The organism is Paracoccus isoporae (assembly GCF_900101865.1).
In the GTDB taxonomy this organism is placed as follows: Bacteria; Pseudomonadota; Alphaproteobacteria; order Rhodobacterales; family Rhodobacteraceae; genus Paracoccus; species Paracoccus isoporae.
In genome coordinates, this window is record NZ_FNAH01000003.1 from 281,569 (window position 1) to 337,520 (window position 55,952).

General features: G+C 64.3%; 48 protein-coding genes and 3 pseudogenes (1 of these 51 running past the window's edge). 10 read left to right on the forward strand and 41 right to left on the reverse strand.

Annotated elements, in window-relative coordinates; all coding sequences use genetic code 11:
- From BLT73_RS07605 to BLT73_RS07620, 4 genes are all read right to left on the reverse strand, one after another.
- A protein-coding gene (locus BLT73_RS07605; RefSeq protein WP_090522452.1) for an ABC transporter substrate-binding protein crosses the window boundary here: on the reverse strand, positions 1–783 show its 5' portion. Its footprint begins 720 nt before the window's first position; the window shows 783 of its 1,503 coding nt (coding positions 1–783); its start codon is at positions 781–783; the stop codon falls past the left edge of the window.
- Complete coding sequence (locus BLT73_RS07610; RefSeq protein WP_090522454.1) at positions 780–1,880, reverse strand: ABC transporter ATP-binding protein; 1,101 nt, start codon at positions 1,878–1,880, stop codon at positions 780–782. Before BLT73_RS07610 ends, BLT73_RS07605 begins: the two co-directional genes overlap by 4 nt.
- Positions 1,877–2,860, reverse strand: a complete 984-nt coding sequence (locus tag BLT73_RS07615) for an ABC transporter ATP-binding protein (RefSeq protein ID WP_245727164.1) — start codon at positions 2,858–2,860, stop codon at positions 1,877–1,879. The genes BLT73_RS07610 and BLT73_RS07615 overlap by 4 nt, the downstream gene beginning before the upstream one ends.
- A gap of 213 nt (positions 2,861–3,073) precedes the next feature.
- Positions 3,074–4,120, reverse strand: coding sequence for an AraC family transcriptional regulator (locus BLT73_RS07620; RefSeq protein WP_090522459.1), 1,047 nt, complete (start codon positions 4,118–4,120; stop codon positions 3,074–3,076).
- A 129-nt stretch (positions 4,121–4,249) separates the two neighbouring features.
- Here BLT73_RS07620 and BLT73_RS07625 point away from each other — a divergent pair, with 129 nt between their 5' ends.
- From BLT73_RS07625 to BLT73_RS07635, 3 genes are all read left to right on the forward strand, one after another.
- On the forward strand, positions 4,250–5,758 hold the full coding sequence (locus tag BLT73_RS07625; RefSeq protein WP_090522461.1) for a flavin-containing monooxygenase: 1,509 nt from the start codon (positions 4,250–4,252) through the stop codon (positions 5,756–5,758).
- Between the two features lie 66 nt (positions 5,759–5,824).
- Positions 5,825–6,925, forward strand: a complete 1,101-nt coding sequence (locus BLT73_RS07630) for an alpha/beta hydrolase (protein ID WP_090522463.1) — start codon at positions 5,825–5,827, stop codon at positions 6,923–6,925.
- Complete coding sequence (locus BLT73_RS07635; protein ID WP_090522465.1) at positions 6,925–8,550, forward strand: long-chain fatty acid--CoA ligase; 1,626 nt, start codon at positions 6,925–6,927, stop codon at positions 8,548–8,550. Before BLT73_RS07630 ends, BLT73_RS07635 begins: the two co-directional genes overlap by 1 nt.
- Before the next feature lie 552 nt (positions 8,551–9,102).
- Here BLT73_RS07635 and BLT73_RS07640 read toward each other — a convergent pair.
- The 13 genes from BLT73_RS07640 to BLT73_RS07700 all read right to left on the reverse strand — a co-directional run bounded on the left by BLT73_RS07640 (position 9,103) and on the right by BLT73_RS07700 (position 23,957).
- Entirely contained in the window at positions 9,103–10,170 is a 1,068-nt protein-coding gene (locus BLT73_RS07640; RefSeq protein WP_090522467.1) for an ABC transporter ATP-binding protein, read from the reverse strand.
- 23 nt (positions 10,171–10,193) lie between these two features.
- The gene (locus BLT73_RS07645; protein ID WP_090522469.1) at positions 10,194–11,927 is read right to left on the reverse strand and encodes an ABC transporter permease subunit; all 1,734 of its coding nucleotides are present in this window, start codon (positions 11,925–11,927) and stop codon (positions 10,194–10,196) included.
- A gap of 69 nt (positions 11,928–11,996) precedes the next feature.
- On the reverse strand, positions 11,997–13,130 hold the full coding sequence (locus tag BLT73_RS07650; protein WP_090522471.1) for an ABC transporter substrate-binding protein: 1,134 nt from the start codon (positions 13,128–13,130) through the stop codon (positions 11,997–11,999).
- Between the two features lie 356 nt (positions 13,131–13,486).
- A complete protein-coding gene (locus BLT73_RS07655; RefSeq protein WP_090522473.1) occupies positions 13,487–14,194 on the reverse strand; it encodes a DUF2270 domain-containing protein in 708 nt (235 codons plus the stop codon).
- Positions 14,195–14,248: 54 nt separating this feature from the next.
- A complete protein-coding gene (locus BLT73_RS07660; RefSeq protein ID WP_090522597.1) occupies positions 14,249–15,010 on the reverse strand; it encodes an SDR family NAD(P)-dependent oxidoreductase in 762 nt (253 codons plus the stop codon).
- A gap of 139 nt (positions 15,011–15,149) precedes the next feature.
- A complete protein-coding gene (locus BLT73_RS07665) occupies positions 15,150–15,950 on the reverse strand; it encodes a DeoR/GlpR family DNA-binding transcription regulator (protein WP_090522475.1) in 801 nt (266 codons plus the stop codon).
- Between the two features lie 82 nt (positions 15,951–16,032).
- Positions 16,033–16,683 carry an HAD family hydrolase gene (locus tag BLT73_RS07670; protein WP_090522476.1) on the reverse strand — a complete coding sequence of 217 codons (651 nt, stop codon included), beginning with the start codon at positions 16,681–16,683 and terminating at the stop codon, positions 16,033–16,035.
- The gene (locus BLT73_RS07675) at positions 16,680–18,191 is read right to left on the reverse strand and encodes an FGGY-family carbohydrate kinase (RefSeq protein ID WP_090522478.1); all 1,512 of its coding nucleotides are present in this window, start codon (positions 18,189–18,191) and stop codon (positions 16,680–16,682) included. The genes BLT73_RS07670 and BLT73_RS07675 overlap by 4 nt, the downstream gene beginning before the upstream one ends.
- 17 nt (positions 18,192–18,208) lie before the next feature.
- Entirely contained in the window at positions 18,209–19,648 is a 1,440-nt protein-coding gene (locus BLT73_RS07680; RefSeq protein WP_090522480.1) for an amidase, read from the reverse strand.
- Positions 19,645–20,715, reverse strand: a complete 1,071-nt coding sequence (locus tag BLT73_RS07685; protein WP_090522481.1) for an ABC transporter ATP-binding protein — start codon at positions 20,713–20,715, stop codon at positions 19,645–19,647. The genes BLT73_RS07680 and BLT73_RS07685 overlap by 4 nt, the downstream gene beginning before the upstream one ends.
- Positions 20,716–20,719: 4 nt before the next feature.
- Positions 20,720–21,598: a carbohydrate ABC transporter permease gene (locus BLT73_RS07690; protein ID WP_176804989.1), complete on the reverse strand. Its 879-nt coding sequence runs from the start codon at positions 21,596–21,598 to the stop codon at positions 20,720–20,722.
- Positions 21,599–21,610: 12 nt separating this feature from the next.
- Positions 21,611–22,558: a carbohydrate ABC transporter permease gene (locus BLT73_RS07695; RefSeq protein ID WP_090522485.1), complete on the reverse strand. Its 948-nt coding sequence runs from the start codon at positions 22,556–22,558 to the stop codon at positions 21,611–21,613.
- A 67-nt stretch (positions 22,559–22,625) separates the two neighbouring features.
- Positions 22,626–23,957 (reverse strand): ABC transporter substrate-binding protein, encoded by a 1,332-nt coding sequence (locus BLT73_RS07700; RefSeq protein ID WP_143025645.1) that lies wholly within the window; start codon positions 23,955–23,957, stop codon positions 22,626–22,628.
- Between the two features lie 265 nt (positions 23,958–24,222).
- Between BLT73_RS07700 and BLT73_RS07705 the strand changes: the two genes are divergently transcribed.
- Together BLT73_RS07705 and BLT73_RS07710 are read left to right on the forward strand one after the other, a co-directional pair.
- Positions 24,223–25,020: a BtpA/SgcQ family protein gene (locus tag BLT73_RS07705; protein ID WP_090522489.1), complete on the forward strand. Its 798-nt coding sequence runs from the start codon at positions 24,223–24,225 to the stop codon at positions 25,018–25,020.
- A 74-nt stretch (positions 25,021–25,094) separates the two neighbouring features.
- On the forward strand, positions 25,095–26,576 hold the full coding sequence (locus tag BLT73_RS07710) for a sulfatase family protein (protein ID WP_176804991.1): 1,482 nt from the start codon (positions 25,095–25,097) through the stop codon (positions 26,574–26,576).
- Positions 26,577–26,624: 48 nt separating this feature from the next.
- On the opposite strand, the gene BLT73_RS07715 is transcribed toward BLT73_RS07710, so the two are convergent.
- From BLT73_RS07715 to BLT73_RS07775, 13 genes are all read right to left on the reverse strand, one after another.
- Positions 26,625–27,332, reverse strand: coding sequence for a glutathione S-transferase N-terminal domain-containing protein (locus tag BLT73_RS07715; RefSeq protein ID WP_090522494.1), 708 nt, complete (start codon positions 27,330–27,332; stop codon positions 26,625–26,627).
- A gap of 56 nt (positions 27,333–27,388) precedes the next feature.
- Positions 27,389–27,925, reverse strand: a complete 537-nt coding sequence (locus tag BLT73_RS07720) for an NADPH-dependent FMN reductase (RefSeq protein WP_090522496.1) — start codon at positions 27,923–27,925, stop codon at positions 27,389–27,391.
- Positions 27,926–27,949: 24 nt separating this feature from the next.
- On the reverse strand, positions 27,950–29,260 hold the full coding sequence (locus BLT73_RS07725) for a TRAP transporter large permease (RefSeq protein ID WP_090522498.1): 1,311 nt from the start codon (positions 29,258–29,260) through the stop codon (positions 27,950–27,952).
- Positions 29,257–29,808 (reverse strand): TRAP transporter small permease, encoded by a 552-nt coding sequence (locus BLT73_RS07730; RefSeq protein ID WP_090522500.1) that lies wholly within the window; start codon positions 29,806–29,808, stop codon positions 29,257–29,259. Before BLT73_RS07730 ends, BLT73_RS07725 begins: the two co-directional genes overlap by 4 nt.
- Entirely contained in the window at positions 29,801–30,826 is a 1,026-nt protein-coding gene (locus BLT73_RS07735; protein ID WP_176804993.1) for a TRAP transporter substrate-binding protein, read from the reverse strand. Before BLT73_RS07735 ends, BLT73_RS07730 begins: the two co-directional genes overlap by 8 nt.
- Before the next feature lie 25 nt (positions 30,827–30,851).
- The gene (locus BLT73_RS07740) at positions 30,852–32,018 is read right to left on the reverse strand and encodes an alpha/beta hydrolase family protein (RefSeq protein ID WP_090522504.1); all 1,167 of its coding nucleotides are present in this window, start codon (positions 32,016–32,018) and stop codon (positions 30,852–30,854) included.
- 166 nt (positions 32,019–32,184) lie between these two features.
- On the reverse strand, positions 32,185–32,883 hold the full coding sequence (locus BLT73_RS07745; protein WP_090522505.1) for an ABC transporter ATP-binding protein: 699 nt from the start codon (positions 32,881–32,883) through the stop codon (positions 32,185–32,187).
- A complete protein-coding gene (locus BLT73_RS07750) occupies positions 32,880–33,632 on the reverse strand; it encodes an ABC transporter ATP-binding protein (protein WP_090522507.1) in 753 nt (250 codons plus the stop codon). Before BLT73_RS07750 ends, BLT73_RS07745 begins: the two co-directional genes overlap by 4 nt.
- Entirely contained in the window at positions 33,629–34,855 is a 1,227-nt protein-coding gene (locus tag BLT73_RS07755; protein ID WP_090522509.1) for a branched-chain amino acid ABC transporter permease, read from the reverse strand. The genes BLT73_RS07750 and BLT73_RS07755 overlap by 4 nt, the downstream gene beginning before the upstream one ends.
- Positions 34,856–34,863: 8 nt before the next feature.
- Entirely contained in the window at positions 34,864–35,805 is a 942-nt protein-coding gene (locus BLT73_RS07760; protein WP_090522511.1) for a branched-chain amino acid ABC transporter permease, read from the reverse strand.
- Between the two features lie 29 nt (positions 35,806–35,834).
- Positions 35,835–37,058, reverse strand: a complete 1,224-nt coding sequence (locus tag BLT73_RS07765; RefSeq protein WP_176804994.1) for a branched-chain amino acid ABC transporter substrate-binding protein — start codon at positions 37,056–37,058, stop codon at positions 35,835–35,837.
- A 290-nt stretch (positions 37,059–37,348) separates the two neighbouring features.
- Complete coding sequence (locus tag BLT73_RS07770) at positions 37,349–38,242, reverse strand: hydroxymethylglutaryl-CoA lyase (RefSeq protein WP_090522515.1); 894 nt, start codon at positions 38,240–38,242, stop codon at positions 37,349–37,351.
- Complete coding sequence (locus BLT73_RS07775; RefSeq protein WP_090522517.1) at positions 38,242–39,459, reverse strand: CaiB/BaiF CoA transferase family protein; 1,218 nt, start codon at positions 39,457–39,459, stop codon at positions 38,242–38,244. The genes BLT73_RS07770 and BLT73_RS07775 overlap by 1 nt, the downstream gene beginning before the upstream one ends.
- 204 nt (positions 39,460–39,663) lie before the next feature.
- Between BLT73_RS07775 and BLT73_RS07780 the strand changes: the two genes are divergently transcribed.
- Positions 39,664–40,371: a GntR family transcriptional regulator gene (locus BLT73_RS07780; protein ID WP_090522519.1), complete on the forward strand. Its 708-nt coding sequence runs from the start codon at positions 39,664–39,666 to the stop codon at positions 40,369–40,371.
- An 8-nt stretch (positions 40,372–40,379) separates the two neighbouring features.
- Here the strand turns inward: BLT73_RS07780 and BLT73_RS07785 are convergent, their stop codons facing one another.
- The 5 genes from BLT73_RS07785 to BLT73_RS17570 form a co-directional block, all read right to left on the reverse strand.
- The gene (locus tag BLT73_RS07785) at positions 40,380–41,840 is read right to left on the reverse strand and encodes an aldehyde dehydrogenase family protein (protein ID WP_218132517.1); all 1,461 of its coding nucleotides are present in this window, start codon (positions 41,838–41,840) and stop codon (positions 40,380–40,382) included.
- A 96-nt stretch (positions 41,841–41,936) separates the two neighbouring features.
- Complete coding sequence (locus BLT73_RS07790) at positions 41,937–42,659, reverse strand: IclR family transcriptional regulator (RefSeq protein WP_176804995.1); 723 nt, start codon at positions 42,657–42,659, stop codon at positions 41,937–41,939.
- Positions 42,656–43,873, reverse strand: coding sequence for a homogentisate 1,2-dioxygenase (locus BLT73_RS07795; RefSeq protein WP_090522522.1), 1,218 nt, complete (start codon positions 43,871–43,873; stop codon positions 42,656–42,658). Before BLT73_RS07795 ends, BLT73_RS07790 begins: the two co-directional genes overlap by 4 nt.
- A 524-nt stretch (positions 43,874–44,397) precedes the next feature.
- On the reverse strand, positions 44,398–45,081 hold the full coding sequence (locus BLT73_RS07800) for an anti-sigma factor family protein (protein WP_090522524.1): 684 nt from the start codon (positions 45,079–45,081) through the stop codon (positions 44,398–44,400).
- Between the two features lie 42 nt (positions 45,082–45,123).
- Positions 45,124–46,203: an RNA polymerase sigma factor gene (locus tag BLT73_RS17570; protein ID WP_245727166.1), complete on the reverse strand. Its 1,080-nt coding sequence runs from the start codon at positions 46,201–46,203 to the stop codon at positions 45,124–45,126.
- On the opposite strand from BLT73_RS17570, the gene BLT73_RS07810 reads away from it, so the two are divergent.
- Complete coding sequence (locus BLT73_RS07810) at positions 46,162–47,073, forward strand: S8 family serine peptidase (RefSeq protein WP_245727173.1); 912 nt, start codon at positions 46,162–46,164, stop codon at positions 47,071–47,073. The two genes, BLT73_RS17570 and BLT73_RS07810, sit on opposite strands and share 42 nt — an antisense overlap.
- A 19-nt stretch (positions 47,074–47,092) precedes the next feature.
- Here the strand turns inward: BLT73_RS07810 and BLT73_RS07815 are convergent, their stop codons facing one another.
- The 5 genes from BLT73_RS07815 to BLT73_RS07835 form a co-directional block, all read right to left on the reverse strand.
- Positions 47,093–48,682, reverse strand: a complete 1,590-nt coding sequence (locus BLT73_RS07815; protein WP_176804996.1) for an ABC transporter transmembrane domain-containing protein — start codon at positions 48,680–48,682, stop codon at positions 47,093–47,095.
- Positions 48,679–49,647: a P-loop NTPase family protein gene (locus BLT73_RS07820; RefSeq protein ID WP_090522531.1), complete on the reverse strand. Its 969-nt coding sequence runs from the start codon at positions 49,645–49,647 to the stop codon at positions 48,679–48,681. Before BLT73_RS07820 ends, BLT73_RS07815 begins: the two co-directional genes overlap by 4 nt.
- Positions 49,648–49,757: 110 nt before the next feature.
- Positions 49,758–50,603, reverse strand: a complete 846-nt coding sequence (locus tag BLT73_RS07825; protein ID WP_143025647.1) for an alpha/beta fold hydrolase — start codon at positions 50,601–50,603, stop codon at positions 49,758–49,760.
- 180 nt (positions 50,604–50,783) lie between these two features.
- Entirely contained in the window at positions 50,784–51,356 is a 573-nt protein-coding gene (locus BLT73_RS07830) for an EF-hand domain-containing protein (protein WP_090522535.1), read from the reverse strand.
- A gap of 248 nt (positions 51,357–51,604) precedes the next feature.
- Positions 51,605–52,009, reverse strand: a complete 405-nt coding sequence (locus tag BLT73_RS07835) for a thiol-disulfide oxidoreductase DCC family protein (RefSeq protein WP_090522537.1) — start codon at positions 52,007–52,009, stop codon at positions 51,605–51,607.
- An 89-nt stretch (positions 52,010–52,098) separates the two neighbouring features.
- Here BLT73_RS07835 and BLT73_RS07840 point away from each other — a divergent pair, with 89 nt between their 5' ends.
- Both BLT73_RS07840 and BLT73_RS07845 read left to right on the forward strand, forming a co-directional pair.
- The gene (locus tag BLT73_RS07840; RefSeq protein WP_090522539.1) at positions 52,099–53,484 is read left to right on the forward strand and encodes an HTTM domain-containing protein; all 1,386 of its coding nucleotides are present in this window, start codon (positions 52,099–52,101) and stop codon (positions 53,482–53,484) included.
- A 294-nt stretch (positions 53,485–53,778) separates the two neighbouring features.
- Positions 53,779–54,410, forward strand: a pseudogene (locus tag BLT73_RS07845) (IS3 family transposase); the annotation flags it as partial.
- 40 nt (positions 54,411–54,450) lie between these two features.
- Here BLT73_RS07845 and BLT73_RS07850 read toward each other — a convergent pair.
- Positions 54,451–54,839: pseudogene (locus BLT73_RS07850) on the reverse strand (integrase core domain-containing protein); the annotation flags it as partial.
- A gap of 63 nt (positions 54,840–54,902) precedes the next feature.
- Here BLT73_RS07850 and BLT73_RS07855 point away from each other — a divergent pair.
- Positions 54,903–55,856, forward strand: a pseudogene (locus BLT73_RS07855) (IS256 family transposase); the annotation flags it as partial.
- Positions 55,857–55,952: the final 96 nt, after the last annotated feature.

The following is a 55,952-nucleotide window of genomic DNA, read 5'->3' on the forward strand; positions in this document are numbered from 1 at the left end:
GCCCTGATAGCCCAGACCGTCGGCGCGCTCATAGGTCAGGCTGTCGCTCGATTCGACCGCCTCCACATCGGTCGCCGCCAGCCGGTTGATAAGGTCAAGATCGCCGGATTGCAGATTGGCAAGCCGCACCGTCGAATCCGGGATCGGCAGATAGGTCACGCCGTCGAGCGAGATCTCGTCGGCGTTCCAGTAATCCTCGAATTTCTCCAGCTCGATTCGGTCCTGCGCCACGCGGCTGACGAATTTGAACGGACCCGAGCAGACCGGGTTGGCCGCCACGTCGCTGTCGAAGCTGGCCGGAGAGATCATCATCCCGGACCGGTCGGCCAGTTGCGCCAGCAGCGGCGCATCGGGCGCGGACAGGTTCAGCCTCACGTGATGCGTATCGACCACCTCGACCTCCTCGATAGAGCTGACCTCGGATTTGCGCACGCTCGTGTCCAGCGTCTGAGAGCGTTCGATATTGGCCTTCACCGCCTCGGCGTCGAAGGGGGTGCCGTCATGGAACACCACGCCCTCGCGCAGCATCATGTCCACGCTGCGCCCGTCCTCGCTGACCGTCCACTCCGTCGCGAGCTGGGGGACCAGCTCCAGATCCGGCGTCACGTCGATCAGCTTGTCGCAGAGCGCGGTGAACACGATGCGGCCGACAAAGGTCCGGCTGCGGTCGGGGTCGAGCGCGTCGGGATCGCTTTCCAGACCGATGCGCAAGGTCTGTCCCTGCGCGGCAAGGGCCGTCGAGCCGAGCAGGGCGGCGATGAGGAATGTGCTGCGGAATGTCATGGCTGTTGTCCTTCCTGTTGGTTTTTATCCGTCTTGTCTTTCGCGGCGAGCGCCTGCCGGTAGAGGTGAAATCGTCGCTCTGCGCCCGCGCTGCGTGCCGGGGGAGGCGGCATGTCGTCGCCACCCTCCGCGATCTCGCGCCATCTGAAGCAGGCGATGCTTGTGCCGGAATCGCTCGTTTCCGTGGGCGGGCGCGATCCGGCGCATATCTCGGCGGCATGGGGGCAGCGCGTGCGGAAATGGCATCCCGAAGGCGGGTCCATCGGGCTTGGCGTCTCGCCGGTCAGCGACGCGCCCTGCCCGCCGCCTTCCGGACCCGGAATCGCGGCCAGAAGCGCGCGTGTATAGGGGTGGCGCGGCCGCGTGAAGATCGCGTCGGTCGGGCCACTTTCGACGATGCGGCCCAGATACATCACCGCCACGCGGTCGCTCATCTGCCGGATCACGGCGAGGTCATGGGCGATCACCACCAGCGTCAACCCCAGCTCATCGCGCAGATCGGCCAGCAGATTGACCACCTGCGCCTGCACGCTGACATCGAGCGCGCTGACCGGCTCGTCCCCGATCAGCAGTTTCGGCCCCGAGGCGAGCGCGCGCGCAATCCCGATCCGCTGGCGCTGCCCGCCGCTGAACTCATGCGGGTAGCGGTCCATATGCTCCGGCCGCAGCCCCACCTGCGCCAGCAACCGCGCCACCTCGGCCCGACGCGCCGCGGAGTCCAGTTCGGGCCGATGCGCCTCCAGCGGTTCGCCCACCAGCCGGGCCACGGTCAGCCGCGGATTGAGCGAGGAGAACGGATCCTGGAAGATGAACTGCACATCGCGGCGCAGCGCGCGCAATTCCTGCCCGCTGATCCGGGCGATCTCGTGGCCGGCGACGCGGACCGAGCCGTCGCTGGGTTCGTGCAGCCGCATCAGCAGCCGCGCCAGCGTCGACTTGCCGCAGCCCGATTCGCCGACGATGGCAAATGTCTCTCCCCGCGCGACGGTCAGGTCGACGGCATCCACCGCGTGCAGGTGACGGGGCGCTTTCAGGAACCCGCCCCCGATCTCGAAGGATTTCGACAGCCCGCGCGCCTCGATCATCGCCTCGTTCATGCGGCACCCGCCAGCCGCTCGTCCAGCGGTGCGAAATGACAGGCGACGCTGTGGCCGGGCGCGATTTCGGCCGATGGCGGGGTGTCGGCACAGCGCGGCTGCGCGAAGGGGCAGCGGGTCGCGAACCGGCATCCCGGCGGCATGGTCTCGATCGACGGCACGATACCGGGGACAGAGGCCAGCCGTGTGCGCGGCCCGCGCAGCGCCGGAACCGAGGACATCAGCCCGATCGTATAGGGATGCTGCGGGTCCCCGAAAATGGCCTCGACCGGGCCGCTTTCGACCACGCGGCCGGCATACATCACCGCCACATTGGTCGCCACCTCGGCCACCACGCCGAGATCATGGGTGATAAGCATCACCCCCATCTCGCCGCCCGCCTGCAACGACCCGATCAATTCGAGGATCTGTGCCTGGATGGTCACGTCAAGCGCCGTTGTCGGCTCATCCGCGATCAGCAGGTCGGGACTGTTCACAAGCGCCATGGCGATCATCACCCGCTGGCGCATCCCGCCCGAAAGCTGATGCGGATAGTCGCGCATCCGCCGCTCGGGCGCGGGAATGCCGACGCGGCGCAGCATCTCGACCGCCTGCGCCTGCCCGTCACCGGGATTGTGGCGCCGCCAGGCCTCTGCGATCTGTTCGCCGATGCGGTGCGCCGGGTTGAGGCTGGACATCGGCTCCTGAAAGATCATCCCGACATTGCGGCCGCGCAGCCGCGACAGCCCGCGCTGATCGTCAAGCGCGATGCGGTCGCCGTCGAAGCCGAGTTGCCCTGACACCCCACGCTGCAGCGCAGGCGGCAGCAGGCCGATCAGCGCCAGTGAGGTCAGGCTCTTTCCGCAGCCGGACTCACCGACGACACAGAGCGTCTCGCCGCGGCGGATCGACAAGCCCACGCCGTCCACCAGCGGTCGCTCATATCCGGGAACGCGAATGGTCAGATCGGTCAGAGAGATCAGCTCGTCAGCCCGTGTCACAGCGCGCCCCCATCGCGTGAACCAATTCAGGATTGGTTCAGAATGCATGTTCGCCGACGGATTGCAAGGGGGCGGGACAGGGGATCCGGTCCGGCGGCTGCAGCCCGCAACAGCGGCGTCAGGCCGTCACGCGCGCCAGCCCTTGTCAATCTCCTGAAATCGCACATGTCGCGGCGCTGCACGTCTTGCCGGAATACGCGACACGGCTTGTGCCTAAATTCGCGCGCCCCGCCAGTCCTTCGGCGACGCACCCGTCATTCGCTTGAACGCGCGCGTGAAGGCGCCGGGCTCGGAGTAGCCCAGAAGATCCGAGATCTGCGACAGCCTCAGATCGCTGTGGCGGATATACAGCTTGGCCCTGCCGATCATCACCTCGTCCTGCAGCGCGCTGAAGCTGGCACCCTCCTCGGACAGTCGCCGGCTCAACGTGCGTGCGGTCAGGCCAAGCTGGCCGGCGACCTCCTCCAGCGAGGCGATGGGATCCAGTGCCTGCAACTGCCGCGTCACAAGCTGGGCGATGCTGTCCTTTTTGCGCAGCACCGGCAATTGACGCATGATCGCCATTTCCAGCGACCGGAACATCGCGGCACTGGCGGTGGCCGGCCGATGCATCCAGAAACCCTTCGGCATGCGAAGCTGGTTGCGTTCGCAGCCGAACCGCAGATAGCCGGAGAGACGTTCGGGCAGGCTGCGGTGAATGACGCCGTGATCGTATTGGAACTCCATCGCCAGGGGCGGCGGCGCCTGCGGATAGAAGCCGAAGATGAATCCCAGCGTCGAGGCCATGTCGCGCGCGGCGGAGAACGCGTCGAGCGCCTCGCTGCGTGTTTCGGGGACGAATTCGATGAACTCCTCGTCATCCGTCTCACCGAAGGCCACGCAGCAATTCGACCAGACGAGCTCGGGAAAGCGCAGGAACATCGACAGGCCCTCCAGGCAATTGCCGGCAAATTTCGCCGCATTGCTGATCGGGGCGAACATGCTGATATCTGTGCTGGCGCCGATGGCCAATCCAGCCTCCAGCGGAGTCACATCGCGGTATTCGGTCTGCATCAGCCGTTCCAGGAACCGGCGCTCGACCGTGATGTCGATGAGCATGTCCGGGTCCGACATCACCGCGTCGGGCAGGCCGGAGCCCCGGATCAGCGCCTTGGTGTCGCCGCCCTGGCGGTCAACCTCATGGAGATGCAGCAGGATGCCGAAGGCACGCCGCTTCGGCGTGACCAGGTTCTCGATCCGGATGATCCGCCGCTCCGCCATGCTGCGTTCCCTTGCGTCATAATGGGCAATTCAAGCTAATCTGGCGCGAATTGTCAATTTTTTGTCCGGTTCGATCCTTACCAGAACCGCCGACCGGTGAGAGCCTTGGATCAACAGGGAGGAGTTCACATGGAACATCGCGAGGTCGTCATCATCGGCGCAGGCATTTCCGGCATCGGGGCCGCCTGCAACATCGAACGCAAGTCGAAAGGCACGGATTACGTCATCCTCGAAGGCCGCGAGGCCATTGGCGGGACGTGGGATCTGTTCCGCTATCCCGGCATCCGCTCGGACAGCGACATGCACACGTTCAGCTTCGATTTCCGGCCCTGGCGCAAATCCAAGCGGCTGGCCAGCGGCGAGGATATTCGCAGCTACCTGGCCGATGTGGTCGAGGAATTCGGCCTTCGCCGCAAGATCCGGTTCGGGCATCGCATCGAGTCGGTGGAGTGGAACAGCGAGACGGCGCAATGGACCGTCAGCGGCACACGCAACGGCACCGAGCAATTCACCCTGACCGCCCGTTTCCTGGTCATGGCTACGGGATACTACAATTACGAAAAGGGCTACCGCCCCGATTTCGACGGGATGGAGGATTTCAAGGGCGTCGTTGCCGATCCGCAATTCTGGCCCGAGGATCTGGATTACAGCGGCAAGAAAGTCGCGCTGATCGGCAGCGGGGCGACGGCGGTGACCATCGTGCCGGCCATGGCGGACAAGGCCGCCCATGTGACGATGATCCAGCGTTCGCCCAGCTATGTCTTCAACTGGCCGGTCAATGACAAGACCGCCGGTCTGCTGATCGACTGGCTGCCGGGTCAGCTGGGTGCACGTCTGGTGCGCGGTCGCAACCTGGCGCTGAACAACGTCATCTTCGCACTGTGCCAGCGTTACCCGCAGATGATGCGCCGCTTCTTCTTGCGTCACATGACCGGGCTTCTCGGCGGCGACCGGGCCTATACCGAGCAGCATTTCAACCCGCGCTACAACCCGTGGGAGCAGCGGCTCTGTTCGACCGTGGGCAATGATCTCTTCGGCGCGATCCGCGACGGCAAGGCTTCGGTCAAGACCGACCATATCGACCGGATCACCGAGACCGGCATCCGGCTGAAATCCGGCGAGGAGGTCGAGGCCGATATCATCGTGCCGGCAACCGGGCTGAAGCTGCGCTTCTTCGGGGGCATGAAGATGATCCGCGACGGGGTCGAACTCGCCTCGGGTCAGCTCACCAGCTATCGCGGGCTGATGTTCGCGAACGTGCCGAACCTGGTCTATTTCGTCGGCTATACGAACAACCCCTGGACGGCCAAGGCCGATATGATCGCGCATTACCTGACGCGGGTGCTGAACCATATGCGCCGCACCGGGCAGCGCATCGTGGTGCCGGAGCTGGACGAGAGCCGGGCGGACGCGTTGCCGATGCTGAAACTCACCTCCGGCTATGTGCAGCGCGGCAGCGACCTGCTTCCCAAGATCGCGCAGGACGAGCCGTTCCGGGTCTATCAGAACCCCTACAAGGACTGGTTCTTCATCCGCAATTCGCGGCTGAAGGACGGGGTGCTGCGCTTCTCGAAGAACCTGCCCCGCACCAAGGCAGCGACCCGCCCGGCCGACATCTCGGGCATCGCGGCCGAATAGGCCCTTGGACCTTAACGGGGCGCGCACCCAATACCGGCCGCCCCAAAGAGATCCGGGAGGATCATCATGTTTCTGACAGCCAATAAATTCATGGCAAGAATGGGCGATCTGTCGCTGGGGCTGACGCCCGCCGCCGTCGCGAGATTGCTGGTCACCGGCCGGCGCGCCAAATGGGACGGCAGGCGCGTCGATCCCCGCGCGCAGGTCGCCGGGCGGTTCTTCACCTCGCTGCGCATTCCGGCCACTGAGGCCAGGCTGACCGCGTTCCGCGAGTTCTTCGACGCGCTCGGCACGCGGTCGGGCTTTGCCGATACGGGCGGGGTCGGCACGCGCGACATCGCCATGCCGCTGGCCGATCGCAGCCTGACCGGACGCCTTTATTCGCCTGACGGCGTGGCGGATGGCGGCCCGCTGATCCTGTTCTTCCACGGCGGCGGCTATGTTCTGGGGAGCGTGGCTGGATATGATCCCATCTGCCGCCGGCTGGCCAAGCTCAGCGGCCATCGCCTGCTGTCGGTCGAATACCGGCTCGCGCCGGAGCATCCCTGGCCCGCCCCGGTCGAGGATGCGCGCGACAGCTGGACATGGGTGCAGCAGAATGCGGACCGGCTGGGGATCGACCCGGAACGGGTGACGCTGTCGGGTGACAGCGCGGGCGGCGGGCTGGCCCTGGTGGTCGCCAACCATGCGGCCGCCACGCCGCAGGACAACCAGCCCGCAGCACTGGCGCTCGCCTATCCCGCCGCGCGGGTGACCTTGCAGGACGAGGCGGAACAGGCGCTGGCAGGGATGGAGCTGCTTCTCGGGGTCTCGGTGCTGGAATGGTTCAAGAAAACCTACACCGCCGGGCGGGTGGAGGCGACCGATCCGACCATGTCACCCGCGCTTGACGAGGACGGCCTGCGTCACATGCCGCCGACGCTGATCCTGACCGCGGGGTTCGACCCGCTGCGTCCGGGCGCCGAGTTTCTGCGCGACCGGCTGGCGGCGGGGGGGCGTGCGGTGGAGTTGTATGAATACCCGACGATGATCCACGGATTTGTCAGTCTCGGACGACATTTCACCGAGGCCGATGATGCGATCCGGCGACTCGCGCGTTATGTTCGCACATGCTGCGAAACCGAGCGCGGAGAATCCCGCCAAGCAGCCAGGGGAGGAATAGTCTGATGACCGGCCAAATGATGTATGAACAACTTTCGGTAAACTCGCTGATCGACCACGCCGCGCGATTCCACGGCGCGACCGAGGTGGTCTCGGTGGAAACCACGGGCGAGGTGGCGCGCAGCACTTGGGGCGAGGTGTCGGCCAATGCCCGCCGCCTGGCCTCGGCGCTCGACCGGCTCGGCGTGTCGCCGGGCGCGCGGGTGGGCACGATTGCCTGGAACAACCGCCGCCATCTGGAGATCTATTTCGGCGTGGCGGCTGGCGGGCGCGTGACCCACACCATGAACCCGCGCCTGACCCCGGAACAGGTCGCCTATATCGCCAACCATGCCGGCGACGAGGTGTTGATGTTCGACGCCACGTTCCTGCCGCTTGTCGCGCCGATCCGCGCCCATCTGGACAGCGTGCAACATTTCGTGCTGCTCGGAGCGCGCGACGAGGCGGCGGCGACCAAGCTGGACGGGCTGCTGTTCTATGACGAGTTGCTGGAGACCGGCGATCCCGACCACGCCTGGCCCGAGATCGACGAGCGCGCCGCCGCGGCGATGTGCTATACCTCTGGGACGACCGGAAATCCCAAGGGCGTGCAATATTCCCACCGCGCCATCGTGCTGCATTCCATCGGCGGCAACCAGCCCGACGGGCTGGCGCTGTCGGCGCGCGACACCGTCATGCCGGTGGTGCCGATGTTCCATGTCAATGCCTGGGGGGTGCCCTATATCGCCGCGCAGGCCGGATGCCGGCTGGTGCTGCCGGGCCCGAAGCTCGACGGCGAAAGCCTGGCCCGGCTGATCGACGCCGAGGGGGTGACGATCTCTCTCGGCGTGCCGACGATCTGGATGGGACTGCTCGCCGGGCTGGAAAAGACCGGGGCGACCGCCGCCAGCATGACCCGCACGGTGGTCGGCGGATCGGCCCTGCCGCCGTCGATGATCCCGGCCTTCCGCGACAAATATGGCGTCGATCTGGTCCATGCCTGGGGCATGACCGAGACTTCGCCGCTCGGCACGCTGAACCAGCTTCTGCAGAAGCACGAAGATCTGTCCGAGGAGGAGCAGGCGAAGATCCGCCTTGGCCAGGGCCGCCCGCCCTGGGGCGTCGATCTGCGCATCGTCGACGAGGACGGGCAGGTTCTGCCCCATGACGGCGAAACCCAGGGCGCGCTGCAGATCCGCGGCCACTGGATCGTCGAGGGCTATTACGGCCAGTCCGGGAACGCGCTGACCGAGGATGGCTGGTTCGACACCGGCGACGTGGCGACGATCGACGCGGATGGCTACATGATCATCCGCGACCGCTCCAAGGACATCATCAAGTCGGGCGGCGAATGGATCTCGACGGTGGAGCTGGAAAACATCGCCATCGCCCATCCCGCCATCGCCAATGCCGCCGCCATCGCCGCGGTCCATCCCAAATGGGATCAGCGCCCGGTGCTGATCGCGGTGCGCGCGGCTGAGGCCGAAATCAGCGAGGATGAGCTGATCGGGTTCTATGACGGCAAGGTCGCCAGTTGGCAGGTCCCCGACCGGGTCGTGTTCGTCGACGAACTGCCGCTCGGCGCCACCGGCAAGGTGCTCAAGAACCGGCTGCGCGAGAGCTTCGGCGAGATCCTGCTCGAGAGCGCATAGGCGGGATCGGCGGGTGCGGAGCCGGCTTCAGGCCCGCGCCCAGGAGGCCCGTGACTGGACCACCGTGACGGCTGCGGCGGCAACGATATCCTCGACGCTGCATCCGCGTGAGAGGTCGTTGGCCGGGTCGTGCGTGCGATGCCGAGGATGCGTTCGAGAGGTTTCGCGCCATGCTCTTGCGCGGGTGGCAACGGCTGCGTGCGTTGCAGCCCTCTTATATCTCGTAACCCATTGAAATTACAAAATACGCCTATGCACATGGCGTACACCGCCTGTACACAGGCCGTACACCGGCCGTGCATCCGTCAACGCCTCCGCCAGCGAAAACCTGCGATCTGCCGAGCCTCGCCATCACGCCCGCCCCGCGATCCGGGACCGGCGCGGTTGGACAGGTCGACCCCGCATGTGTCGGAGCGGAAACGCGTCGCCAAGCGACGGATCGGGCACCGTCAGAACGGACAAAGAGATCGTCACCGCATTGCGCGACGACATGAATGCTGAACGGCGCGGTGAATCGCCAGGACGCCCCCCTGCCGCCGTCCGGCCCGTGGATCAGGCCGGCAGCAATTGCAGCGAGTCCGGTGTCCAGTTCAGGGCGACCGTGTCTCCGGGAGCCAGGCTTTCATCCGCATGGGGTGCCGAGACCTGCGCGACGAAGCTGTGCGGGGCGCAATCGATGATGTAGCGATAGGAATTTCCCAGGAAGAAGCGGTTCCTGATCCTGCCCGTCCAGTCAGCCGCACCCGGACCGTCACGGCTCAGCGAGATCTGCTCTGCGCGGATCCCGAGCGCGAGTTTCATTCCCGCGCCGATCCCGTCGGGCTGGCCGATGGCGATGCGGCGTCCCTGGCCGTCTTCGGCGACGAGACCGGCCTCCCCTGCCCTGACGGTGGTGTCGATGATGTTCGTCTCGCCCATGAACTCGGCGATGAAGCGCGTCTTGGGCTGGCGATAGATCTCGTTGGCGGTCCCGAATTGCTGAAGCTTGCCGCCATCGAGCACGGCGATGCGATCCGACAGGGCCAGGGCCTCGTCCTGGTCGTGGGTCACGAAGATCGTTGTGGTGCCGATCATGTCGTGCAGCCGGCGCAGCTCGAATTTCATATGCTCGCGCAGCCGGCGATCGAGCGCCGAGAGGGGTTCGTCGAGCAGCATGACGGACGGCTCGAACACGAGCGCGCGCGCGATGGCGGTGCGCTGCTGCTGCCCGCCCGACAGTTCCGACGGGCGGCGCTTTGCGAATTTGGACAGTTCCACCAGTTCCAGCACCTCGTTCACGCGATGGGCGATCTCGTCGCGCGCCACGCCGCGCATCTTGAGCGGATAGCCGACATTTCCGGCGACGGTCATGTGCGGAAACAGCGCGTAGCTTTGGAACACCAGCCCGATCTCGCGTTTCTCGATGGGCAGCGCCACCACGCTCTTGCCACCGATGCGCATGTCGCCGCCGCTTGGCGTGCCGAGCCCCGCCAGCATCTGCAGCAGCGTCGTCTTGCCGCTGCCCGACGGGCCCAGCAGGGTCACGAACTCGCCGTTGCGGATCGACATGTTCACGTCGTCGAGCGCAACGAAATCGCCATACCGCTTGCTGAGGCCCAGGATTTCAACACCATCGCTCATCGCAATATCTCTTTCTCTCTGTGTTACTGCTGCGCCAGGCGACGCGCCTGAAGCTGCTGCGCGAAATTCGCCAGCACGCCGAACAGGACCACGACCAGGATCATGATCGAGGCGACGACGGTGATCATCGGGCTGGTCGCCTCGCGCATCTGGAGCCACATATAGACCGGCAGGGTCTGGTAGCGGCCGCCCATGAAGAGCGGGATCAGCAGGTTGTCGAAGGCGTTCAGGAAGCTGAACAGCGAGGCGACGATCAGGCTGGGCCAGACGAGGGGGATCACCACATCGACGAAGCCGCGCACCGGGCCGGCGCCGCAGGCGCGCGCGGCATATTCGATATCGACCTTGAGCGAGCGGAACACGGCGGTCATCACCAGCAGGACCAGGGCCGTCGCCGTCACCCCCTGCCCGGCGACGATGGCCGCCGCGGTGCCCGAGACGCCGAAGGCGGATGCGGCGATGTAATAGGCGATGGCCGGCACGATCTCGGGCAGGATCAGCGGCACCAGGGCCAGCGAGATGATGAGCGATTTTCCGGGGAAGCGTCCGCGCACGATGCCGTAGGCCGCGACCGAGCCGATCAGCACCGATACGATCATGGTGACCACCCCGAACTGGACGCTTTGCCGCAGCGCGCGGACCCACGGCTCCTGCTGGAAGAACAGAGCGTACGCCTCGCCGTTGAGCTGGGTGGGCGGCCAGGACAGGTAATCTGGGTCGCCGAAGGAGAGGATGACGATCAGGGCCTCTGGGACGATCAAGAAGACCACCACGGCGAGGGCGACGGCGATGCGCAATCCGGCGCTGGCGGAGGCCGGGACGCGGTCGAGCCATGCCAGGACCGGCGCGGTCAGCCGCTCCATGATCGCGCCCAGGGGCGCAAGGAGGCGCGACAGCAGGCGGGCGATGCGGGAGGGCTTGTCGCCGCGCCCTTCCCCCGACACGTCGCCGAACTGGCCGCCCCGCACGAGACCGTAGATCGGAACGGCCAGAAGGATCAGGAAGATCAGCGACATGGCCGAGGCGAAATTCCAGTCGAGCGAGACCGTCGCGATCAGCACGATGATCTGGCCGAACATCAGGTTGCCGACGCCGCCGAGAAGCTGCGGGATCACGAAGGCACCCAGCGCCATCACGAAGGTCAGCAGCCCGCCCAGCACGATGCCGGGCATGCTGAGCGGAAAGAACACGGTGAAGAAGGCGCGCAGATTGCCGGCGCCGAGGCTTTTCGCCGTCACCATCAGATCCGAATCGATCCGGCCCATGATCGTGTAGATCGCCAGGACCGCGGGCGGCATGAGGATATGGACAAGCCCGATCACCGTTCCGATGGTCGAGTGGCCCAGCAGATAGGGTTCATCCAGGATCCCGGTCGCGACGAGCGCGCCATTGACCGGCCCTTCGAGCCCCAGCACCACCGACCAGGCATAGGTCCGCACCAGAACCGAGGTGAAGAAGGGCAGCAGCACGCAGATCAGCAGGACGGTCCGCCGCCAGCCCTGCGCCAGATGAATCGTCAGCGCCACCGGATAGGCGAGGGCGAGAATCAGCAGATCGACCAGCAGCGCGATCTCGATCGTGTTCCAGATCGAGGTCAGATAGGCGGGCTGGCTGAAGACGTTGCGGATTTCGCGCAGGGTGAACTCCCCAGCGGGCGTCTGGAACGCGTTCAGAAGAAAATAGACGATCGGCAGAAGCGAGGCGATCGAGATGAATATGACGAGGGGAATGACGGGAAGAAGGCCGCGGAAATTCATCTGACATCCGGAGTTCACGTGTGAATTTGCGGCATGGGGCGGGATGCCGCCCCATGCGGGAGGCAGGCGTCAGAGACCGATCCGCCAAGCGGTGAAGGCAGCGATCACGCCGTCCAGATTGGTCTTGCCGGTGTCCGGGTCGATGTCGTTATACCAGGGATCGTCCAGGAAGAAGAATGCGTCATCGGCATATTCGGACGAAAACGGCAGGCTGCCCTGAAGCGCCGGGTCGACCTTTTCGATCACGCTGTCGATGGGCACGATCAGCCCGCCCTTCGTGGCTTCGGCGTAAGCGGCCTGGATCTCGGGCTGTTTCCACCAGGTCAAGAAGATCTGGGCGTTGTCCTGGTTGGCGCCGTTGGCCAGCACCGCGTCACGGGTGCGGTCAACCGCGGTCTGCAACCCCTCGATGGCCATATGGATCGGCTGACCGGCATCGAGGGCGCGGAACACGGACGGGCCGAACGCCCAGTCCATCACAACGTCACCGGCGACAAGCGCCTCGATCCCCTTGGGCGAGGCTTCCCACAGCACGAGATTGTCACGGATGGTCGACAGTTTTTCCAGCGCCCGGTCCACATCCAGCGGATAGAGCGCGTCGGGCGAGACGCCGTCCGCGATCAGCGCGTACTGGACATTCGCCAGGATCCCCGCGCCGCCCGCGGACATGCCGCGATTGCCCGGATATTTCTCCAGATCGAAGAAATCCGCCCAGGAGGTCGGGGGATTATCCGCGAGCGCGTCGCCATAAAGCAGCCACAGCCCCTCGGACGGGCCGGCCGCCCAGTTCGCGCCCAGAAGATCCGCGTCCTGGTAGGCGGCCACCACCTCGGGTGCCCAGCGGGACGTGTCGAGCGGCGCGAACATGCCGTCCTGATCTACCGCCTGGAAATGATCGACAAGCATGCCGAGCGCCACGTCCCATTCGGCATTGCCGGTGCGTTGCTGAAGAACCAGCTTCGGTCCGTAATCTGCATCCCCGACCTCGACCCCGACGACGCTGATCCCGGTGTCTTCGGTGAATTGCGGCAGGAGCGATTCCACCGCGGCGCCGTCGATGCCGCCCCAATGCGCGACGACGACCTCGCCCTCGCCCTTCAACTCCTGCGCAGCGGCGGTTCCGGCCGCGCTCAGCGCGATGCCTGCGGCGCCCAACAAGCCAAATGCGCGCCGGCTCATCCCGGCTTTCGCTTTCAGTTCCATCAATCTTCCCTCCCGTTTCTTGCGCCGTCATGCGGGCCATCTGCCCCGGCGCGACATGCACCAAGCTGGAATAGCACAGATAGAAACAGTATCAAACATTTTCTGTCTTTTTTGTTCTTTTATGTGAATTTGGCAGCGTGTTCTTGCCGAGATCGTGTGGCGAACAGGCGTGCAGCCCTGTCCATGATGCGGGGACGGTTCAGCAAAACCGGCGTGTTTTCAGCCAGGCGGGTCAGGGGAGCGCGGCCGAATCGCGCCCGGCGCCGACCGCTCGCGCCGGTCATTGCGGCGCAGACACAGACGCGCAAGCCCGAACATGATCGCGGGTCGGATGGGTCCGGGTGCCCGCCCTCTCGTCACATGGCAATGAGGCTCTGATCGCGCCGCCGCACGCGGCGTTCCATCAGGTAGGTCACCAGCGCGAGCATGATCCAGAAGGCATGAAAGGCGGCGCCCGCGGCGATCACCAGCTGACCGGAGACCGGACCGATCCTGGCATGGGCGAAGGCGTCCGCCATCGAGGTGGCCGGGGTCGGGTGAATGAAGATTTTGCCGAAATAGGTCAGCGCCTGCATCATGAAGACCCAGATGTAATTCTTGCGCAGACGGCGCCCCACCGCCCGCACATAGCTGATATGAAAGCGCGGCGCGTCGTAATCATCGGCCAGGAGCGCGTTCCAGCGGCCATCCATGCCGCCATGCTGTCCGCGCAGCATCGGCGCGTAGAAATCCGTCTCGAGCAGCCGTGCCCGCGCGCGCCAGACGTTGAAATAGCGATAGCGCCGCGCTTCGAGCAGCAGAAACACCGCGACCAGCGGTCCGACGAGGATCAGCGGCAGCGGCGAGGCACTGGCCGATCCGAACACCGCGGTCAGGGACACGCCGGTCAGCACCACGGTCCAGTTCGTCGTGGTGTCGAGGCGGCTGCGCCACATCGTGCTGCGATAGACCTCGCCACGATAGAGATGCGCAATCGCGCCCATCTCGGCCGCGCTGAACTGCTGCAGATGCGGGTTTTCCGGGAGGCAGTCGCCGTGAATGCCTCGGGAGGACATGGTGTTCATGGTCGTCTCGGGCCGGTCGGCGGCGCGCAGGGTCCACGCGCCGCGCGCCGGGGATCAGGTCATGTAGACGCCGCCGGTGACGTTCACGCCCTGCCCGGTCATGAAGCGGGCCCCGTCCGAGGCGAGGAAGACCACCACATCCGCCACGTCTTCGGGGGTTTCCAGCCGCCCGAGCGGGGTCTGGTCGATATAGGATTGCAGCACCTTCTCGGGCGTGGTGCCCAGAAGCTGGGCCTCCCATTCGATTTCGCGGTCCTGCATCGGCGTGCGCACGAAGCCGGGACAGACCGCGTTGACGCGGATGCCGTCCTTCGCATGTTCGCGCGCGAGCGCCTGCGTCCAGCCGATCACCGCGAATTTCGAGGCGGAGTAATGGGCCAGCAGGGGCGCACCGACCTTCGCCGCCAGGGAGGCGGTGTTGACGATCACCCCCTTGAGGCCGCGATCCAGGAAATGCCGCACCGCAACCTGGTTGGTCAGGAACACGCCCTTGGCATTGATGTCGAAATTGAAGTCCCAGTCGGCCTCGGACAGATCCAGCGCGGGTTTCATGGACGAGACGCCGGCATTGGCATGGACCGTGTCGATGCCGCCGAATTCCTTTCCGCCCGCGTCGAAGGCTGCCTGGATGCTGGCCTTGTCACGCACATCCACGCCGAAGGGCAGCACGTTGCCGCCGAGTTCCGCGGCGCGCTGGCGGCAGAGGGTTTCGTCCAGATCGGTCAGGACGAGATTATAACCGTTGGCTGCGAAGGCGCGCGCGGAGGCGAGGCCGATTCCGTTGGCTGCCCCGGTGATAAGGATTGTTTTGGTCATATATGCCCCCTTGTTTCGCACATATTCGCACAAAATATATCGGGACACAACGCCAGAGACGCAGAAATGTTGTTATTTGGTGGAGTTCTCAGGACGTTATCTTTTGCGCGGCACGGAGCCGCGCCAACCATGGCCCCGATCAGGGCCGGGTGACGACGATCTCCGTTCCGGCCGCCTCAAGCCGTGTCTTCAGCGGACCCGGAGGCTCGGCATCGGTGACGAGAACGTCGATCACGTCGAAGCCGGTGACCCGCACCGCGGAGACCGCGCCGAATTTCGAGCTGTCGGCCAGCAGGATCCGCCGTGACGAGCGCTGGATGAGCGCCTTCTTGATCTCCGCATCCTCGATCGAGTAATCGAAGCTGCCGTCCAGGGTGATCCCCGCGACGCCCAGAAACACCGCATCGAAATGGAAGTTTTGCAGATAGGCTATGGTCTGCGCGCCGCTGATGGACGGCTCCGGTCCGCCGAGCTTGCCGGGCGGCACGAAGATGGTCATCTGGCGTTCGGCCAGATCCTGCTGGACGCGAAGCGAGGTTGACACGACCCGCACGGAGACGTCGTCGATCAGCGCCGTCAGCTCCTGCATGGTGGTCCCGATATCCAGCGCAATCGTCATATGCGGCTCGATATAGCGCCGGGCGGTCCGGGCGATCTTCTGCTTTTCCTCGCGGTGCACGCTGGCGCGGCTGGCCGCGCTCGGCTCGTGACGTTCCAGCGGACGTTCCTGGAAGATCTCCGGCAGATGCGCGCCGCCATGCGTCCGCACGAGCAGATTGTCCTCGGCCAGCAATTCCAGATCGCGGCGCACCGTCATGTCGGAGACGCGCAACTGTTCCGCGATGTCCACGATGGTCACATGGCCGTTGCGCTCAAGCGCGGACATGATCTCCTTGCGCCTGAGCGTCGCCGGGAGTTTTCTGCCGTCATTCACGTTCATCTCGGTAACCGCTCACGCCTCCAATGCAATCAAACTCTGACACTCTGCGACAGAAAGCAACCAGATCGTCGATAAGAGAATCCTAGCCGACAGACCCGCGTCGTTCAGGCGCGGCTGTGATGAGACCGGGCAGCGCGGCGAGGGACGCGATGCAGATATCGGCCTGCGGCAGCTCCGCCCCTAATGCGACCACGCGCATCCCGGCGCGCCGCGCGCTTTCGGCCCCGGTCGCGCTGTCCTCCACCGCCATCGTGGCCTGCGGGGCGAGGTTCATCAGCCGCATCGCGCGCAGATAGGGTTCGGGATCGGGCTTTCCGTTCGCCACGTCGTCGAGGCTGACCGACATCGACAGGATCCCGGAGAGCCTGAGCGCCCGCAGGTTGGTATCGACAATCAGGCGGTTCGAGTTCGAGGCCGCGCCTTGCGGGATGCCCATGTCAGCCAATTGCCGCACCGTCTCGACGGCATGGGCGATGGGCGCGAGATCATGGGCATTGGCGCTGTAATACGCATTCAGTTGCGCAAGCCACCGCTCGAATGCCAGCTCAGCGGGAAACCGATCCGCAAGCGCGCGCCAGACATTCTGCACATTCACGCCGACGAAGTGATCCGGCGGCAGGTCCGAAATTTCCACGCCGTGATGCGCGCAGACATGGTGGAGCGCGCGGAGATGGAGCGGCTCGCTGTCCACCAGCGTGCCGTCGATGTCCCAGATCACGGCCGAAATGCTCATGCCGCCCGCCCGCGCGCGGCAACCATGGCATCATAGGTGGCCCTGAAGCGCCGATAGCCGGAATCGTAGATCGCGGCATTGGCCGGGTCCGGCGCAATCACGTCGCCCTGGCTGATGAAGTTCGACACGCCGGAGAAATCGTCGGTCAGCCCCGCCCCGACCGCCGCCATATAGGCCGCGCCAAGACAGGAACCGGGGTGGCCGTGCAGAAGCTGCACGGGCTGCTGCAATACATCCGCGCAGATCTGCATCCAGAAGCGCGATCTGGCGCCGCCATCCGAGGCCAGGAACCTTGTCGAGGGGTGACCCATGTCGCGGAACACCTCGACATGATGGCGGAAGGCGTAGGCAAACCCCTCCAGCAAGGCACGCCACATATGCCGCAGATCGTGGTTGAGGCTCAGCCCGTGAATGACGCCGCGCGCCTGCGCATCGTGGATCGGGGTCTTCTCACCCAGGAAATAGGGGATGATCTGCACCCCGTCCGCGCCCGCAGGTGTCTGCGCTGCGATCACGTCGAGATGCTGATGCAGCGAGATCCCGGCGGCGTCCGCCCGCGCCGCCTCGCCCTGCGCGAGATGCGCGACGAACCAGTTCAGCGCGGAGCCGCCCGAAGCCATGCAGCCATTGGGCATGAACATGCCCGGCACGAGGTGATAATCGAGGAACATGCGCGCGTCCGGCTGCGGTTTGTCGCTGGCCACCAGAACATCCGCCGCGCCGCCGAATTTCAGCAGGATGTCGCCGGGCCGCGTGACGCCGGCCGCATAGCCCGACGCGATATGGTCGGCCGCGCCGCCGATCACGGCAATCCCCTCGGGCAGGCCGGTCGCGGCGGCGGCCGCCGCGCTGACATGGCCCATGACCTCGTGGGAGGCGCGTTTGACCGGGATGGCGCTGCGCGGGATATGGGCGAGCGCGATCAGATCGTCATCCAGCTCATGGCTGGCGAGGTTGACGAAGCCTGCTTCGAGCGCCCAGTTCTGTTCGACCGCGCGTTCGCCGGTCAGCCGGTAATTGATGTAATCATACGACCCCATCACCGTGGCGATGCGCCCGAACACCTCGGGCTCGTGTTTTTCGATCCAGCGCAGCTTGGTCGCCAGAAGCTGCTGGTTGATGCCGTTGCCCGCGCGGGCCAGAAACTCGTCCTCGTCGATTTCCGCGGCGAGTTCGGCCACCTCGGCGCCCGAGCGCCCGTCGCTTTGCTGGATCGAGGGGCGCAGGACCTGGCCGGTCTCGTCCAGCAGGATCACGGCGGGCAGCATCCCGGCCACGCCGATCCCTTTCACTTCGCTGGCCTTCACCCCGCCCTGGTCCAGCAATTCGGGAATGATCTCGCAGCAATTGCGCCACCACTCTTCGGGGTTTTCCTCGGCCCAGCCCTGTTCGGGCGAGGACAGCGTGACGGGGCGCTGCGCCTGCGCCAACACCCGGTCGGGCAGCGCAATCAGGATGCCGATGGTCGAGGTGGTGCCGATATCAAGGCCAATTACGTAATCTGTCATCAATGGATCGCTTTCCTTCAGATCTCGCCACCCGGCAGTGAACCGGTTCTGGCCAGGGGCGGAGGGGTAAATGCGGGGCTGACGGCACGCTCATAGCCATGCGCGGCCTGCAGCACCGCCAGATCGGCAAGACGCGGCCCGACGATCTGCAACCCGACCGGCAACCCGTCCTGCGTGAAGCCCGCATTCACCGAGGCCGCCGGGTTGTGGAACAGGTTGAAAGGCGAGGAATAGGGCGCCCATTCCATCCAGTCCCAATCCGTCTGCGGATAATCCTCGGGCACGAGCCGGCCGTTCTTCAACGGCTTGCAGGCGACGGTGGGGGTCAGGATGAAATCATACATCTCGAAATAATCGACCAGCCGCTGATAGAGCGGGAACATGCGGATCTTGTCATGCAGGAACGCGCCCGCGCTCTGCGCCTGGGCCTGGCGCGCGCAGGCGACGAGCGCGGGGTCGAACCGGTCGACGTGGTTGCCATTCACCTCCAGCACCAGGGCCGACATGATCGCGCACCAGTTGCGCTTGGCAATCTCCATCACTCCACCGAGATCGAGCCGCGTTTCCTCGACGATCGCGCCCAGATCCTCGAAGCGCAGCGCGGCCATTTCGCAGATATGGCGGATTTCGGGGTCGAGTCGCGTGACGAAGCCCAGATCCGCGCTCCAGGCGATGCGCTTGCCGGTGAGCGGCTTGTCGAGATGGTCCTGGTAGCCCGGCGAGCTCCCTTCGAGCGAATAGAGATCGCGCGGATCGGGGCCGGCGCAGACATCCATCATCAGGGCGGCGTCGCGCACATTGCGGGTCAGCGGGCCGTAATGCGTGTGCTGGTTCACGTTGGGCAGCATGAGCGGGATGCGCCCATGCGACGGTTTCAGCCCGAAAATGCCGCAGAAGGAAGCCGGGATGCGGACCGAGCCCGCCCCATCCGTGCCGGTGGCCAGGGGCGCCATGCCGGTGGCCACCGCCACCGCCGAGCCGCCCGAGCTGCCGCCGGGATTGCGGCTCAGATCCCAGGGGTTGCGCGTCTCGCCGTAAAGCTGCGAATAGGTCAGTCCAATCCACGCCATGTCGGGGGTCGTGGTCTTGCCCAGCGGGATCGCGCCCGCGGCCTCCATCCGCTGGATGATCGGCGAGAATCCGGTGGCGATGCGATCCTTGTGGACCAGGCTACCCAGCGTGGTTTTCTGTCCCGCATAGTCATCCGAATCCTTGATCGCATAGGGAACGCCATGCAGCGGACCCCAGAAATCGCCGGCCATCTGCGCGGTTTCGGCCCGGCGCGCCCAGTCCATCGCGATCTCGAACATCGGAATGCAGAAGGCGTTGAGCGTCGGGTTCAGCGCCTCGATCCGGTCGATGAAGGCGCGCGTCACCTCGACCGGAGACAGGCGTCTGAGCCGGATGTCGCGGGCCAGATCGGCGGCGTCCATCCAGCAGATCTCGGTGGCGGTCATTTCAGCCTGGCCTCGGTTTCGGCATCGAACAGCCGAACCTGACCCGGCGCCGGGCGCAGGCGCAGCACGTCGCCCGGTTTCAGATCGGTGCGCTCGCGCTGGCTCATCTGCACCTCCTGCCCGGCAATGCGGCCGGTGATGATCGTCTCGCTGCCGGTGGGCTCGATCACCTCGACGGTGAAATCTGCGGCATCGGCGGACTCCGCGATCTCCAGATGCTCGGGCCGGATGCCGAACAGGCAGGGCTGGCCGGGCTCTGCGCCGACCTGCGGCGCTTCCATGACCACGCCGTGACCCAGATCGACCGCGCCCGCGCCGTCGCGTTCGACATAACGCCCGGACAGCAGATTGATCGCGGGCGAGCCGATGAAGGTGGCGACGAAGACATTGGCCGGATCGTCATAGAGCTCCAGCGGCGCGCCGACCTGCTCGATCCGGCCCGCGCGCATGACGACGATCTTGTCGGCCATGGTCATCGCCTCGATCTGGTCATGGGTCACATAGACCGAGGTGGCGCCGAGACGCTGATGGAGCGCCTTGATCTCGGTCCGCATCCGCACCCGCAGCTTGGCGTCCAGATTGGACAGCGGCTCGTCGAACAGAAACACCGACGGGCTGCGCACGATGGACCGGCCCATCGCGACGCGCTGACGCTGGCCGCCCGACAACTGGCGGGGATGGCGATCCAGATATTCGGTCAGGTTCAGCGTCGCCGCCGCCTCCGCCACGCGGGCCTTGATCTCGGCCTGCGGCACGCGGGCGAGTTTGAGCGCAAAGCCCATATTCTCCTCGACCGTCATATGCGGATAGAGCGCGTAGGACTGAAACACCATGGCGATGTCGCGATCCTTGGGCGCCACGTCGTTGATGACCCGGTCGTTCAGCCGGATCGTGCCGCCGGTCACATCCTCCAGCCCCGCGATCATGCGCAGAAGCGTGGATTTGCCGCAGCCCGAGGGACCGACAAGCGCGACGAACTCGCCCTCGTCAATGCCGACATCGATGTCGTGGATCACCTGCACGGCGCCGTAGGATTTCTTGAGATTCTGGATTTGAACATGAGCCATCGGATTATCCTTTCACGGCGCCGGCGGTCAGGCCTTTGACCAGGTATTTCTGCAAGAGCAGCACGAGCAGCAATGTCGGCAGCAGCCCCACCAGACAGATCGCCATCATCACGGTGAAGAACACGAAGTGATCGGACACCAGGCCGGCCAGGACGACGGGCACGGTCATGACCTCGGGCTTCGACACGATGATGAGCGGGATCAGCAATTCGTGCCAGGAGATGATGAACATGATCACCCCGCTGGCCGCCAGTGCCGGCTTGCACAAGGGCAGCAGGATGCGGATGAACGCGGTGAAGCGGGTGCAGCCATCCAGCCGCGCGGATTCCTCCAGCTCTTTCGGGAGTTGCTGGAAATAGGGCACGAGGATGATGATGGCGTAGGGTAGCAGCAAGCCGATCTCGGTGATGATGACGCCCGAGAGCGAATTGAGCAGCCCGAAGCCGCGCAGCACCACGAAAAGCGGCACCATCAGCACGATCAGCGGCACCATGCGGCTGATCATGTTGATCTGCATCAGCCAGCCGGTCCAGCGGACATTCAGCCGCGTTACGGTAAAGGCGGTCAGGCTGGCCAGAACCAGAACGCCGACCGTCACCAGGGCACCCACGATCACCGAATTCAGGAAGGCATTGGGGAACCATGTGACCGAGTTGGGCAGATAGCTGATATCCTGAAACAGCGTGCCCTTGTCCGATCCGCCCGACAGGATCAGCCGGAAATTGTCCAGCGTATACTCCACCGGCAGCAACGCATGGACATCTGCCTGCAGGCCGCGCTCGCTCTGGAACGCTCCGAGGATAACGGGAACCAGCGGCAGGATCAGGAAGGCGATGCAGGCCAGATTGGCCAGATTCATCAGGATGCGGGTACGAAGCGTCATCTTGCGCATGGCTTAGTACTCCACCTTCTTGTAGACGAATTTGATGTAGGAGATCGCGATCAGCCCGACGATCAGCGCCAGCACATAGGCAGAGGCAGAGCCCACGCCGATATCGAAGGGCGGCTGGAACGCGGTTTTGTAGGTGTACCAAGCAGCCACCCATGTATCGTCGCCCGGCCCGCCTTGGGTGATAGCGAAGATCTCGTCAAACACCATAAAGGCGAAGGTGGTGCGAAGGATCAGCGTCACCGCCAGAACCGGGCGCAAGAGCGGCAGGGTGATGTGGCGGAATTTCTTCCACGCGCTCGCCCCGTCCAGCTCGGCCGCCTCATAGAGGTGATCGGGAATGCCCTGCAATGCGGCGTGATAAAGCAGGATGTTGAAGGGCGTCGTCCGCCAGACATAGGAGACGACCACGGCCATGAACGCCGTCTCGGTATTGCCGAGCCAGTTCACATATTCGTCGATCGCGCCGAGATTATAGAGAACCCGGTTCAGATAGCCGAACTGCGTGTTGAAGATGAAGGACCACAGAAAGCCGTTGACGATGGGCGGCACCGCCCAGGGCACGAGGATCAGGAATTTCGTCACCTTGGACAGGCGGATGTCGCTGTTGCTGATGACAAGCGCAATGGCGAGGCCGATCACCACCTCCAGCACGACCGACACGAAGACGAAGAGGAACGTCGTGCGCAGCGCCTTCCAGAAGACCGGGTCCGAAAACAGCTTGGCGTAATTGTCGAAACCCGCCCAGGGATATTCGCCAGAGCGCAATTCGCGCACGCCGACATCGTGGAAGGACAGATAGCCCGCGAAGAAGATGGGATAGGCGAGAATGACGGCGAAGATCAGCATCGAGGGCAGGTTCATCCCGAGGGCCAGCCGGCCCTGAGAGGCCTCGGTCCTGAACAATCGCCGGAAGAGCCCGGGCGCGCGCGCGTCGGTGGCTTGGGTGGTCATCGCGAACTCCAGCTCACGGAAGAAGGGAAGCGGGGGGCGGGCGCGTCGCACGCCCGCCCCTGATGCGTCAGGCCTTGGCCTTGTCGATATTGGCGATCATGTTGTCGCAGGCTTCGTCGGGCGTGATCTGGCCGCGCAGACAGGCGGTCAGCTCGACATTCAGCATCTCGTTCCATTGCGGATACCAGGGCTCGTTCACCGCCGGCACCACCTCCGGGTAGGGCACGGCCTTGTCGAAGATGTTGAGCATCGCGTCGACATCCACGCGCTCGGACCACATCTCGCGCAGCTCGGGGCTGTTGAGCACAGATGTGTATCCCGGCGCCAGCATCGAGCTTTTGGCCAGTGCGAGCGCTTGGGTATAGACGCCGTCCTGCGTCTTGCCGCCCAGATATTGCAGCATCTTCCACGCCCATTCCCGGTCGCGCGTCGCCTCGGACAGCATGTAATACCAGGTCACCGCCAGCGTCTTGCCGTCGCCCGGCATGGGGTGGATGCGGCCCTTACCGGCAATCGGGGACTGCGCGGGGTCATTGACCACGTTCATGTAGTAATTATGCAGCGCGCCCAGATAGATGTGGTTGCCGGTGTTGAACACCTTCACCGCGGGCAGGAATTTCAGGTTCAGCGAATCGGGATCGGCGATCTCATGCTTGAGGAAGCTGTCCTGAAAATATTGCAGCGCCTCGCGCGCCACCGATCCCGGCCCGAGTTCCGGGGTCATGTCGGGGGCGAAGATGCGCCCGCCGCGATTGGCGACCTGCGCAAACCAGGTGCCCGGCAGCGGATCGAAGGCCGCGCCCGCGACCCAGAGCAGGGGGTGATTCGAGACGCCATCGGCCTTGGCCTTCAGGCATTGCTCGGTCAGCTCTTCCCAGGTGGTGAAGGGGGTGTCGGCGAAACCGGCCTTTTCCAGCAGCTCGCTGTTATAGATGAAGTTCCAGGCGATCGACAGATAGGGCAGCCCCCAGATCTGGTCGTCGCGCGTGGCAATGCTGCGCGCCAGCGGCGTCATGTCGGCGGCGTATTCTTCCAGCCCCGGCAGCCCGTCCAGAGGTGCGGCAATGCCCTGATCGATATAGCTGGCCATGGTCTGCAGGGGAGAGACCAGAACGTCGATATCCTCGCCCGCCGCATACATCGAGGTCAGCTTGGCGATTTGCGGGTCGATATTCGGCTCGATGATCTTCTCGACCGGAATGCCCCAATCGGCTTCGAATTTCGCGGCGATGTCGTCATAGATATTACCGAACTGCCATACGACGAAATTGATCTGATCCACGTCGGCGTCCGGCCGCATCGCCCATGCTTGATCCTGTGCGAATGCGCCGCGCGGATACAGGCCCGATCCGGCGGCCACGGCAGCGGCCATGGCGCCGAGAAACCGACGGCGCGCCATGATGACGTCTTGCGCTGAGGTTTTCACTTTTGTCACGTTTTCCTCCCAATTTTCTGTCTGACGGCTTGGATCAACCAGCGGTTGCCGACCGTCTGCTCTGCTAGATGTAAACGCAAATCAACATAAACGCAAATATTTATCGCATGAATTCACATACAACACGCGATTTTATCGTTATGCGCGAGTTTTCTGTTGACAAACGCCTCACAAATAACCACATTCGAGAGCATATCAACATAACCGCACAAATCAGGAGCCGCTCCGCATGTTCGACTTTCTCAATGCCGACAAGGCCGTCATTTCCATGTGTCACATCGGCGCCCTTCCCGGCGCTCCGCTCTATGACGCGGATGGCGGGATGGAGAAGCTGATCGAAAATGCCATTTCGGACATTGAGAAGCTGCAGGACGGTGGCGTCGATGCGATCATGTTCGGCAACGAGAATGACCGCCCTTACCTGCTCAAGGCGACGCCGGAATCGATTGCCGCGTACACGGCGGTCATTACCGCCTGCAAACCGCATCTGAAGGTGCCGTTCGGCGTCAACTATCTGTGGGATCCGACGGCCTCGGTCGCGGTCGCCAATGCCACCGGCGCGAAATGGGTCCGCGAGATCTTCACCGGCGTCTTCGCATCCGACATGGGCGTGTGGGCACCTGATGCCGCCACGCCGGCGCGGCTGAAGCGCAATCTGGGCCGGCAGGATCTCAAGCTGTTCTTCAACATCAATGCCGAATTCGCCCATTCGCTGGATCAGCGCCCGATCGAGCTGCGCGCGAAATCCGCGATCTTCTCGTCGCTGGCCGATGCGATTCTCGTCTCCGGCCCGATCACCGGCCAGCCCGCGGACGGCTCCGATCTGCGGAAGGTCGCCGAAGCGGTTGGCGATCTGGTGCCGGTCTTTGCCAATACCGGCGTGAATATCGACAATATCAAGGATGTGTTGTCCGTCGCATCTGGCTGCATCATCGGCACCCATTTCAAGATCGACGGTGACACCTGGAACGCGGTGGACGGCGACCGGGTCAAGCGGTTCATGGATGTCGTGAACTCTGTTCGCTAAGAACGGACGCATCCATGATCTGGGGCTGGCTCTCCTCCGCCAGCCCCATCCACATTGGTCTTGACGGACACAAGATGACGACGCCGAACATTCTCTGGATCACCACCGATCAACAGCGCTACGACACGATCCGCGCCCACGGCAACACGGCAATCAACACGCCCAATCTGGACCGGCTGGCAGCCGAGGGTATGTCGTTCATGAACGCCTATTGCCAGGCGCCGATCTGCACGCCGAGCCGCGCCTCCTTCATGACCGGGCGTTATCCGGCCTCGCATCACGTGCATCGCAACGGCAACGACCATTTCCCGCCGACCGAGCGGATCCTGCCCCGGATCCTGAAGGACAGCACCGCCTACACCACCTGCCTTCTGGGCAAGCATCACCTGTCGCGGTCCGAGGACCGGATCGAGCTGATCCCAGAGGATGGCTATGACCACGCCGAGCTGTGCGATTGCTGGCCCATCGGGCGCGCTTATGACGCGTGGCTGAAGGAAAAGCACGGTGTCGAGGATCCGCTGAAGCTGTATCCCGAATTGCTGCAGGCCTCGCCCCGCGATTACGGGCCGGGCTTTCCGATGGAGATGCAGCAGGCGACGTGGTGGGGCGAACGCGCCACCGCCTTCATCGAACGACAGCATGATGCGCCCTGGTTCATGAACCTCAACGCCGTCGATCCGCACCCGCCCTTCTTTCCGCCGCAGGAATTTCTGGACCGCTACGATCCCGAGGACATGCCCCTGCCGCTCTATCGTGAGAGCGACGTGGCCCGGCAGGAGGGGTTCTGGGACATCGATCAGCAATGGAAGAAGATCCAGGATGTCCGCCATTACGATCCCGCCGAGGATATCGACCAGTCCGAGATCCCGCTGGAGCAGCGCAACCTGTTCGATTTCCCGCCCGACACCTATGACGCGCGCTATGTGAAGGCCTGTTATTACGCGATGATCGAGATGATCGATGATCGCGTCGGCGCGGTGCTGGAGGCACTGGAGCGCACGGGTCAGGCCGAGAACACGATCGTCATCTTCACCTCGGATCATGGCGAGATGATGGGCGATCACGGCATGCTGTACAAAGGCTGCCGCTTCTTCGAGGGGCTGGTTCATGTGCCGCTGATCGTGAAATGGCCGGGCGTGACGAAACCCGGCAGCCGCAGCGACGCATTGGTCGAATTGATCGACATTGCGCCGACCCTGCTGGAGATCGCGGGCACCGAGATTCCCTATAACATGCAGGGCAAGTCTCTTGTCCCGCTGTTGCGTGGCGAGACGGAGACGCACAAGCCCCATGTGGTCTGCGAGTTCAACGAGGCTCTGGCCGGGATGCCCTATCAAAGCCACGGCACGATGGTGTTTGACGGCCGCTACAAGACCTGCATGTACCACAAGGCCGGCAAGGCCGAGATCTTCGATCTGCAGGAAGATCCGGGCGAGTTCGAGTCTCTCTGGGACAAGCCGGGCTTCGAGACAGAGCAGATCCGTCTGCTGAAGCAGCATCTCGACGCGGTGATGGCGACCAGCGATGCCGGGATCGAGCGGACGGGGAATTACTGAGCGCCAGTCATCGCGACCAACGATGCGCGGCGGGGCCCGGCCACCGCCCTAGCGCGGCTTGTGCTGCAACCGGCCGTAGAGCGCGTCCCAGCTATGCTGGTCGAGCGGTTTTTCCCCGCGCACTTCGGGGCGCACATCCGCACTGCGCAGGTTGAAGCCGCTCAGAACCGCGGGGCGCGCCTCCATGCGGTCCAGCCAGCGATCGATGGCAGAGGCATCGAATGGCGTCGGGTACCGGTCACGGAACCCCTTCACGTACGGATAGCAGGCAATGTCCGCAATGGAGTATTCATCGACGATGAACTGACGGCCGGTCAGTTGGGCATTGAGAACCCGGCGCAGGCGATCCGCCTCGTTCCGGTAACGCTCGATCGCGTAGGGGATCTTGTCGCGGGCATAATGGTTGAAATGGTGAAGCTGGCCGAACATCGGCCCGATCCCGCTCATCTGGAACATCAGCCATTGCAGGCAATGATACCGGCGCTGCGGATCGGTGGGCATCAGCAGACCGGTCTTTTCCGCGAGATAGATCAGGATCGCACCCGATTCGAACATGGCGAGCGCACGCCCGCCCGGCCCGTCATGGTCAAGGATCGCCGGCTGCTTGTTGTTGGGGCTGATCTTCAGGAATGCCGGGTCGAACTGATCTCCGTTCAGGATGTCGATGAAGCGGACCCGGTAATCCAGCCCGGTCTCTTCCAGCATGATGGCGATCTTGCGGCCGTTCGAGGTCGGCCCGTAGTAGAAATCGATCATCGTCCCCTGTCCTTTCCTGCGCCGGCATCAGCCTGTCTCGCCACGCCTGCGCCGTGTCACCTGCCAAGCTGATCGACGGCCAGCGAGATACGCTCCCGCAGCGCCGGGGTCGCCACGCTGTGGTTCACCTCATCCGCGGACCGGACCCCGCCGAGCGTGATGTCCCAGGGCAAGACATGCGCACCCAGACAGGCAAGCGGCACCCGCAAGGCCGCCAGCCCACGCCAGCCGCCCAGCGGAGACCCGGAGGCCGCGGCAAGCAGGACGGGCTTGCCCCGCGTGGCATAAGGCCTGATCCGGCTCAGCCAGTCGATCGCGTTCTTGAGCGGACCGGGGGTCGAGAAATTATACTCCGGCGACACGATCAGCAGGCCGTCCGCCGCCAGAATATCCTGCGCGATCTGGCGGATCTCCGCAGGAACGCCGTCCACGCGCTCCCGCAGGTCGGTGTAGAGGGGCAGATCCTCGACCACGGCATAGTCCAGTTCCGACAGGCTGTGGCCGCGATCCGCCAGAACGCCTTCGAGATGCGCGAACAGGGCGCGATTGACCGAATCCGGCCGGGTCGATGCTGCGAATCCGTATAGTCTCATCTCGGTCCCTCCGCGCGCCTCAAATCAAGGCCCGTACATCAGATGCACCAGATAGAGCGACAGGCCCGGGATCAGGATGATCAGCGTGATGCGGATGCAATCGGCAAGCAGGAACGGGGTGACCGCACGGTACAGATCGCGCATTGAAAGGTCCGGCGCCGCGCCCTTCACGACGAACAGATTCATGCCGACGGGCGGAGTGATCAGTCCGATTTCGACGACCGAGAGCAGGAGGATGCCGAACCAGATCGCGTCGATCTCGTAGCTCAATACCACCGGGAAAACGAAGGGCATGGTCAGAAAGATCATCGACACCGAATCCATGAAGCAGCCCAGCACGATATACAGAACCACAATCCCCAGGATCACCTGAACGCGCGAAGGTGCGCTGTCGTGGACCCAGTCCGTCAGGGCCTGGGCAATCTGCGTGGTCTCGATGAAGGAGTTGAACAGCGCCGCGCCGATCAGGATGAAGAAGATCATGCCGGTCAGCGACGCGCTTTCGCGTGCGCTGCGCAGGATCGCGGCGCGGTGCAGGCGGCCGCGCAGAGCGGCAATCAACGTCACGCCGACCACGCCCACCGACGCCGCCTCGGTCGGGGAAAACAGCCCGGCGAACAGCCCGCCCAGGACCACCCCGAACACCACCACGACCGGCCAGGCGCTCAGCGCGAGCTGCAGGCGCTGCACAAGCGGGACGCGGTCCGCGGCGGCAGGAAACAGCGCGGGCTTCAGCCGCGCGGTCGCCCAGATCGCGGACATGTAAAGAACGGTCGCCAGCAATCCGGGGATGATCGCCGCGACGAACAGCCGGCCGATGGATTGCTCTGCCAGGATGGCGTAGATCACCAGAATGATGCTCGGCGGGATCAGCACGCCCAGCGTCCCGCCGGCCGCGACGGTGGCCGCGGAAAGGGCGCTGTCATAGCCCCGGCCGCGCATTTCCCCGATCGAGATCTGCCCCATCGTGGCCGCCGTCGCCAGCGACGAGCCGCAGATGGCGCCGAACCCCGCACATGCCGCAATCGTGCCCATCGACAGCCCGCCGCGACAACTGCCGAAAGCCGCTGAACCGGCATCGTAGAGATTGCGCGACAGGCCCGTATGCAGGGCCAGCGTCCCCATCAGCACGAAGAGCGGCACGACCGACAGCCCATAGGGAAAGGTCGCCGCAAAGGGCAGGTCGCCGACGACAAACAGCGTGGTCGCCCAGCCATTGATCGCCGCGCCGCCGATCAGCCCGACGATCGACATGGCAATCGCAATCGGCACGCGCATGGCCAGCAGCAGAAAGAAAGCCCCGATGCCGGTCAGGCCGATCTCGAACGCGGTCATCTGTCCGCCCCGCCCGGATCGGGATCCCCGGTCTCGGCAAAGATCGCTGACGCGGCGGCCAGCACCGACAGGGCCAGCCCGGTCACGATGGGCACCCAGTAGAAGATCATGGGGATGCGCATGTTCTGCGACACGTCGCCATAGGCCCAGATCAGCCTGGCCTGACCCCAGACCGCGACGCTCAGAACGCCGCAGACGACGGCGCCGGCCAGCCAGCCCAACATGGCGAGCACGCGCGCCACCGAGGCCGGCATCATGTCCGACAACACGGTCACGGCCACATGCGCGCGGCGCGAGAACGCATAGGCGATGCAGGGAAAGACCGTGTACATCATCGCGAGCTGGGTGATGTCGATCATGCCGGGCACGGGGACGCCGACGGTGTTGCGCAGGATGACATCCAGCACGGTCAGCAGCGCAATGCCCGCGAGGCAGGCCGTCGAGACGACCACCAGCACATCGCCGATCCGGTCGGCGCAGCGCAGCATCCCCTGGGTCCGCGCGCCCTGCCCCGCCATCGTCTCGACGCCCGCGCCGGAGTCAGTCATGTTTCGCGATTTCCGCCTTCAGCGCGTCGAGGATCTCCTCGGCATTGTCCACGCCAAGATCCTTGGCCGCCTGCAAAAGCTGATCGGTGACCGGCTGCAATTCGGCCTTGTAGCCTTCGATCTCCTCGGGCGTTGCCGCGACGAACACATCGTCCGGGTCGGCCTTCTCAAGCTCATAACCGACTTGTCCGGCATCGTCCCACAGCGCCCCGAAGGTGGCCACGAGAATGTCGCCCGAGACCTGATCGACGCAGGCCCTGACATCCTCGGGCAGGCCGTCATAGCGGGACTGATTCATCACGAAGAAGAACCCGACCGTATAGAGCGGAACGTCGTAATGATATTTCAGCACTTCGTTCAGCTTGTAGGCGCCGATGCCGGTCCATTCGGTCGCCACGCCGTCCAGCGTGCCTTTTTGCAGATTCTCGTATTGATCGCCGGGCGGCAGGCTGACGGCCTCTGCCCCGTAGAAATTCAGCACCGCGCTCGATGATCCGTTCGGGGTGCGGATGCGCAACCCGTCAAGATCCTGCATGGAGTTCAGCGGTGCGTTGGCGTGCAGCGAGCCGGGATTATGCGCCATCATGGCAAGGATATGCACCCCCGGATATTCCGGCTTCAGATGGGTGCCGGAGAGGGCCCAGAGCGCCTTGGAGTTCGCGCCTGCCGAGCCGGAGACGAAGGGCAGTTCAATCAGCGAGGTCCGCGGAAACCGGCCGAGCGGAAAGCCGGCATGGCCGAACGCCACATCGACGACGCCGGCCTTGGCCTGGTCGTATTGCCGGGCAATATTGCCGAGCGCCGATCCGGCCGTGTGGAATTCGACCTCCACCTTTCCGTCGGTGCAGCTTTTCAGTTCATCCGCCCATCGGGCGATGAACTCGGTGTGCAGAAAGATCGTGGACGGGAAAAAATGGCTGAGCTTCAGCGTGATCTCCTGCGCGGCGGCCGGGGATCCGCCCCAGGCCAGCAGCGCCGCGGCGGCGACAGCCGATCGCAGGGTTGACGGGACGTTCATTTCGGTTTCCTCCCTCAGGTCTTGTCTAGAAGTTCCGGTCCGCAAGCCAGGCGTCGATGATGCCGACAGCGCGCGCCTCATGCTCGGGCTGATCGCGGTAATAATGGGTGGCACCCTCGATCCGGTGATAGATCTTGTCGGTCATGCGGGCGGCGGCGAAGACACGGTGCGGGTGCGAGACGGGCACCGCATCGTCGGCGCTGTTTTCCATCAACAGCAGCGGTTTGGTGATATGGGCCATGCAGCGCTCTGCATCGGCGGCACTGTGGTCGATGGACCATTGCGACAGCCATGCCCGCAGGGTCGAGTAGCGTGCCAGCCCGACCGGCCCGGTATTCGCCGTTTCAGGATTGCCGAGATAGCACCAGCGGGGGCGTCGGTCATTCGGCTCCAGCGCCGGGTCCAGAAAACGCGGGTCGGCCAGCGTCCGGTGCACCAGGAACGGCCGCTCGATCTCGCCGCCGCCGCGCCGTTTGAGCCGGTCCAGCACCTCAAGCACGCGGTCGGTGATGCGCCGGACACGGGCCAGTTGGGCGGCGCGGAACCGGTTGACGAACTGGGCGTCATAGGGCGCGCGCACCAGATCCCCGTAGAGATCCAGTTCAGGGTCACGCCTGTCGGGATCAAGCTCGTCCATCACCGACGGGTCAATCCATTCCGACAGCGTCACGGCGCGGCCGATATGGGCAGCAATGAACATCACCGCATCCGCGGCGGGCATCTCGATCCGGGTCAGGTCATAGGCATCGCCGGCCGGGGTCTCCACCACATCCGGGTGCTCGGCCTGGGACTGGTAGAAGGCGGTCAGGGAACCGCCCCCGCTCCACCCGCACAGCACGATGTTTTTGTATCCAAGAACCTCGCGGGCGTGGCGCATATAGGCCGCCAGATCGGCCGCCACCTTTTCCATGATCAGCGGGGCGTCATTCTTGGCGAAGCGCGACCCGCAGCACAGCACATGCCATCCCGACCGGGCCAGAGCCACCGGCAGCGGCATCAGGTTCAGCGTGGTGGCGGGATGCATGAACACGATGACCGTCTCGCTGTCGCGCCCGACCGGCAGGATGCGCTGACCCTCGAGAAAGACCTTTCCCTGGCTTCCCACGAAGCCATAAACCTCTGTAAAGGCAGGGCTTTCGTCGAAGGAGACGATGACCGGCTCGCGCCTGATGTCAAAGCGTGCTTGCGTCACGGCGATCCCCGGCTTCGACCTGACAGGCCCTTGCGATGCGCGCAGTCATTCCACCCCCCTATTGCAAGCCAGAGACACAGCTTGCCGAGTCAATTATTGCATCCAAAATACACTCCACTAGCTGATACTCAACAATTATGTTGAAAAAATGTATACGAAAATGAAATTACACTTCGAGATAGCGCCGCCGAATCTCCGGCGCGGCGATGAAGGCAGCGGTGCTGTCCTGAAAGACCATCTGCCCATGGACCATGACCAGAACCCGGCTGGCGATCTTCAGGGCGATAGTCAGCTTCTGCTCGACCAGAAGCACGGCACAACCGCGGGCGGCAATTTCCACGATCAGCTCTTTCACCTGTGTCACCATCGCAGGGGCCAACCCCTCGGTCGGCTCGTCGATCAGCATCAGGCGCGGGTTCGACAGCAGGCTCCGGCACATGCTCAGCAATTGCTGTTCGCCGCCGGACAGGGCCCCGGCAGGCACCTTCGCCCGCTCGGCCAGCCTTGGAAACCGGCTCAGCACATCGGGTTTTGTCCAGCCGCCCTCCGCCCTGCCACGCCAGTTTCCCAGATCGAGGTTCTGTTCGACCGTCAGGGTCGGAAAGACCTGCCGGTCCTCGGGCACATAGGCCAGACCCCTGCGGACCACCTGATGCGGGTCAAGCCGATCGATCCGCGCGCCGTCAAGCAGCACGCGGCCGCGCCGCTCGACATCGCCCATCAGCGCCTTGAGCGTGGTCGAGCGACCCACGCCATTGCGGCCGAGAAGGGCAACGATCTCGCCCGGGCCGACCTCGAAATCGACGCCCTGCAGCACATGGCTGTGTCCGTACCAGGCATGCAGACCGGACACGACGAGGGTCATGCGATCTCCTCCTCGGCGCCGAGATAGGCCTCCTGCACGGCCGCATTCCTGCGAATTTCCTCCGGCGTGCCGCTGGCAATGATCCGGCCCGACGCCAGCACGGAGATCCGGTCGGCAATTCCGAACACCACGTCCATATCGTGTTCCACCATGAGAAGCGTGCGCCCTTCGGTCGTGGACAGAATAAGATCGCGTGTCCGCCTGGCCTCGTCGCGGTTCATCCCGGCCGTCGGCTCATCGAGCAGGATGACCCGTGCATCCGACGCCACCGCGACCCCCAGTTCAAGGGCCCGCTGATCCGCATAGGACAGCAGCCCAGACGGGGTGTCGGTGCTGGCGATGCCAAGGTCGCGGGCCATCGCGGCTGCGCGTTCATGCAGGTCGCGGAGCCGGGCGAGCGGTGACCAGAAATCATACCTGACACCGGCGGGCCACAGCATGGCGCTTGTCAGCACCTCGATGGCCGTCAGCCTGGGGAACAGGTTGGTGATCTGAAAGCTGCGCGACAGGCCCTTGCGCGCGATCCTGTGGGGTTTCTGGTTCTGGATCTCCTCTCCGAACAGGCGCACGACGCCGGAGGTCACGTCCAGCCGGCCGCTGATCATGTGAAACAACGTCGATTTCCCGGCACCATTCGGCCCGATCACGGCGTGGCGTGACGATTTTTCGATGACCAGATCGACCCCCTCGATCACGCGCAGCGGACCGAAACTCTTGCTGATCCCCGACAACTCGATCGCGGCGGTCATGCCCGGTCCTCCGGCTTGCGCGCACCCCGGCGGCCCGCCGCAAGCAGCCAGATCCCCGCGGCCAGACAGAGTCCCGGCACGCTCCATGACCATAGGTTGGCCGCATCCAGCGTGATTGCGCCAAACAGGTGCAACTCTGTTCCCCGCGTGCTGACGACCGAGGCGCGATAGGCCAGTTCGATCGCCAGGACAGCGCCCATCACCAGCGGCGCGAGCCGCAGCGCACGACCAGCGACGGCGCGCAGCGCGGCCAGCCGGTTCTGCCCGGTCAGCATCCGCACCGCGCCGACCCATATTCCGGCAAGTCCCCCCGGCGCAAAGACGATCATCGCCACGAAGAAGATGCCGTAATAGAACAGCCAGGCCTCGCTGTGATCGCTCAGGGTCGATTGCAGCCAGGTCACCAGGCTGGCCCCCATCACCGGACCGAAGAAATGCCCGGTCCCGCCGATCACGCTCATCAGCACCACATTCGACGAGATGTTGAGCGACAGCGCCTCGACGGTGACGATCTCGTAGAGCAGGCTCGACAGACCGCCGGCGATGCCCGCGAACACCGAGGCCGCCACATACATCATCAGCCGCACCACATAGGGATCGAATTGCAGGAATCCGGCCCGTTCCGGGTTGTCGCGCACAGCGGTCGCAATGCGTCCCAAGGGCGTCTTCGTCAGGTAATACATCATCCCCAGGCACAGCAGCGCCCAGGCCAGGATCAGGTAGTAGGCCTGCAGATAGGGCCCGAATGTCAGGCCGAACATCTCTGGCCCCTGCGTCCGGTCCGCGGAGATGCCGGATTCGCCGCCGAACGTGCCTTTCAGCGTCTGCGACAGGCTGAAGGCCAACTCGCCCAAGCCCATCGTGATCATGGCGAAGGCGATGCCGCCGCGGCGTGTCGCGACCGATCCCAGCACCAGACCCAGAACCAGCCCGCACAGCCCGCCGGCCGCCGGCAAAAGCGCAATCGGAACCGCCAGCCCGCCGTCGTTCACCATGCGCGTCAGATGCATCACCGTGAAGGCACCCGCACCAAAATACAGGGCGTGACCGAAGGACAGCAGCCCGGTGGTGCCCCACATCAGGTTGAACGAGACCGAGAAGACGGCGGCAATCGCGATCTGGGACATCAGCGTGGCCGTGAAGCTTGACCCTGAGAGCCACGGCACGGCGACACCGCCTGCCAGAGCCAGTGCAATCAGGAAATGGTTCAAATATCTCGACATGGCCTGGCCTAGAGGTCTCTGGTGCCGGCGATGCCGCGCGGACGAAAGATCAGTGTCAGAACCAGCAGCAGATAGGGCAGCAGTGGCGCGATCTGGGCCAGAGACACGCTCCACAACTCGGCCAGCCCGCCCTCGCCGGGGCTGCCGAAGCCGAGCATCGCATAGATCGGCCTGTCGAACCCGATGGCGAGCGTCTGGACCATGCCGATGATCAGGGAGGCCACGAAGGCACCGAACACCGACCCGAGCCCACCGACGACCACGACCACAAAGACGATCGGTCCCAGTTCCCGCGCCATCGCCGGTTCGGTCACCAGAACCGCGCCTCCGATGGCCCCGGCCAGGCCCGCAAGGGCGGAGCCAACCGCAAAGACCTGCGTAAACAGGCGCGGCACGTTATATCCCAGCATGCCGACCATGCGGGGCAGACCAAGCGCGGCCTGCACCAGCAGCCCGACCCGCGTGGTCCGCAGAAAGACGATCACCACGGCCAGCATCCCAAGCGCCACCGCCATCATGAAAATCCGGTAGGTCGGATAGGCGACCCCATCCAGAACGAACATCGGATCGCGCAGGATCTGTGGCAGCACGAAGTTGACGGCAGACCGCCCCCAGACCAGTTGCACCACCTCCTCGATCAGGAAGGCCAGCCCGAAGGTCAGCAGCAGCTCGGCCACATGGCCCTGGGCGTGAACCTTGCGCAGCCCGAACCGCTCGACTGCCGCGCCGATCAGCCCCACCAGGATCGGCGAAATGATGATCGCCACCCAGAAGCCGGTCACGGCGGAGAGCTGAAACCCCAGATAGGCCCCCAGCATGTAGAAGCTCGCATGGGCAAAGTTCAGGACGCCCATCATGCTGAAGATCAGGGTCAGGCCGCTGCTGAGCAGGAACAGCAGAAGCCCGTAAGCCAGCCCGTTCAGCAGCGAAAGGATCAGAAGACTGGACACATTCCTGGCCTTGTCGGTTGATGGCGGCTTCAGCCGGGTCGCTTCATCTGGCAGGTCGTGGGCACGACCGCGCTTTGCGCCGGGAACTCCCGGATCGTCTTGCGGCCGATCCCGGTCCCTTCCAGATCATTCGGCACATCGCGAGACAGCACGGTGACGAATTGTGGCATGATGATCTGGTGATTTTCCGGCTGCATGACGGCCTGCCCCAGCGGCGTGTCATAGCTCATGCCCGACAGCGCCGCGGCAACCTTGGCCGGATCGTCGCCGACTTCGTCGAGGGCTTGTGCCAGCATGCCGAACATGAACTTGACCCGCATGTAGCGCCAGTCATCGCCAAATTCTTCCTTATAGGCCCCGGCAAACGCAGCCAGTTCGGGGTTGTCGATATTCTCGTGCCATTCCGAAAGCTCGTAGACCTTGTTCACGCCGGCATCGCCCATGGCCGTGACCGCGCCGAGCAGGCCCGAATAATAGGTGTACCAGTCTACATCGAGCCCCGCGTCACTGGCCGCCTTGACCAACAGCGTCAGATCAGCGCCGAAATTCCCGGTCAGGACGGCCTGCGCCCCCGATGCCTTGATCTTGGCGATATAGGGCGCGAAATCCTTGATCTTCATCAGCGGGTGATACTCATCCGCGACAATCTCGATATCGGGACGCTTCTCGCCCAGCATGCTGCGCGCCGCATCGCCCACTGCATGACCGAAGGAGTAATCCTGGTTGATGAGATAGATGCGCTTCAGATCCTTGTTGTCTGCGATGAAATCCGTCATCTCCGCGGTCTTCTGGTTCACTTCCGTGTCAAAGCGGAAATGCCACCAGCTGCATTTCTCGTTGGTCAGGGCCGGATCCACGGCGGAGTAATTCAGAAACACCATCGTCTGATCGGGATTGCGGCTGTTGTTCTTCTCGACGGCCTCGATGATGGCGGCCGACACGGATGATCCGTTGCCCTGGCTGACGTAATGGAACCCCTCATCGGCCAGCTTGCGCAGCAGCAAGACGGTTTCCTGCGGGCTCGCCTTGCTGTCGAACGGCACGACTTCCAGCATCCTGCCGCCATCGACCCCGCCATTGCGATTGATCTCGTCCACCGCGAATTGATAGTGGCGCAGACCCAGCTCGCCAGAGCTTGCCAGCGGCCCGGACAGGGGATCGACAAATGCGATCCGGATCGGCTCCTCGGCTTGCGCCATCGGTGCGAAGACAAGTGCTGCGCTGACGGCAACGGTTCCAATCACATGCTTCACGTCAACCTCCCTCATTCACGGTGAATGCCTGTTTCTCATTTTTGTATCCATTTTTGCAGTTTAATCAAGTAAAATTTCCATTAATGTCTTTTTATGCATACATATATGGCGCTTTTAACACCGCTGAGCGGTCCCCTTTATCCTGACAGGAGACCGCACTTGCCGGGCGGGCGGGCATCACCTCGACGGCGATGAATTGGAACTCACCGGCAAGCGATGTCCCGACCGTGTGCTCGGTCCAGGGACAGGTGTTTTCAATCTGACCGGTCAGGCTTCCCGAGACTTCGGGGTTAATCACGGACCGGAAACCAGCCGGCTCGGGCCAGTTGGCCGGTGATCTGGTCGGGCACCCGCTCGGCCAGCCAGGCGACAAGCGCCGACAGCCGGTCATGGTCCAGGCCGGTCGCAACGCCCTGCCGGTCGAGCATGTAGTGGACATCCTCGGTGGCGATGTTGCCGGTCGCGCGCGGCGCGAACGGGCAGCCGCCCAGCCCGCCGATGGCGGCGTCGACGATGGTCGCGCCCCGCTCCAGCGCCGCGAACAGGCTGGCATAGCCGGTGCTGCGCGTATTGTGCAGATGCACGCCCCAGGGCACGCCATCCAGAACATCGCGGCAGGCCCTGTCCACGCGCAGAATATCGGCAGGGGCAGCCACTCCTATCGTATCCGCGAACAGGATCTGGTCGGCCCCGGCCGCAATCATCGCATCGGCCAGGGCGGCGACGCGGCGCGCGGACATCTCTCCCTCGAATGGGCAGCCATAGGCGGTGGCGATGATCCCGACGATGCGGCGCCCCGCCTGTTTCACGATCGGCGCGATGGCGGCGAACTGGGCCAGGCTGTCGGCGCTGTCCATGTTCTGATTGCGTCTGCTGAAGCTGTCCGAGGCCAGCACGACAAACCGGATCTCATCGACCCGCGTCGCCAGCGCCCGCTCGACGCCCTTTCGGTTCAGCGCCAGGGCAGAGAGCGTGACGCCCGGCATGTCTGGCAGGGATTCGAGCAACTCCTCCGCTCCGGCCATTTGCGGCACGCGCTGCGGGTTGACCATGCTGACGGCCTCGATGTGGCGCAGACCGGCCGCGACGAGCTCGGTCACGACATGGCGCTTTTCGTCCAGGCTAAAGATCCGCGGCAGGGTTTGCAGCCCGTCACGCGGTCCGACATCGCACAGCGCGATCATCAGATCACGCCCTCGCCCTGAAGCGTCTCGATCTCCGCCGTGGACAGACCGAGCCGTCCATAGATTTCCGCGTTATGCGCACCGATCTTCTGCGGCCCCAGCCACGCAATGTCGCCGGGCGTCTCGGACAGGACCGGAAAAACACCCGGTATGGTGATCTCGCCGAAATCCGGGTCGCGGAACTGGCGCACCATGCCCCGGTCGCGGAAATGCGGATCCTCGACCACATCGGCAATCGAGTTGATCGGACCATAGACGACGCCGAACTCCTCCAGCCTTGCCGTCAGCTCGGCCTTGGTGAGCTGCGCCGACCAGTCGGCCACCATGCGGTTCAGCAGGTCTTCGTGGTCGCCGCGCGCGATATGCGTGGCAAATCGCGGATCATCCGCCAGTTCGGGCTGACCCATGGCTTCGGCCAGACGGGCAAACATCGCATCGACATTGGCGGCGATCACCACATGGCCGCCATCGCTGGTCGGGTAAATGTTGGATGGGACGATCTTGGCGATCCCCGTGCCCGACGGCTTTCGCACGAACCCGGTCTTGGAATATTCCGTCACCGTGCTTTCCAGCATGGCAAAACAGCTTTCGACGATCGTGGCGTCCACCACCTGCCCCTGCCCGCCACGCTGGTCGCGATGATAAAGCGCCATCATCATGCCCTCGAAGGCGAACAGCGCCGTCAGCGTATCGCCAAGCGAGATGCCATAGCGCGGCGGGGGCCGGTCGGGAAATCCGTTGACGTAGCGCAGACCCGACATGGCCTCGCCCACCGATGCGAAGCCGGGACGGGCGGAATAAGGCCCGCTCTGCCCGAAGCCGGAGACGCGCACGATCACCAGCCCCGGATTGAGGCGGTGCAGCTCAGCCGGGCTCATCCCCCATTTTTCCAATGTGCCGGGCTTGAAATTCTCGATCAGCACATCGGCCGTTGCGATAAGCTTGCGGGCCAGATCCTGTCCCCTGGGATCGCGCAGATTCGCCGACACGGCCTTCTTGTTGCGTGACATGATCGGCCACCACAGCGTCTTGCCTTCATGCTGCAGCCTGCCCCAGTTGCGGATCGGATCGCCGCTGCCCGGCGCTTCGATCTTGATCACCTCGGCGCCGAAATCCGCGCAGCGGGAACCGACAAAGGGTCCGGCCAGAAGCTGTCCCATTTCAATCACGGTCAGCCCCGCCAAAGGTCCGAACTTGTCCGGTGACGTGGTCTTCATCCCCTGTTCCCTCTGCGTGCCATAGCTTCCCAACCTGTGCCTAATGGATTTCAGATTTTTTGTATACATAAAATTGATAAATCTGCGATTGATTGCGGAAACCCTAGTATTTGTATACTTTGCATGGGTGATTGCGCTTGATGCACGTTAAGATAACTTTGTCGGATCGGGAGCGCCCCCCGATGGCAGCGGAGAAGGCAGCGGATGCAGGCCGGCAAGACCGAGAACACCACCGAGAATGCGGCCGAGCGTGCCTATCGCGAATTGCGGCAGGCCGTTCTGGAGGGGCGCTTGCCGAAGGACCGCAAGATTACCGAGACCGGCCTCGCGGAATCGCTGGGGATTTCCCGCACCCCGATCCGCGAAGCCGTGAAGCGGCTGCTGCTGGAAGGATTGCTGGAACGCCGCAAGGGGCAGGGCATCCGATGCGCCTTGCCGGATGCCGCGGAGATCCAGGAAGTGTTCGAATTGCGATTGCGCTTGGAATCCTTCGCGGCCAGCCGTGCCGCGATCCGCGCCACGCAGGACCAGATCGATGCCCTGACCCAATCGGCAGAGACCATGAGCCGCCTGGCCCGCACCGATCCCGCAAACGACGCCGTCATCACGCGCATTGACCGCGAGAACGCCCGGTTCCACGCCCTGATCCTGGAGGCCACGCAATCACAGCGCCTGGCCCAGCTGGTCAAGTTCAGCACCGATATTTCCCTGGTGAGCCGCACATTCCGCCGGTTCACCGCCGAACAGCGACGGCGGTCGGCCGCGCATCACGTCGAGATTGCCGCCGCAATCGCCGCGCGCTCGCCGCGTTGGGCCGAGAACATGATGCAGGCGCATATCCTGTCCGCCGCGGATATCTTCGAGATCCCGCTTGACGGACAGGCAACGGCCCGTCGCGGCGAACAGGACTGACGCGACGATCAGAACATCATCTGCACCGTCTTTTCTTCGGTATAGGATTCGATGCCGGCCGGCCCCATCTCGCGGCCCAGACCGCTGCCGCCGCGCCCGCCCCAGGGCGTCGTCATGTCGGGGATGCCGAAGGCGTTGATCCAGACATTTCCGACATTCAGGTCGCGCGCCGTGCGATGCGCGCGATTCAGATCCTCGGTATAGATGATCGCGTTCAGTCCGAAATGCGTGTCATTGGCCAGTTCCAGCACCTCATCGGTGCTGTCGAAGGGCATGATCGTGGCGACCGGGCCGAAGATTTCCTCGCGCGCGATGCGCTGCTGCTGCTGACCGACAAACACCGTGGGCTCGACGAAATAGCCGTCGCGCTCGACCAGATTGCCGCCGGTCAGAAGTTCCGCACCTTCGCTGACGCCCAGTTCCAGATAATCCGCAACGCGCTTGTGCTGGGCCGCGTTGACCAGCGGACCCATGCCGACGGCGTCGTCGAAGGGATCGCCCAGCTTGATGTTGCGGGCATGATCGACCAGCCGGTTTGCGACCTCGTCCACGAGCGAACGATGGACATAGACCCGTGTCCCGGCGGCGCAGACCTGGCCCTGATGCAGGAAGTTGCCGGCGGCAATGAACGGCATCGCCCCGTCGAGATTTGCATCGGCGAAAACGATCTGCGGGTTCTTGCCCCCCAGTTCGAGCGTCACCTTGCGAAACTGTCCGCCGGCGTGGTTGCTCATCAGCGCGCCGACCTCCGGGCTGCCGGTGAAGCTCAGCTTGGCCAGGCCGGGATGCGCCGCCAGTGCCGCACCGGCGGTCTCTCCCAGCCCCGGCACGACGTTGAAGACACCGTCCGGCACCCCGGCCTCCTGCAGGATTTCGGCAAGGCGCAGCAGCGACAGGCTGGCGTCTTCCGGCGGCTTGATGACCATAGAGTTGCCCGCCGCCAGCGCGGGCACGATCTTCCATCCCGCCACGACGATGGGGTTGTTCCACGGCGTGATCGCCCCCACGACGCCGAGCGGTTCGCGCAGCGTGTAGTTCAGCCGGTGCCGCCCGGCATAGTCGGGCAGTTGCACCGTGCTGCCATACAGCTTGTCGGCATATCCGGCATAGTAGCGGAACGTCGCCAGTGTCGCCGGAAGGTCGCCGTAAAGCCCGTCGCGATACAGCTTGCCGACCTCCAGCGTTTCGACCGCCGAGAGATACTCCATCTCGGCCTCGATCAGATCCGCGGCCTTGAACAGGATGCGGCCGCGCGCCGTGCCGCCCATCTCCTTCCAACCGCTCGACGCGAACGCCTCGCTGGCCGTCCGGACGGCAAGATCGACATCATCCGCACCCGCCGCGGCAATCTCGCAAATGGCTGATCCGTCGACGGGATTGCGCGAGGTGAAGCTGGCGCCGTCCTTGGCGTCGCGCCACTTGCCGCCGATGAACAGTTGCCGTGGGGGAAGTTTGGAAGGTGCCTTCATCGCGTTTGTCTCCAGAGATCCGGGCATCGACCGGCGCAAGCCGGCATTGTCCCGACCATCATAGATCAATGTTCGTATTTTGTGAAGACGTGTCCGCTATTCGGACGCGGGTGGATCGGACTGCGCTCCCGACCCGGAAGTGCCTAGGATGTCCTCCAACTCTCTGGCACAGTCCTCGACGGCCTGCCGCATCACCTCGGTTTCGGCACCGGCCAGGGTCACGACGCCGATCGCCGCCGCGACGGCCTTCAGCCCCGGCAGTGACGTGACGATGCCATGCGCGCCGGGAACCAGCGCGCCGACGCTTTCAAAGGTTTCAGAACGCCCCTCGGCTGCGGCCGCGACGGCCCGGCCAAGCGCCCCGAGGCCCGCAGGCGTCCGGCTGCCGACCCGATAGGCGACATGAAATGTCGTGGACGATGGCTCGACCACGGACACGGCAAGCACATCGGGGCCGTCGGCGACGCAGAAATGCGCGGTTGCCGCCGCCCGTTCGGCCAGTTTTTCCAGCGCAGGCCGGGTGCTTTCACGCAATGCGGGCAGGACGTTTTCACCAAGCCGCAACGTCCCCAGCCCGACCGTGTGCAGACCGTCAGAGTCGCGATGCAGCAAGCCGCGATCCACCAGCGTTGTCGCCAGCCGATAGACGATGGTGCGGCTCAGACCCAGATCGGCGGCGATCTGGGTGATGGTGCGTCCCTGCCGGGAGGACGCGAGCAGTTCGAGGACATCCAGCCCGCGATTCAGCGTCTGCGCCGAATCCGGTGCCCGCCCCGCGCTGCTGCGCTTCGACTCTCCTCCAGGCAGGGACCGGCTCATGTGGCGGGCAGATCCGGGCCGCGACCCGACCATGTCCAGGGATAGCTCGGCTCATCACAATCCATCGCGCCCTCGCCCAGTTCGAGCGGGCGGAACGTGTCGACCATGAACGCCATTTCGTTCGGGTGAGTCATGTTAACGGAGTCCAGGTAATTCTGTCGCCGGGGACCGTGGGTGTAGGCGGCAGGGTGCAATGAAACCGAACCGGTCGCAATGCCCGAACCCTTTCGCGCGGCCGTTTCGCCGGCGAAGTAGAACATGACCTCGTCCGAATCCACGTTGGAGTGGTAATAGGGCACCTTCAGCGCCCGCTCGCCATATTCCAGCGGCCGGGGAACGAAATTGCAGACCACGAAGCCTTCGCCCTGGAACGCCTGATAGGTCGGTGGGGGCTGCAGGAACTCGCCCAGCACCGGCGAGTAGTCGCGATAATTCACCGCGTAGGGATAGAGATGGCCGTCCCAGCCCGCGACATCGAACGGATGGTGGTCATAGGTCACCACGGATCCGGCCTGCCCTTGAGAGCTGCGGTGGCGCACATAGACCTCGGTGTCGCGGTCGAGCGCGTCGTCATCGACACAGATCAGCCGCTCCGGCCCCCGAATGTCCCGCTCGTTATACGGCGCACCTTCCAGGAACTGTCCGAAATCGCTCCGGTGCTTGCGCGGCGGCTGGATATGCCCCGCGCCCTCGACGACAAGCGCGCGCAGCGGCCCGGCATCCGGGTCGGGAACCCAGCGATGGATGGTGACACGCGGAATCACCACGTTGTCGCCCTGCCGGATCTCCACCGTGCCGAACACGCTTTCGATCCGGCCGGCCCCGGCCTCGATGAAGACCAGCTCATCGCCGATCCCGTTGCTGTAAAGCGGAGAGGTTTCCGTTGCCACGACATAGCTGAGCCGAACATCGGCATTCGCCAGCAACAACCGGCGATCACGGACCATGTCGGCTGCGCCGGTCCGGGCGAAGAGTTGCGGCGCCCGCAGGTGACGGGGGCGCAGCGGCACGTTCGGCGTCAGGGATTGATCGCCCAGCTCCCAGATCCGCGAATCGACCAGATTGGCCGGCACCCGCTTGTGGTAGATATGCGAGCCCGTGCTCGAAAAGCCTTCCTCCCCGATGAACTCCTCGAAGGTCGGAGTTCCGTCTTCGAGGTCGAACAGCGTGTGGCGTTTCGGGGGAACGGCACCCAGACGGCGATAATAGACCATGATACCTCCATAATGTTCGATTATCGGACGTTATTATCCATTATTAGGACAATTATGCAACGGGCTCTGCCGTTTCGGATGTTTGCTCTGCAGCCCGGATGGTCGTCGGTGGGTCGCGACGGAATTGCTGGCAGTCGGCGACCACACACAGGGGGCGTTCCCGGATCTGCGCGTTGATGCGGACTTCATCTGTCCAACTTCGGTCAGCCGCAGACCGGACCTGCACGCTACCGAGGCGCTGAGCCGGCTCTTGTGCCATCCGGTCCTGCGGAAGAAGTCCTTTCAGCGGCGCGCCAGATCGGGGGACAATTTTCTGATCTGGGCCTGCGCTTCGCCCTCATGCTGTGCCGACGAAGCGCCCATGTGGTTTCTGCCTGCAAAGGTGAACCGGCCCATGCGCTGTCGCCTTTTTGGTCGGCAACACCACAGCTCCGTCGTGACAGACCCGACAGGGTGAGAAGGCGCTCTTTCCGTGAGTCACGGCGACCGCCCTGTGCAGGACTCAATGTCCGCTGCGGCGCGCCTTACCGAGCCAGCTTCCGGGCCTCTTCCTCTGGCGTCATCACACCCGCCGCTCCGATTTCTTCGAGCGCGTCGTCGATTGCACCCGTGCCCGATGCCGGGCGGTAGCTGTCATCGCCCGTTTCGGTCGTCGCGGCGAAGCGCTTTAGCCAGCCATCCTCGGTTTCACAGGCCAGAACGACGCGGACAGCGTCAGACCCGACAACTTCGTATTCCCGACAGAACCCGCCATCCACCGTCAGAAAGGACGCAATCATCACCAGATCACCGCTGTCCCCCAATCGCTGCGTTTCGCCGGACGGCAGGCCGTCAAGCGCCGCGATTTCGGGGCCGGAGAACTCACTCCTCGGATCGTCGAGCCACCACCAGCCAATCCCCACCGCCAGAACGGCCGCAGCAGCCGCGGCAAGCCGGGGTCTGCGGTTCAGGTTGGCGGGGGCTGCGACCGCCACCGGAGCCGATGCCGGGCCGGTCTGTGCTGCGGCGGCACGGATGCGCGCGGCAAGCGGATCCTCGGTTTCAGGTGCGGTGCGCAGCTCTCCCAGCCGCCTCCGCGTTTCCTCGAAACGGTGCAGACGCTGCTGAAGATCGGGATCGGACGCCACGGTCTGGCGGACGGCCGCGGCCCGCGCCGGTTCCAGCTCGCCATCGGCAAGCGCCATCAGGGTTTCGTCATCTAACTGCATGAACCGTTTCCTCGCGGTGACTCATCGCATACGCCCCTGCGCTCATTTTATTCCGAGCTTCTGTGATAGCGCGATCCGGGCGCGTGACAATCGGCTCATCACCGTGCCAATGGGCAAATCGAGGATCTGCGCGGCCTCCGCATAGCTCAGCTCTTCGACGCAGACCAGGTGCAGCACCTCGCGATGATCCTCCGACATCTCCGACATCGCCTCCTGCACGTTGCGCAGCATCAGCCGCGCCTCAAGCGCCGGGCCGGGGTCGGTCGGCAGCGCCTCTGGATGGTCGTGAATATCGATCGGCGTGCCTGACCGCTTCTCGCGGCGCGTCATGTCGATGAAGGCATTCCGCATGATCCTGAACAGCCAGGGCCCCATCTTCTGGCCGCGATCGAAGCTGACGGCATGGGCGATGGCCCGCTCCACCGTGATCTGCACCAGATCGTCGGCCACATCGGGACGGCGCGCGAGCGACAGCGCGAAGCGCCTGAGATTCGGCAGAAAAGCGATCAGAGCTTCGCTGAAGTCCGCATCCATGGTGACTCCGCTGAAAAATTTCCTATTGAATAGGAATAATAAAAATCGGGCGGCGTAAACAACCAGCACCTCAGTCGGGAGAACGCCATGCCATTTCGGCTTACCATGTTCATGCTCGTATCCGCGGCCATGCTCTGTGCGGATTTCAGCCCGGATCGACAGGTCTGGCAGATCGCTGCGGCATGGGCCGACGACGATGACGGCGGCGGCCGCGATAATGACGACGATGACGATGGCGGGAGCCGCAGCCGCAGCAGCGACGACGATGATGATGACAGGGGAACGTCGTTTTCCCGTCCTCGCGTGCAGCAACCGCAACCCCAGCCGCAGCGCCGCGTGCGGGCCGCCCCCGCGCCGGCACCACCGCCCCCGCCGCCGGTGCGCGCGGCGAATGAAGTGATTGCCCGGGGTCTCGGCGATGCGGATCTCGACACGCTGCAGGACGCGGGCTTCGAGCTGCTTCGGGAGGTCGAGCTGAGTTCGGGGCAGGATGTCGTCCGCCTTCGCACGCCTGATGCGCTTGGACTGGACGAGGCAAGGCAGGTCGTGCGCGATCTCGCCTCGACCGAAGCGGCGGATTTCAACCATTTCTATCGGCCCGAGACCGCTGAGACTGTAAGCGAGGACTGCCCCGGCGGGATCTGTCCGGCACGACGGATGATCGCCTGGCCGGCCAGTGTCTCGGGCTGCGGGGATGCACCACGGATCGGGATGGTCGATACCGATCTGAACGCCGAACATGATGCGCTGAAACATGCGCGGGTGACGGTGCGGAAGATCGACAGCGGGCAAGAATTGGCCGCATCCGAACGGCTGCACGGCACGGCGGTCGCGGCACTTTTGGTCGGGCAGCAGGACAGCCGGGCCCCCGGCCTCGTGCCCCATGCCGAACTGGTCGCGGTGGATGCCTTCCACAAGGCCGGATCGGATGAGCGCGCCGACGCCTTCGCGCTGATCGAGGCCCTGGATTACCTGGTCGAAGAAGACGTCGATATTGTGAACATGTCGCTCAGCGGCCCGGACAATCAGGCGCTTGGCGACCAGATCCGGCTGATGGCGGCGCAGGATATGGTGCTGGTCGCGGCGGCTGGGAATGGCGGCCCGAGATCGCAGCCATCCTTTCCGGCGGCCTATGAGGAGGTGATCGCGGTGACGGCCGTGGATCGCGATGCGCGGGTCTATCGCCGGGCAAGCCGGGGCGCCTATATCGACATTGCCGCGCCGGGTGTGGACGTCTGGACGGCCGCCTCGATCAGCGGGCGGCGGGGGAAGACGGGGACGTCCTATGCCGCACCTTTCGTCACCGCCGCGGCGGCGCTGCTGATGCAGGCCCGCCCGGAACTGTCTGCCGGTGAAATCCGTGAGATCATTCAGGGCTCGGCAGAGGATCTCGGGGAAGCGGGCCGCGATGACGTGTTCGGCCACGGCTTGCTGCAACCGTCGCATCCCTGCGATTAACGACAGCCGCAGCCCCGCCTCATCCGGCGGGGCCTGCCGTTGTCGCATCCTCGCCAAGCCCGATCCGCGCCGCGACGCTTTCGGCACAAAGGACAGTGACAGACGCCCCCTTCAGCCAGCGGCCAAGCGCGTTGCAGAGATCCGGTCCCGCCGCCGACATGTCCTGCCCGACCAGCACCAGCCGGGGCCGCGCCATGGCTGCCTGCACGAGGCTGATCGCTGCGCGTTGTTCAGTTGACAGGTTGCGTCCGCCTTCGCTGACCCGCCGGTTCAGGTCACCATCGGGGCACAGCACCCCGCGCAGGCCAAGCCGGTCGATCACGTCGAGAATCCGGTCGTCATCCGGGCGGCTGGACACCGCAAGTGTCAGCATCCGGCGCAGCGATCCGCGCAGCATCGGAACATCCGGCCCGATCCGGCAGATATTGCGGCGCAGCGCCCCCCGGCTGAGCTGCTCAAGCGGGATGCCGGACAGGAACAGCGTCTCCGGCGGCGGCACCTCCAGCCTTTGCAGCAGGGAAAACAGGTGGGAGATCTGCGCCTCGGGCAGGCTCAGCAGACAGCGCGCGCCCGCGTCGCAGGTCATGCTCAGTGGTGGGCTGTCCGCATTGAGCGGCAACCCGGCCATGGAGAGCGTGACCGGACCGGGGGGAAGCCCGCGCCGGCCATAATTCCCGCGCCGTGGCCGGGCCAGGGCCGCGGCGCATTTGTCCCGCGCGGCCCGCCATGCGGCGTAGTGATTCCAGACCCCGGCCAGCTCCCGCATCGGCGTCAGCAGCAGACCGAGCACCGCCAGCGCTGCGGCAATCGTCCCCGTGCCAAGCCCTGTACGCGCCCCGATCAGGATCAAAAGCGCCGCGCAAAGACCGGCGACCAGGTCGGGCAATGCCTTCAGCGCCTCGGCCAGGCGCAGCCGGGCAAGTGCGGCCTGGATCATGCGCTCGCTGCGCTGGCGCAGCCTGCGCATCTCCCCGCTGCGCCGCCCCAGACGGTCAATCTCGGGGGCAAGCGCCATGCGTTCGGTCATCTCTGCAGCGATCCGTCCCCGCCGCGCCCGCAATCGACGTTGCAGTGGCACCAGCATCGGCCCACCCGCGACAATCGCCACAAGCGCCACGGCGACGGGTGGCAGCAGCGCCCACAGCAGCGCGGGCGAGAGCCATGCCAGTATAAGACAGGTCGCCGGGATCAGAATAACGCCCGCGATCAATCGTGGCAGGCCCAGCCTCGCCCAGTTGCGAAACGCCGTCATGTCGCCCACGAAACGCAACCCGACGTAGCCGCTGCGCCGCGCCGCGACATCGCTGGCCGACATGGCGCAGGCATGGTCAAACAGCGCCTCGCGTAGATCGAGCGCGTAGCCCTGCCCCAGCCTTTCGCCGGCAAGCTGCGCCGCGACGCGCACCGTCGCGATCACAGCGCCGGACAGCGCCAGCACGATGAGCGCGGTGGCGGGAAGATCTTCCGGCGCGGTGTCAAGCGCCGCAAACAGGCTTCGGGTCGCGATTGCGGCGGCCCCGGCGGCGGCGGCCTGCAACAGGGTCAGGGCGGCCACGCGGGCAAGCAGCCATCGCCGCCCGACCGCCAGAAGTGGCGGAAGCGGGGTCATGCGGCGCGCCGCCATTGCGCCATGACCTGCGAAGCCAGCGCGTTTGCCTCTGCCGGGTCGGACAGGTCGCGCTTGCGCAGGACCGGTATGCCCGTCGCCGCCAAAGCCTCGGCACTGGCCATGGGCGAGCAACTGACGATCCCGGTCAGCAGATCCGGGCGCAACCCGATCCGCGACAGGGCGCTGACACCGCCCGCAGCCGCCACGGCGTCGCCACAGGCAAAGACCAGACCCGAGATCCGCTGCCGAAACCACCGATCCGCGATGAGTCGCGCGGTTTCCCGCTGAAACAACCCGTCCGCGACCTCCATCACCGCGATTTCGGCACCGCTGCGCTGCCCTTCGCCCAGAAGACGCTCGATCCCGCGGCGAATGCGGGGCAGAGGCTGCTGATACGTCGTGACCATCCCCGCATCGGTGAAATCGCCGACATAATGCGCGCCGATATCGCTGTATTCGTTATAGTCACCGAAGGCGCCGGTTCCGGTGGCCTTGATCGCGGCGGTTTTCCAGCCTGCGCGGCGCAGACCCAGCGCAAGCTGCGCGGTGGCCAGCGTCTTGCCCGAATTCATCGATGTGCCCAGAACCGCGATGACCGGGATATCGGCCGGTCGTTCCGGGTCTGGCAGCGCGAACTGGTCGAGATTGACCGCGCCGCCATGTCCGTCCAGGAGCCGCCCCTTGGGCAGCAGCCTGGTCGCGGGCTTGATCCGTTCGTTGCGCGCGACCATGCGCCCGATACAGCCGCCCCCTGCCAGCATGTCGGCGCCCGCCGGATCGATCTCGGCCAGCCCCTCGAACTGATCGGGCGCATAGCGTGCGCCGCAGGCCAGCACGACCAGATCGCCGGGAAACAGCTGGGACGGGCGGCCGGTGGTCAGTTGCACGCGCCTGTGCTGCCCGATCTCCTCGACCTGCGCCAGGATGAGGTCGCCGGAACGGGCGGCGGCGAAATCGGCGTCCATGCCGGCGATTCGCTCACATGCAACGCGACGCGTCGAAAAACTCCATTTCGCGGCGTCCAGAAGGTGTGTGATGGGGGTGTGCATTCTGTTCTCCGGTTCGGAAAATATTCTCAGGCTGTGATTTTCACGGGGGGTATTTCGGCAGCTGCATTCGCGCAGACCCGACGGGCCAGACCGGCGTGGCGGATGGCCCAGGCGACATCATGCCCGCATCCGGCAAGCTCGTGCAGCGCGACACGCGGGCGCAGACCAGCCGCCTGCGCTGCCTGTTCCAGCGTCGCGGCATAGAGTCGCGCGCGGGCGAGGCGGGTGCGGCCCTGGATACGGTCAAGCTCGGGTGTCTGGCGCAGGGTCTTGTCGCGGTCCGTATCGCGGCTGCCGACATAGATATGAAAGGTCCGGTCCAGAAACGCGGTCAGCCCGGCGCGCGAACGGCGCAGCCAAATGTCGTCCCGGCTGTCCCCGCTTTCCGCCAGACCGCAGGGCCAGGCCATGGAGCGATCGGGCAGACAATACCATCCGGCAGCCGCGAGATGCAGGTCGGCGACCTTTTGCGGATACAGCATGGCAAAGCGATGGGCGAGCTGCGCACCGCCCGAATGGCCGAACAGGCTGACCGGGCCGGCGAATTGCGGATGTTCCAGCGCCACGGCCGACAGCAAGGCCAGCAGCGCATGGTCGGGCCGCGCGGCACGGCCGGGACGCTGGAAGAAGCGCCAGTTCGCGGCATCGAAATGCGGCACAATGACCATGCGGCCGCACGACTCCGCCTCGCTGCGAAACAGGCCGGTCAGTTCCGACGCATTGCGCGAGATTCCATGCAGAACGAGCAGCGGCGGCAATGCTGCGGGCTGAGCCGGGACGATGATATTCGCACCCAGCCGGTTTGTGGTCCCGGCGGCTGTCAGCCTCGTGATGCGCGCGCGGTCGGTCCCGATCTTTTGCAGATACGTCATGTTCGATGCCCCATCCTTGTGTCTGCCGGGATTACGACGGGCCGTGGATTTTCTTCCCGCCAGGATGAAAATTTCTGCAAGGCGCAGATCCATCGGCGAAATCCGGTGATCCGAATGAAAGATCCGTGGCTGCAGCAGCGGCAGCCACGGATCACAAAGCGCGTTCAGCGGACGTTCGTCTCAATCGTCGTCGTCATTCCCACCGCCGCCGCCACGATTGCCGCCGCCGCCCCGGCTGCCGCCATCATCGTCATTGTCATCGCGCGACGATGACCGCCCGCCCCGGCCACTGCGGCCGCCGTCATCGTTATCGTTCCGCGAGGCGCGCGAACCACGGCCATTGTCATCATCATCGTCCCGGCCGGCGCGGGAAGCGCGGCCATTATCGTCGTCGTCATCCCGGCCGGCACGGGACGCGCGGCCGTTGTCATCGTCATCGTCGCGGCGGGTGCCGCGGCCTCTGCCATCGTCATCGTCGTCGTCGCGGCTAAAGCTGCTCTTGCCGCGACGATCGTCGTCGCCTCCCCGGTTCATGCGCGAGACATCTCGCCGCGTCAGGTCATGGCCGCCGCCGCGCGACCAGACCCGATCTGCACCTGCGCGGCCGAAGCTCCGTTCAAGCTCGCTATAGGACAGCACGCCATTGCCGTTGCGATCGATATCCGAGAACCGCACTGATTGCGCAGTGGCGGATGCGCTCGTCATCAGAAGCGCCGACAGGCCGAGTGAGGCGATGGTATGGCTGGGTTTCATGTCTGGTCTCCTTCTATCCTTGCGGATGGGTAAAAAATAAGGCGAGCCGGACGACGAGGATCAGCCCCGCCGCGGCATGCGCCCAGAGATCGGTCGTTGAGCAACATGGCTTGCGGTCTGCCGCGGCGGCCTGGCTCTGACCGCCGCGGCGTCCCGGTCTCTGCCTGCTATGTGCGAGTTCGTCGCATCGTTTCCGTCCTCTGCCGCCCGTCATCGGGCAGTGAATGGATTACGGATGCGTCCTGTCGTTATTCCCGGTTTCGGGAATTTTTATTTTCGCCGGCGATCGGTGCTTTCCTCGCCAGCCGCAGATAAAGGCGCCGCGCACGCGCCAGCAGCGGATAGATCACCGCCGCACGACGCGGCGATGCAAACAGACGGCGTTGCAGCCCGTTCAGCCTGCCATCCGGAGCAGACAGCGTCGCGATGAGCTGCACGGCGTCCGAACCGAAGAATCGCCGCCCCTGCCAGAAAACAACCATGCCCTGATCCAGATCGAGCCCCTCCGCGATGGCCGCCTCAACACGCGGATCCTCCGTGCGGGCATCGACCAGTTCAACCGGCCCGACCGCCTCGCGCAGCCGCATCATCGACACATAAGACGCGCAGAACGGACATTGCCCGTCATAAATGATCGTGATCCCGCCTGTCATCGCGCCCGCCCCCAATCATGTCAGCCTGTCGGGAATAACGTCTCGCATCTGCCGTAATTCCCTTACAGGATGCAGACAGGAGAAGATACATGACCCATCCGGATCGGGCCGCAGTGATGTGGACACGCGCCGCGGCTGGATTGTCGCAGCCCGTCTCCGGCCTGTCGCTTGCAGTTTTCCGCATCGCCCTGGGCGCGCTTCTGCTTTGGGATTGCTGGCGCTTTGTCCGATATGACCGGATCTGGCGCTACTGGATCGCACCGGAGTTCCATTTTACCTATGCGGGCTTCGGATGGGTGACGCCACTGCCCGGACCTTGGCTCTATGCACTCTGGGCGGGAATGGGCGTCTGTGCCTTTCTGGTGATGATCGGGCTGTTTTACCGCGTCGCCATTGTCGCTCTGACTGTGATCTTCACCTATTTCTTCCTGCTGGATAAGGCGGAATACCTGAACCACTTCTATCTGGTCATCCTGTTCCTGATCCTGATGTGCGTCCTGCCTGCGCAGCGCGTGTTGTCCGTGGATGCGCAGCGGCGCGCGTATAGGACGCGCGTGCCCTATGCCGCGGTGTTCATTCTGCGCGCCCAGATGGAAATCATGCTGATCTTCGCCGGCCTGGTCAAACTGACCCCCGACTGGCTGGCCGGAGAGCCGCTTGGCCTGTGGTTGCGGGCGCAGGCCGATGATTTTCCCTTCGGTGTCCTTTTTCAGCAGGACTGGGCGATCATCGCCGCCAGTTGGGGAACCATCGCATTGCACCTGCTGGGCGCGCCGCTGCTGCTGTGGAGGCGGACGCGGCTGGCGACATTCATGATCTACTGCGTCTTTCACAGCGCCAATGCGATGTTCTTCAATATCGGCATCTTCCCCTGGCTCACCATTGCCGCAACAACGATCTTCTTCGCGCCCGACTGGCCGCACCGCGCCGCGCGCTGGCTTCTGGGTCGGTTCGAGAACCTGCCTCCGCTGACGCGCCCGAGCGTGCCGGCGATGCGGCCCCTCTCCGGCGTCACACTCACTGCGATCGTGATCTGGATCGCTGTTCAGATCTTCCTTCCCCTCCGCGCCGGATATTTTCCATCCGAGGTCCGTTGGAGCGGTGACGGGCATCGTTTTTCATGGCGGATGCGTATTTATGACCGCTATGGCGAGGGCCGCTTCATCGTGACCGCCCATGGTCAGGAATGGACCGTCGATCCGGTAGACTACCTGTCCGCGCGTCAGGCCACGAAAATGCTGGTGCGCCCCGACATGATCCATCAATTCGCGCTGTATCTGGAGAGCATCTGGCTGGATCGAGGTTATACCGAGGTCACGGTCCGCGCCGAGATCCGCAAATCCCTGAACGGCCGTCCGCTGCAGACCTATGTCAATCCCAACGTGGATCTGACAGCGGTTTCCGTTCTGCCGATGGCCGCGGATGAATGGGTGCTTCCATCCGAGGTCCCCGTGTGGGGTGTGGCGGATAACTGACCGGCGCGCGATCTGCGAGTGGCTGATAGAATGTGGTTGCGGTGTTGTGTCATCGCCCTGCCTTCCGGCGACCACCCAGCAGCCGAAGTTTTTCGGGGCTCAGACGTGGCATCACGCTGGTCGCAAAATCCGCCATGCCGGGGAGCGTAACGGGCCTGACCTACCCGAGGACTACCGTTGATGCTCCCCCTTTGAAGTGGTCCGCCGCTATGGTTAATAAACGGAGGATAACGGATGGCAAACAAGCGACCGAAGCCAGAAGAGTTTGTGTCGAAGTTGCGGCAGGTTTAGGTTCTGATGGGACAATGCATGTCTCGTCTGGACGCGATCAGGAAGATCGGGGTTTTTGAACAGACCTATTACCGCTGACGAAAACAGTATGGTGGGACGGGTGTGGATCAGTTGAGGGAACTGAAGCGCCTGCAGTTGGAGAACGAACGCCTGCGGCGTGCGGTTTCGGACCTGACGCTGGACAAGCTAATCCTGGCGGAGGCGCCCTGGGGAAACTATTGAACCCCGCTCGGCGCCGGGCCTGCATCGACCATCTTCGTGGTGAGTTGGGCATTTCCGAACGCCGTGGCTGTCAGGTGCTGCGCCAACATCGATCGACACAGCGCAGGCTGCCGAAAGGCCGGGCAGACGAAGGCCGGCAGGTCGCGGACATGTTCGAACTGGCACGCCAATATGGCCGCTATGGCTATCGCCGGATCGCAGCCTCGCTACGCGATGCCGGCTGGCAGGTGAACGACAAGCGCGTCGAGCGGCTGTGGCGACGGGAGGGGCTAAAAGTGCCGGTAAAGCAACCGAAGAAAGGTCGGCTATGGCTGAATGACGGGTTCTGTGTCCGTTTGCGACCGGAATACCGCGACCATGTCTGGTCCTATGATTTCGTGCATTGCCGGACTGATGACGGCAGGGCGTTTCGGGGGTAATCCTCCCCTTTTTAACGGGGCGCGTTCATAGAATTCACGCGGCCATTTTCAGTTTCATGGCGGGTGTGACCCCGCCGTTGCCCATGTTGGGGCGTTCGTTGTTGTAGGTCCATAGCCATTCGGTGGCGATCTCTTGCACCTCCTCGATGGTTTCAAAGATGTAGAGGTCCAGCCATTCGTGCCGGACCGTCCGGTTGTAGCGTTCGACATAGGCGTTCTGCTGTGCTTTCCGGGCTGGATGTAGGTCAGGCCGATACCCTGTCTCTCGGCCCAGTTCATCAGCGTGGACCTGACATATTCGGGGCCGTTGTCGACCCTGATCGCCAAGGGCCTGCCGCGCCATTCGATGATCTGGGTCAGCGCCCGGACGACCCGTTCGGCGGGTAGCAAGAAGTCGACCTCGATGCCCAGGCCTTCGCGGTTGGAGAGTGTCCGGTCTTCTGTGTATGATTGATCCGGTCCATGCTTCACCGAAAGGAAGCATGAATGACCATCTCGAAAGAAATCCTGGACGAACTGCTGAAGGGTGTGGAGCGCCCTGAGGATCTGCTCGGCGATGCCGGGCTGATGAAAGAGCTGAAGATCAAGCTCATGGAGCGGATGCTGGGCGCCGAGCTGACGGCGCATCTTGGCTATGAGGATGGCAGGGAAGCCCCTCCGGGTCAGAGCAACCGCCGGAAAGGCACCTCGACCAAGGTGCTGAAAGGTCAGGACGGAGAGATGCCGGTGGCGGTGCCCCGCGACCGCGAGAGCAGCTTCGAGCCAGAGTTGGTGAAGAAGGGCCAGACCCGGATCGACGGGATGGACGACAAGATCGTCGGGCTCTACGCCGCCGGGCTGACCGTACGGGACATCCAGGCGCATCTGCTCGATCTCTATGGTCTGAAGGTCTCGCCCGACCTGATCAGCCGCGTCACCGATGCCGTGCTGGATGAGGTCCGCGAATGGCAGAGCCGGGCGCTGGAGCGGATGTATCCGATCGTTATCTTCGATGCGCTCAGGGTGAAGATCCGTGACGTCGACAGCCGGACGGTCAAAAACAAGGCCGTCTACGTCGCCCTGGGCGTCACCCGTGATGGGAGCCGCGAGGTTCTGGGCCTGCGGATCGCCGAGAATGAGGGTGCCAAATTCTGGCTCTCGGTGATGAACGAGCTGAAGAACAGGGGCACACAGGACATCCTGGTCGCCGTCGTGGACGGGCTGAAGGGCTTTCCCGAGGCGATCACCGCCGCATTCCCAGACGCCATGGTCCAGACCTGCATCGTGCATCTGGTGCGCCATTCCCTGAACTTCTGCTCCTGGAAGGACCGCAAGGTCGTGGCCGCCGATCTGCGCCGGATTTACTGCGCCCCGACTGCCGATATGGCCGAGGCCGAGCTCGATGCCTTCGAGGAGAAATGGGCCGGGAAATACGCCTCCATCGCCCCAGCCCGGCGCCAGGTGATCCTCCCCCACTGAAGTGGTCCGCCGTTATGATTAGGAAACGGAGGATCAGAGATGGCAAACAAGCGACCGAAGCCGGAAGAGATTGTGTCG

Bases quoted from the DNA above. Each gene is read 5' to 3' on its own strand.
- BLT73_RS07610 (WP_090522454.1), bottom strand. From the start codon at position 1,880: ATGAACGAGGCGATGATCGAGGCGCGCGGGCTGTCGAAATCCTTCGAG.
- BLT73_RS07620 (WP_090522459.1), bottom strand. From the start codon at position 4,120: ATGGCGGAGCGGCGGATCATCCGGATCGAGAACCTGGTCACGCCGAAG.
- BLT73_RS07625 (WP_090522461.1), top strand. From the start codon at position 4,250: ATGGAACATCGCGAGGTCGTCATCATCGGCGCAGGCATTTCCGGCATC.
- BLT73_RS07630 (WP_090522463.1), top strand. From the start codon at position 5,825: ATGTTTCTGACAGCCAATAAATTCATGGCAAGAATGGGCGATCTGTCG.
- BLT73_RS07635 (WP_090522465.1), top strand. From the start codon at position 6,925: ATGACCGGCCAAATGATGTATGAACAACTTTCGGTAAACTCGCTGATC.
- BLT73_RS07640 (WP_090522467.1), bottom strand. From the start codon at position 10,170: ATGAGCGATGGTGTTGAAATCCTGGGCCTCAGCAAGCGGTATGGCGAT.
- BLT73_RS07645 (WP_090522469.1), bottom strand. From the start codon at position 11,927: ATGAATTTCCGCGGCCTTCTTCCCGTCATTCCCCTCGTCATATTCATC.
- BLT73_RS07650 (WP_090522471.1), bottom strand. From the start codon at position 13,130: ATGGAACTGAAAGCGAAAGCCGGGATGAGCCGGCGCGCATTTGGCTTG.
- BLT73_RS07655 (WP_090522473.1), bottom strand. From the start codon at position 14,194: ATGAACACCATGTCCTCCCGAGGCATTCACGGCGACTGCCTCCCGGAA.
- BLT73_RS07660 (WP_090522597.1), bottom strand. From the start codon at position 15,010: ATGACCAAAACAATCCTTATCACCGGGGCAGCCAACGGAATCGGCCTC.
- BLT73_RS07665 (WP_090522475.1), bottom strand. From the start codon at position 15,950: ATGAACGTGAATGACGGCAGAAAACTCCCGGCGACGCTCAGGCGCAAG.
- BLT73_RS07670 (WP_090522476.1), bottom strand. From the start codon at position 16,683: ATGAGCATTTCGGCCGTGATCTGGGACATCGACGGCACGCTGGTGGAC.
- BLT73_RS07675 (WP_090522478.1), bottom strand. From the start codon at position 18,191: ATGACAGATTACGTAATTGGCCTTGATATCGGCACCACCTCGACCATC.
- BLT73_RS07680 (WP_090522480.1), bottom strand. From the start codon at position 19,648: ATGACCGCCACCGAGATCTGCTGGATGGACGCCGCCGATCTGGCCCGC.
- BLT73_RS07685 (WP_090522481.1), bottom strand. From the start codon at position 20,715: ATGGCTCATGTTCAAATCCAGAATCTCAAGAAATCCTACGGCGCCGTG.
- BLT73_RS07690 (WP_176804989.1), bottom strand. From the start codon at position 21,598: ATGACGCTTCGTACCCGCATCCTGATGAATCTGGCCAATCTGGCCTGC.
- BLT73_RS07695 (WP_090522485.1), bottom strand. From the start codon at position 22,558: ATGACCACCCAAGCCACCGACGCGCGCGCGCCCGGGCTCTTCCGGCGA.
- BLT73_RS07700 (WP_143025645.1), bottom strand. From the start codon at position 23,957: ATGGCGCGCCGTCGGTTTCTCGGCGCCATGGCCGCTGCCGTGGCCGCC.
- BLT73_RS07705 (WP_090522489.1), top strand. From the start codon at position 24,223: ATGTTCGACTTTCTCAATGCCGACAAGGCCGTCATTTCCATGTGTCAC.
- BLT73_RS07710 (WP_176804991.1), top strand. From the start codon at position 25,095: ATGACGACGCCGAACATTCTCTGGATCACCACCGATCAACAGCGCTAC.
- BLT73_RS07715 (WP_090522494.1), bottom strand. From the start codon at position 27,332: ATGATCGATTTCTACTACGGGCCGACCTCGAACGGCCGCAAGATCGCC.
- BLT73_RS07720 (WP_090522496.1), bottom strand. From the start codon at position 27,925: ATGAGACTATACGGATTCGCAGCATCGACCCGGCCGGATTCGGTCAAT.
- BLT73_RS07725 (WP_090522498.1), bottom strand. From the start codon at position 29,260: ATGACCGCGTTCGAGATCGGCCTGACCGGCATCGGGGCTTTCTTTCTG.
- BLT73_RS07730 (WP_090522500.1), bottom strand. From the start codon at position 29,808: ATGACTGACTCCGGCGCGGGCGTCGAGACGATGGCGGGGCAGGGCGCG.
- BLT73_RS07735 (WP_176804993.1), bottom strand. From the start codon at position 30,826: ATGAACGTCCCGTCAACCCTGCGATCGGCTGTCGCCGCCGCGGCGCTG.
- BLT73_RS07745 (WP_090522505.1), bottom strand. From the start codon at position 32,883: ATGACCCTCGTCGTGTCCGGTCTGCATGCCTGGTACGGACACAGCCAT.
- BLT73_RS07750 (WP_090522507.1), bottom strand. From the start codon at position 33,632: ATGACCGCCGCGATCGAGTTGTCGGGGATCAGCAAGAGTTTCGGTCCG.
- BLT73_RS07755 (WP_090522509.1), bottom strand. From the start codon at position 34,855: ATGTCGAGATATTTGAACCATTTCCTGATTGCACTGGCTCTGGCAGGC.
- BLT73_RS07770 (WP_090522515.1), bottom strand. From the start codon at position 38,242: ATGATCGCGCTGTGCGATGTCGGACCGCGTGACGGGCTGCAAACCCTG.
- BLT73_RS07775 (WP_090522517.1), bottom strand. From the start codon at position 39,459: ATGAAGACCACGTCACCGGACAAGTTCGGACCTTTGGCGGGGCTGACC.
- BLT73_RS07780 (WP_090522519.1), top strand. From the start codon at position 39,664: ATGCAGGCCGGCAAGACCGAGAACACCACCGAGAATGCGGCCGAGCGT.
- BLT73_RS07785 (WP_218132517.1), bottom strand. From the start codon at position 41,840: ATGAAGGCACCTTCCAAACTTCCCCCACGGCAACTGTTCATCGGCGGC.
- BLT73_RS07790 (WP_176804995.1), bottom strand. From the start codon at position 42,659: ATGAGCCGGTCCCTGCCTGGAGGAGAGTCGAAGCGCAGCAGCGCGGGG.
- BLT73_RS07795 (WP_090522522.1), bottom strand. From the start codon at position 43,873: ATGGTCTATTATCGCCGTCTGGGTGCCGTTCCCCCGAAACGCCACACG.
- BLT73_RS07800 (WP_090522524.1), bottom strand. From the start codon at position 45,081: ATGCAGTTAGATGACGAAACCCTGATGGCGCTTGCCGATGGCGAGCTG.
- BLT73_RS17570 (WP_245727166.1), bottom strand. From the start codon at position 46,203: ATGGTTGAAATCCGCCGCTTCGGTCGAGGCGAGATCGCGCACGACCTG.
- BLT73_RS07815 (WP_176804996.1), bottom strand. From the start codon at position 48,682: ATGACCCCGCTTCCGCCACTTCTGGCGGTCGGGCGGCGATGGCTGCTT.
- BLT73_RS07820 (WP_090522531.1), bottom strand. From the start codon at position 49,647: ATGGACGCCGATTTCGCCGCCGCCCGTTCCGGCGACCTCATCCTGGCG.
- BLT73_RS07825 (WP_143025647.1), bottom strand. From the start codon at position 50,603: ATGACGTATCTGCAAAAGATCGGGACCGACCGCGCGCGCATCACGAGG.
- BLT73_RS07830 (WP_090522535.1), bottom strand. From the start codon at position 51,356: ATGAAACCCAGCCATACCATCGCCTCACTCGGCCTGTCGGCGCTTCTG.
- BLT73_RS07835 (WP_090522537.1), bottom strand. From the start codon at position 52,009: ATGACAGGCGGGATCACGATCATTTATGACGGGCAATGTCCGTTCTGC.
- BLT73_RS07840 (WP_090522539.1), top strand. From the start codon at position 52,099: ATGACCCATCCGGATCGGGCCGCAGTGATGTGGACACGCGCCGCGGCT.